General features: G+C 66.2%; 61 protein-coding genes, 2 tRNA genes and 13 pseudogenes (1 of these 76 cut by a window edge). 45 read left to right on the plus strand and 31 right to left on the minus strand.

Annotation, left to right across the window (positions count from 1 at the left end):
* The first annotated feature begins 37 nt into the window (after positions 1–37).
* The 9 genes and pseudogenes from PIB19_RS21185 (at position 38) to PIB19_RS21225 (ending at position 7,195) form a co-directional block, all read left to right on the plus strand.
* Positions 38–658, plus strand: a complete 621-nt coding sequence (locus tag PIB19_RS21185; RefSeq protein WP_271238918.1) for a hypothetical protein — start codon at positions 38–40, stop codon at positions 656–658.
* 70 nt (positions 659–728) lie between these two features.
* On the plus strand, positions 729–1,067 hold the full coding sequence (locus PIB19_RS21190; RefSeq protein ID WP_271238919.1) for a GNAT family N-acetyltransferase: 339 nt from the start codon (positions 729–731) through the stop codon (positions 1,065–1,067).
* The gene (locus PIB19_RS21195; protein WP_271238920.1) at positions 1,064–1,411 is read left to right on the plus strand and encodes an ArsC family reductase; all 348 of its coding nucleotides are present in this window, start codon (positions 1,064–1,066) and stop codon (positions 1,409–1,411) included. Before PIB19_RS21190 ends, PIB19_RS21195 begins: the two co-directional genes overlap by 4 nt.
* A 268-nt stretch (positions 1,412–1,679) precedes the next feature.
* A complete protein-coding gene (locus PIB19_RS21200) occupies positions 1,680–2,120 on the plus strand; it encodes a hypothetical protein (RefSeq protein ID WP_271238921.1) in 441 nt (146 codons plus the stop codon).
* A gap of 56 nt (positions 2,121–2,176) precedes the next feature.
* Positions 2,177–3,033: pseudogene (gene panB / locus PIB19_RS21205) on the plus strand (3-methyl-2-oxobutanoate hydroxymethyltransferase).
* Positions 3,034–3,112: 79 nt separating this feature from the next.
* Complete coding sequence (locus PIB19_RS21210; protein WP_271238922.1) at positions 3,113–3,820, plus strand: tetratricopeptide repeat protein; 708 nt, start codon at positions 3,113–3,115, stop codon at positions 3,818–3,820.
* Positions 3,817–5,139 carry an outer membrane protein assembly factor BamB family protein gene (locus PIB19_RS21215; protein ID WP_271238923.1) on the plus strand — a complete coding sequence of 441 codons (1,323 nt, stop codon included), beginning with the start codon at positions 3,817–3,819 and terminating at the stop codon, positions 5,137–5,139. Before PIB19_RS21210 ends, PIB19_RS21215 begins: the two co-directional genes overlap by 4 nt.
* A 166-nt stretch (positions 5,140–5,305) precedes the next feature.
* Positions 5,306–6,686, plus strand: a pseudogene (gene der / locus PIB19_RS21220) (ribosome biogenesis GTPase Der).
* 95 nt (positions 6,687–6,781) lie between these two features.
* On the plus strand, positions 6,782–7,195 hold the full coding sequence (locus tag PIB19_RS21225; protein WP_271238924.1) for an Hpt domain-containing protein: 414 nt from the start codon (positions 6,782–6,784) through the stop codon (positions 7,193–7,195).
* 179 nt (positions 7,196–7,374) lie between these two features.
* On the opposite strand, the gene bfr is transcribed toward PIB19_RS21225, so the two are convergent.
* The 8 genes and pseudogenes from bfr to purL all read right to left on the minus strand — a co-directional run bounded on the left by bfr (position 7,375) and on the right by purL (position 12,881).
* A complete protein-coding gene (bfr, locus tag PIB19_RS21230) occupies positions 7,375–7,857 on the minus strand; it encodes a bacterioferritin (RefSeq protein ID WP_271238925.1) in 483 nt (160 codons plus the stop codon).
* Positions 7,858–7,948: 91 nt separating this feature from the next.
* Complete coding sequence (locus PIB19_RS21235) at positions 7,949–8,119, minus strand: (2Fe-2S)-binding protein (RefSeq protein WP_056611857.1); 171 nt, start codon at positions 8,117–8,119, stop codon at positions 7,949–7,951.
* A 177-nt stretch (positions 8,120–8,296) separates the two neighbouring features.
* Positions 8,297–9,103 (minus strand): annotated as a pseudogene (locus PIB19_RS23320) (DUF418 domain-containing protein); the annotation flags it as partial.
* Positions 9,025–9,417, minus strand: coding sequence for a hypothetical protein (locus PIB19_RS21245; protein WP_271238926.1), 393 nt, complete (start codon positions 9,415–9,417; stop codon positions 9,025–9,027). The pseudogene PIB19_RS23320 and the gene PIB19_RS21245, both read right to left, overlap by 79 nt.
* A 10-nt stretch (positions 9,418–9,427) precedes the next feature.
* Positions 9,428–9,634, minus strand: a complete 207-nt coding sequence (locus PIB19_RS23325; protein ID WP_336297215.1) for a hypothetical protein — start codon at positions 9,632–9,634, stop codon at positions 9,428–9,430.
* Positions 9,635–9,726: 92 nt separating this feature from the next.
* On the minus strand, positions 9,727–10,059 hold the full coding sequence (locus tag PIB19_RS23330; protein WP_336297216.1) for a nitroreductase family protein: 333 nt from the start codon (positions 10,057–10,059) through the stop codon (positions 9,727–9,729).
* A gap of 79 nt (positions 10,060–10,138) precedes the next feature.
* Positions 10,139–10,570 (minus strand): DUF3052 family protein, encoded by a 432-nt coding sequence (locus PIB19_RS21255; protein WP_271238927.1) that lies wholly within the window; start codon positions 10,568–10,570, stop codon positions 10,139–10,141.
* Between the two features lie 92 nt (positions 10,571–10,662).
* Positions 10,663–12,881 (minus strand): annotated as a pseudogene (purL, locus tag PIB19_RS21260) (phosphoribosylformylglycinamidine synthase subunit PurL).
* Positions 12,882–12,988: 107 nt separating this feature from the next.
* Here purL and PIB19_RS21265 point away from each other — a divergent pair.
* Complete coding sequence (locus tag PIB19_RS21265) at positions 12,989–13,393, plus strand: PAS domain-containing protein (RefSeq protein ID WP_271238928.1); 405 nt, start codon at positions 12,989–12,991, stop codon at positions 13,391–13,393.
* Positions 13,394–13,427: 34 nt separating this feature from the next.
* Here PIB19_RS21265 and arsC read toward each other — a convergent pair whose 3' ends face one another.
* The 5 genes and pseudogenes from arsC to aroQ form a co-directional block, all read right to left on the minus strand.
* Positions 13,428–13,763 (minus strand): arsenate reductase (glutaredoxin), encoded by a 336-nt coding sequence (arsC, locus tag PIB19_RS21270; RefSeq protein WP_271238929.1) that lies wholly within the window; start codon positions 13,761–13,763, stop codon positions 13,428–13,430.
* Entirely contained in the window at positions 13,760–14,245 is a 486-nt protein-coding gene (locus tag PIB19_RS21275) for a hypothetical protein (RefSeq protein ID WP_271238930.1), read from the minus strand. The genes arsC and PIB19_RS21275 overlap by 4 nt, the downstream gene beginning before the upstream one ends.
* Positions 14,242–15,592 (minus strand): annotated as a pseudogene (accC, locus tag PIB19_RS21280) (acetyl-CoA carboxylase biotin carboxylase subunit). The gene PIB19_RS21275 and the pseudogene accC overlap by 4 nt, the downstream one beginning before the upstream one ends.
* A 2-nt stretch (positions 15,593–15,594) precedes the next feature.
* Positions 15,595–16,068, minus strand: a complete 474-nt coding sequence (gene accB / locus PIB19_RS21285) for an acetyl-CoA carboxylase biotin carboxyl carrier protein (RefSeq protein WP_271238931.1) — start codon at positions 16,066–16,068, stop codon at positions 15,595–15,597.
* 35 nt (positions 16,069–16,103) lie between these two features.
* On the minus strand, positions 16,104–16,538 hold the full coding sequence (gene aroQ, locus PIB19_RS21290; RefSeq protein WP_271238932.1) for a type II 3-dehydroquinate dehydratase: 435 nt from the start codon (positions 16,536–16,538) through the stop codon (positions 16,104–16,106).
* 188 nt (positions 16,539–16,726) lie between these two features.
* On the opposite strand from aroQ, the gene thiS reads away from it, so the two are divergent.
* From thiS to PIB19_RS21305, 3 genes are all read left to right on the plus strand, one after another.
* Positions 16,727–17,731 (plus strand): sulfur carrier protein ThiS, encoded by a 1,005-nt coding sequence (gene thiS, locus PIB19_RS21295; protein WP_271238933.1) that lies wholly within the window; start codon positions 16,727–16,729, stop codon positions 17,729–17,731.
* A gap of 78 nt (positions 17,732–17,809) precedes the next feature.
* A complete protein-coding gene (locus PIB19_RS21300) occupies positions 17,810–18,091 on the plus strand; it encodes a hypothetical protein (protein WP_271238934.1) in 282 nt (93 codons plus the stop codon).
* 376 nt (positions 18,092–18,467) lie between these two features.
* Positions 18,468–18,713 (plus strand): hypothetical protein, encoded by a 246-nt coding sequence (locus tag PIB19_RS21305; protein ID WP_271238935.1) that lies wholly within the window; start codon positions 18,468–18,470, stop codon positions 18,711–18,713.
* Positions 18,714–18,810: 97 nt separating this feature from the next.
* On the opposite strand, the gene PIB19_RS21310 is transcribed toward PIB19_RS21305, so the two are convergent.
* Together PIB19_RS21310 and PIB19_RS21315 are read right to left on the minus strand one after the other, a co-directional pair.
* Positions 18,811–19,098, minus strand: a complete 288-nt coding sequence (locus PIB19_RS21310; protein ID WP_271238936.1) for a hypothetical protein — start codon at positions 19,096–19,098, stop codon at positions 18,811–18,813.
* A 275-nt stretch (positions 19,099–19,373) separates the two neighbouring features.
* Complete coding sequence (locus tag PIB19_RS21315; RefSeq protein WP_271241053.1) at positions 19,374–19,886, minus strand: class I SAM-dependent methyltransferase; 513 nt, start codon at positions 19,884–19,886, stop codon at positions 19,374–19,376.
* 176 nt (positions 19,887–20,062) lie between these two features.
* Here PIB19_RS21315 and PIB19_RS21320 point away from each other — a divergent pair, with 176 nt between their 5' ends.
* Positions 20,063–20,233: a CsbD family protein gene (locus tag PIB19_RS21320; protein WP_271238937.1), complete on the plus strand. Its 171-nt coding sequence runs from the start codon at positions 20,063–20,065 to the stop codon at positions 20,231–20,233.
* Between the two features lie 67 nt (positions 20,234–20,300).
* On the opposite strand, the gene PIB19_RS21325 is transcribed toward PIB19_RS21320, so the two are convergent.
* From PIB19_RS21325 to PIB19_RS21340, 4 genes and pseudogenes are all read right to left on the minus strand, one after another.
* Positions 20,301–20,540, minus strand: coding sequence for a hypothetical protein (locus PIB19_RS21325; RefSeq protein ID WP_271238938.1), 240 nt, complete (start codon positions 20,538–20,540; stop codon positions 20,301–20,303).
* Positions 20,541–20,580: 40 nt separating this feature from the next.
* Positions 20,581–22,229, minus strand: a pseudogene (locus PIB19_RS21330) (thiamine pyrophosphate-binding protein).
* An 81-nt stretch (positions 22,230–22,310) separates the two neighbouring features.
* Entirely contained in the window at positions 22,311–22,913 is a 603-nt protein-coding gene (locus PIB19_RS21335) for a glycoside hydrolase family 25 protein (protein ID WP_271238939.1), read from the minus strand.
* A gap of 362 nt (positions 22,914–23,275) precedes the next feature.
* Positions 23,276–23,701 carry a hypothetical protein gene (locus PIB19_RS21340; RefSeq protein WP_271238940.1) on the minus strand — a complete coding sequence of 142 codons (426 nt, stop codon included), beginning with the start codon at positions 23,699–23,701 and terminating at the stop codon, positions 23,276–23,278.
* 235 nt (positions 23,702–23,936) lie between these two features.
* Between PIB19_RS21340 and PIB19_RS21345 the strand changes: the two genes are divergently transcribed.
* The 7 genes and pseudogenes from PIB19_RS21345 (at position 23,937) to PIB19_RS21370 (ending at position 27,404) form a co-directional block, all read left to right on the plus strand.
* On the plus strand, positions 23,937–24,644 hold the full coding sequence (locus PIB19_RS21345) for a CoA transferase subunit A (RefSeq protein ID WP_271238941.1): 708 nt from the start codon (positions 23,937–23,939) through the stop codon (positions 24,642–24,644).
* Between the two features lie 299 nt (positions 24,645–24,943).
* Positions 24,944–25,378, plus strand: a pseudogene (locus PIB19_RS23335) (HAD family acid phosphatase); the annotation flags it as partial.
* A gap of 113 nt (positions 25,379–25,491) precedes the next feature.
* Positions 25,492–25,719, plus strand: coding sequence for a hypothetical protein (locus tag PIB19_RS23340; RefSeq protein ID WP_336297217.1), 228 nt, complete (start codon positions 25,492–25,494; stop codon positions 25,717–25,719).
* Entirely contained in the window at positions 25,716–26,030 is a 315-nt protein-coding gene (locus PIB19_RS21355) for a DUF5076 domain-containing protein (protein WP_271238942.1), read from the plus strand. Before PIB19_RS23340 ends, PIB19_RS21355 begins: the two co-directional genes overlap by 4 nt.
* A complete protein-coding gene (locus tag PIB19_RS21360; RefSeq protein WP_271238943.1) occupies positions 26,030–26,677 on the plus strand; it encodes a 3-oxoacid CoA-transferase subunit B in 648 nt (215 codons plus the stop codon). The genes PIB19_RS21355 and PIB19_RS21360 overlap by 1 nt, the downstream gene beginning before the upstream one ends.
* Positions 26,678–26,724: 47 nt before the next feature.
* Positions 26,725–27,153 carry a hypothetical protein gene (locus tag PIB19_RS21365; protein ID WP_271238944.1) on the plus strand — a complete coding sequence of 143 codons (429 nt, stop codon included), beginning with the start codon at positions 26,725–26,727 and terminating at the stop codon, positions 27,151–27,153.
* Entirely contained in the window at positions 27,153–27,404 is a 252-nt protein-coding gene (locus PIB19_RS21370; RefSeq protein ID WP_271238945.1) for a hypothetical protein, read from the plus strand. The genes PIB19_RS21365 and PIB19_RS21370 overlap by 1 nt, the downstream gene beginning before the upstream one ends.
* Positions 27,405–27,435: 31 nt before the next feature.
* Here PIB19_RS21370 and PIB19_RS21375 read toward each other — a convergent pair whose 3' ends face one another.
* Positions 27,436–27,906 (minus strand): GNAT family N-acetyltransferase, encoded by a 471-nt coding sequence (locus tag PIB19_RS21375; RefSeq protein ID WP_271238946.1) that lies wholly within the window; start codon positions 27,904–27,906, stop codon positions 27,436–27,438.
* 229 nt (positions 27,907–28,135) lie between these two features.
* On the opposite strand from PIB19_RS21375, the pseudogene PIB19_RS21380 reads away from it, so the two are divergent.
* The 17 genes and pseudogenes from PIB19_RS21380 to nadA all read left to right on the plus strand — a co-directional run bounded on the left by PIB19_RS21380 (position 28,136) and on the right by nadA (position 41,160).
* Positions 28,136–29,097, plus strand: a pseudogene (locus tag PIB19_RS21380) (NAD-dependent epimerase/dehydratase family protein).
* 55 nt (positions 29,098–29,152) lie between these two features.
* On the plus strand, positions 29,153–29,827 hold the full coding sequence (locus PIB19_RS21385; protein ID WP_271238947.1) for a c-type cytochrome: 675 nt from the start codon (positions 29,153–29,155) through the stop codon (positions 29,825–29,827).
* On the plus strand, positions 29,772–29,993 hold the full coding sequence (locus PIB19_RS21390; RefSeq protein WP_271238948.1) for a hypothetical protein: 222 nt from the start codon (positions 29,772–29,774) through the stop codon (positions 29,991–29,993). The genes PIB19_RS21385 and PIB19_RS21390 overlap by 56 nt, the downstream gene beginning before the upstream one ends.
* A 66-nt stretch (positions 29,994–30,059) precedes the next feature.
* A pseudogene (leuC, locus tag PIB19_RS21395) lies at positions 30,060–31,501 on the plus strand (3-isopropylmalate dehydratase large subunit).
* A gap of 159 nt (positions 31,502–31,660) precedes the next feature.
* Positions 31,661–32,479, plus strand: a complete 819-nt coding sequence (locus PIB19_RS21400; protein WP_271238949.1) for an N-acyl homoserine lactonase family protein — start codon at positions 31,661–31,663, stop codon at positions 32,477–32,479.
* Positions 32,479–33,108, plus strand: coding sequence for a 3-isopropylmalate dehydratase small subunit (gene leuD, locus PIB19_RS21405; protein WP_271238950.1), 630 nt, complete (start codon positions 32,479–32,481; stop codon positions 33,106–33,108). Before PIB19_RS21400 ends, leuD begins: the two co-directional genes overlap by 1 nt.
* The gene (locus tag PIB19_RS21410) at positions 33,071–34,072 is read left to right on the plus strand and encodes an NADPH:quinone oxidoreductase family protein (protein ID WP_271238951.1); all 1,002 of its coding nucleotides are present in this window, start codon (positions 33,071–33,073) and stop codon (positions 34,070–34,072) included. The genes leuD and PIB19_RS21410 overlap by 38 nt, the downstream gene beginning before the upstream one ends.
* A 175-nt stretch (positions 34,073–34,247) precedes the next feature.
* Positions 34,248–34,571 (plus strand): DUF1476 domain-containing protein, encoded by a 324-nt coding sequence (locus tag PIB19_RS21415; RefSeq protein WP_271238952.1) that lies wholly within the window; start codon positions 34,248–34,250, stop codon positions 34,569–34,571.
* 1 nt (position 34,572) lies between these two features.
* The gene (locus tag PIB19_RS21420) at positions 34,573–34,812 is read left to right on the plus strand and encodes a BolA family protein (protein ID WP_056611947.1); all 240 of its coding nucleotides are present in this window, start codon (positions 34,573–34,575) and stop codon (positions 34,810–34,812) included.
* A gap of 4 nt (positions 34,813–34,816) precedes the next feature.
* Positions 34,817–35,149: a Grx4 family monothiol glutaredoxin gene (grxD, locus tag PIB19_RS21425; RefSeq protein ID WP_271238953.1), complete on the plus strand. Its 333-nt coding sequence runs from the start codon at positions 34,817–34,819 to the stop codon at positions 35,147–35,149.
* A gap of 500 nt (positions 35,150–35,649) precedes the next feature.
* Positions 35,650–36,018: a BlaI/MecI/CopY family transcriptional regulator gene (locus PIB19_RS21430; protein WP_271238954.1), complete on the plus strand. Its 369-nt coding sequence runs from the start codon at positions 35,650–35,652 to the stop codon at positions 36,016–36,018.
* The gene (locus tag PIB19_RS21435; protein WP_271238955.1) at positions 36,015–37,511 is read left to right on the plus strand and encodes a M56 family metallopeptidase; all 1,497 of its coding nucleotides are present in this window, start codon (positions 36,015–36,017) and stop codon (positions 37,509–37,511) included. The genes PIB19_RS21430 and PIB19_RS21435 overlap by 4 nt, the downstream gene beginning before the upstream one ends.
* A 188-nt stretch (positions 37,512–37,699) precedes the next feature.
* Complete coding sequence (locus PIB19_RS21440) at positions 37,700–38,557, plus strand: MBL fold metallo-hydrolase (protein ID WP_271238956.1); 858 nt, start codon at positions 37,700–37,702, stop codon at positions 38,555–38,557.
* Entirely contained in the window at positions 38,539–38,973 is a 435-nt protein-coding gene (locus PIB19_RS21445) for a DUF4230 domain-containing protein (protein ID WP_271238957.1), read from the plus strand. The genes PIB19_RS21440 and PIB19_RS21445 overlap by 19 nt, the downstream gene beginning before the upstream one ends.
* Positions 38,973–39,236 carry a hypothetical protein gene (locus PIB19_RS21450; RefSeq protein ID WP_271238958.1) on the plus strand — a complete coding sequence of 88 codons (264 nt, stop codon included), beginning with the start codon at positions 38,973–38,975 and terminating at the stop codon, positions 39,234–39,236. The genes PIB19_RS21445 and PIB19_RS21450 overlap by 1 nt, the downstream gene beginning before the upstream one ends.
* Positions 39,237–39,297: 61 nt before the next feature.
* Entirely contained in the window at positions 39,298–40,086 is a 789-nt protein-coding gene (locus PIB19_RS21455; RefSeq protein WP_271238959.1) for a hypothetical protein, read from the plus strand.
* A 45-nt stretch (positions 40,087–40,131) separates the two neighbouring features.
* Positions 40,132–41,160: a quinolinate synthase NadA gene (gene nadA, locus PIB19_RS21460; protein ID WP_271238960.1), complete on the plus strand. Its 1,029-nt coding sequence runs from the start codon at positions 40,132–40,134 to the stop codon at positions 41,158–41,160.
* A gap of 161 nt (positions 41,161–41,321) precedes the next feature.
* Here nadA and PIB19_RS21465 read toward each other — a convergent pair whose 3' ends face one another.
* The 3 genes and pseudogenes from PIB19_RS21465 to dinB all read right to left on the minus strand — a co-directional run.
* Positions 41,322–41,720 carry a Dabb family protein gene (locus PIB19_RS21465; protein ID WP_271238961.1) on the minus strand — a complete coding sequence of 133 codons (399 nt, stop codon included), beginning with the start codon at positions 41,718–41,720 and terminating at the stop codon, positions 41,322–41,324.
* 111 nt (positions 41,721–41,831) lie between these two features.
* Positions 41,832–42,440 carry a DNA-3-methyladenine glycosylase I gene (locus PIB19_RS21470; protein WP_271238962.1) on the minus strand — a complete coding sequence of 203 codons (609 nt, stop codon included), beginning with the start codon at positions 42,438–42,440 and terminating at the stop codon, positions 41,832–41,834.
* 98 nt (positions 42,441–42,538) lie between these two features.
* Positions 42,539–43,568: pseudogene (gene dinB, locus PIB19_RS21475) on the minus strand (DNA polymerase IV); the annotation flags it as partial.
* A 337-nt stretch (positions 43,569–43,905) separates the two neighbouring features.
* On the opposite strand from dinB, the gene nadC reads away from it, so the two are divergent.
* Complete coding sequence (gene nadC, locus PIB19_RS21480; RefSeq protein WP_271238963.1) at positions 43,906–44,751, plus strand: carboxylating nicotinate-nucleotide diphosphorylase; 846 nt, start codon at positions 43,906–43,908, stop codon at positions 44,749–44,751.
* Positions 44,752–44,765: 14 nt separating this feature from the next.
* Here nadC and PIB19_RS21485 read toward each other — a convergent pair whose 3' ends face one another.
* From PIB19_RS21485 to PIB19_RS21495, 3 genes and pseudogenes are all read right to left on the minus strand, one after another.
* A complete protein-coding gene (locus tag PIB19_RS21485) occupies positions 44,766–45,179 on the minus strand; it encodes a DUF4112 domain-containing protein (protein ID WP_271241054.1) in 414 nt (137 codons plus the stop codon).
* A 21-nt stretch (positions 45,180–45,200) separates the two neighbouring features.
* Complete coding sequence (locus PIB19_RS21490; protein WP_271238964.1) at positions 45,201–45,521, minus strand: hypothetical protein; 321 nt, start codon at positions 45,519–45,521, stop codon at positions 45,201–45,203.
* A pseudogene (locus tag PIB19_RS21495) lies at positions 45,488–46,764 on the minus strand (ABC transporter substrate-binding protein). Before PIB19_RS21495 ends, PIB19_RS21490 begins: the two are co-directional and overlap by 34 nt.
* Positions 46,765–46,835: 71 nt before the next feature.
* Here PIB19_RS21495 and PIB19_RS21500 point away from each other — a divergent pair.
* The gene (locus PIB19_RS21500; RefSeq protein WP_271238965.1) at positions 46,836–47,069 is read left to right on the plus strand and encodes a hypothetical protein; all 234 of its coding nucleotides are present in this window, start codon (positions 46,836–46,838) and stop codon (positions 47,067–47,069) included.
* Positions 47,070–47,074: 5 nt separating this feature from the next.
* Here PIB19_RS21500 and PIB19_RS21505 read toward each other — a convergent pair.
* The 3 genes from PIB19_RS21505 to rpsA form a co-directional block, all read right to left on the minus strand.
* A tRNA-Leu gene (locus tag PIB19_RS21505) sits at positions 47,075–47,161 on the minus strand.
* An 82-nt stretch (positions 47,162–47,243) separates the two neighbouring features.
* Positions 47,244–47,522, minus strand: a complete 279-nt coding sequence (locus PIB19_RS21510) for an HU family DNA-binding protein (RefSeq protein ID WP_056612023.1) — start codon at positions 47,520–47,522, stop codon at positions 47,244–47,246.
* A 166-nt stretch (positions 47,523–47,688) separates the two neighbouring features.
* Positions 47,689–49,401 (minus strand): 30S ribosomal protein S1, encoded by a 1,713-nt coding sequence (gene rpsA / locus PIB19_RS21515; protein WP_271238966.1) that lies wholly within the window; start codon positions 49,399–49,401, stop codon positions 47,689–47,691.
* Positions 49,402–49,712: 311 nt separating this feature from the next.
* Here rpsA and PIB19_RS21520 point away from each other — a divergent pair, with 311 nt between their 5' ends.
* Positions 49,713–49,991, plus strand: coding sequence for a hypothetical protein (locus PIB19_RS21520; RefSeq protein ID WP_271238967.1), 279 nt, complete (start codon positions 49,713–49,715; stop codon positions 49,989–49,991).
* A gap of 2 nt (positions 49,992–49,993) precedes the next feature.
* On the opposite strand, the pseudogene PIB19_RS21525 reads toward PIB19_RS21520, so the two are convergent.
* Positions 49,994–50,624, minus strand: a pseudogene (locus PIB19_RS21525) ((d)CMP kinase).
* 9 nt (positions 50,625–50,633) lie between these two features.
* Positions 50,634–51,910 (minus strand): annotated as a pseudogene (aroA, locus tag PIB19_RS21530) (3-phosphoshikimate 1-carboxyvinyltransferase).
* A 146-nt stretch (positions 51,911–52,056) separates the two neighbouring features.
* Between aroA and PIB19_RS21535 the strand changes: the two are divergent.
* The 4 genes from PIB19_RS21535 to PIB19_RS21545 all read left to right on the plus strand — a co-directional run.
* Positions 52,057–52,377: a TIGR02300 family protein gene (locus tag PIB19_RS21535; RefSeq protein ID WP_271238968.1), complete on the plus strand. Its 321-nt coding sequence runs from the start codon at positions 52,057–52,059 to the stop codon at positions 52,375–52,377.
* 86 nt (positions 52,378–52,463) lie between these two features.
* Positions 52,464–52,538 (plus strand) — tRNA-Ala (locus tag PIB19_RS21540).
* Positions 52,539–52,627: 89 nt separating this feature from the next.
* Complete coding sequence (locus tag PIB19_RS23870; RefSeq protein ID WP_443018660.1) at positions 52,628–52,759, plus strand: DUF6538 domain-containing protein; 132 nt, start codon at positions 52,628–52,630, stop codon at positions 52,757–52,759.
* A 144-nt stretch (positions 52,760–52,903) separates the two neighbouring features.
* Positions 52,904–53,331, plus strand: the 5' end (the start) of a protein-coding gene (locus PIB19_RS21545) for an AtzE family amidohydrolase (RefSeq protein ID WP_271238969.1). It continues 952 nt past the right edge of the window; only the first 428 of its 1,380 coding nucleotides appear in the window; the start codon lies at positions 52,904–52,906; the stop codon falls past the right edge of the window.

Here is a 53,331-nt window from a genome sequence, read left to right on the forward strand (position 1 = left end):
CTATCCTCCCGGTTGGAGGATTTCGATGCAAATGGGAATGACGCGCGGTCTGATCGCGGGATTCGCGCTGGCACTGCTCGTCGGTTGCGGGCCGGCGCAGGAGCCCGACGCCAACAAGTCGATCGTGTTCCAGGGCAATGCCGACGAGCTGATCGTGCCCAAGGCGGCGCCAGAGGCGAACATCGCCAATGTGGCGGAGGTCGCCGAACCCGCAGTCAACCTCGCGCCCGACGGGCTGAGCCTCGTGCTCCCCACCGGCGCGACGCGGCACATGACCTTCGGCATGCCGCGCGACGTCACGACCCGGGCGATCGCTGCCGCGCTGGGCGGCCCGATCGAGGAGGGCGACAATCAGGAATGCGGCGCCGGGGCCTTGTCCTTCGCCAGCTTCCGCGGCGGACTCGGCCTCTATTTCGATGGCGGCAAGTTCGTCGGCTGGGACCTTGACGGGCGCGACGGCGGCCGGTTCGCCACCGCGGCGGGCGTCGGCATCGGCTCGACGCGGAAACAGCTCGAATCCGCCACTGCGATCAGAATCGAGGATTCGACGCTCGGCGTGGAGTTCAGCGCTGGCGATCTGTCCGGCCTGCTCAGCGCGCGCGATCCGGACGGCGAGGTCACCAATCTCTGGGCCGGCACGACGTGCATCGCCCGCTGATCGAGCCCGCCAATGCCGATGACGAGGCGGCCGTGGTCGCCCTCTGGCACGCCTGCGGCCTCACGCGGCCATGGAACGACCCCGAGGCCGATTTCGCCCTCGCGCAGGGCGGTGGTGCCTCGACGGTGCTCGTGGCACGCGAAGAGGAGTCGCGGGCAGCGTCATGGTCGGCTTCGACGGCCATCGCGGCTGGGTCTATTATCTCGCGGTGTCGCCCGATCAGCGCCGCACCGGGCTCGGCCGCGCGCTGATGGCCGCTGCCGAGGACTGGCTCCGCGACCGCGGCGCGCCCAAGCTCCAGCTCATGGTCCGCGAGGACAACGCCGCCGCGCTCGATTTCTACGAAGCGCTCGGCCTCGAACGGCAGAAGGTCGCGGTGCTCGGCCGCTTCCTCAAGGAGGATGCATGACCGTCACGATGTACGGCATCAAGAATTGCGACACGATCAAGAAGGCGCGCGCCTGGCTCGACGAACACGCGATCCCTTATGCCTTTCACGACTACAAGACCGCCGGCGTCGATCCCGCCCGGCTCGCCCGCTGGATCGAAATGGAGGGCTGGGAAACCGTGCTCAACCGCGCCGGCACCACTTTCCGCAAGCTGCCGGACGCCGACAAAACGGACCTCGACGCGGGCAAGGCGACCGAATTGATGCTGGCCCAGCCTTCGATGATCAAGCGCCCGGTCCTCGAGCATCCCGGCGGCATCCTCATCGGTTTCGCGCCGGAACGCTACGCCCGGGCGCTGCTTTAGGTTGAAACGACATTCAGGCGAGCGAGGGCCTTCAATCCTCCCCCGCAAGGGGAGGTGGCACGCGCAGCGTGACGGAGGGGCGGAAGCGGAGAGTGCGCGGCTTACCTCCCCTCCGACGCCTTCGGCGCCACCTCCCCTGGCGGGGAGGATTTGAATGCCGATACGACCTAGAGCCGGATTCAAGTGCTTCAACGCGGCTGGATCAATCTCTGGCCGCCGCGGCCGATTTCCGATATTCTCGCGTGCAGAAAATGCATGGGAGGGATGCATGGCTACCTATCTTCGGCAGAAGCCTGCGGCGTGGTTCATGGTCGTGGCGGTGCTTCTCGTGCTCTGGGGACTCGCGGGCTGCGCGTCCTTCTATGTCCATGTCGCCTATGGCCCGGACATCGATCCGAACGCTACCGACTGGGACCGCGCCTATTTTGCGGCGCTGCCGGCCTGGCTCAACATCGTCTATGCCGCTGCGGTCGGCGCGGGCCTGCTCGGCTCGATCGCCTTGCTGCTGCGCTCGAAGCTGGCCCAGCCGCTCTATGTGATCTCGCTGATCGCCGTGGTGATCCAGTTCGGCTACATCTTCCTCGCCACCGACCTTGCCGCGCACAAGGGCGCGGCGACCGCTTATTCGTTCCCGGCGCTGATCTTCGTGATCGCGGTATTTCAAATATGGTTCGCGGGCTACGCCCGGCGGCGCGGCCGGCTCTCCTGAGCCACCGGCGGGCGCCGTCGCTGGCGCCCACGGCGTCGCGGCGCTAGAGGAGCCCCATGTCCACCTACACGCTCGACACCGGCACCAGCCGCGCCAATCCCACGCCGTCGCCGATGAAGCGGCTCACCATCCCCGCGATCCGCGATCGCAAGGGAAGGATCCGGTGGTGATGCTGACGGCCTACACCACGCGAATGGCGCAGTTGCTCGATCCGCATTGCGACGTATTGCTGGTCGGCGACAGCCTCGGCCAGGTGATCTACGGCCTGCCGTCGACCTTGCCGGTGACGCTCGACATGATGATCGCGCACGGCGCCGCGGTGGTGCGCGGCAGCTATCATTCGCTGGTGATCGTCGACATGCCCTTCGGCAGCTATGAGGCGAGCCCCGAACACGCGTTCGAATCGGCCGCGCGCGTCCTCGCCGAAACCGGCGCCGCGGGCGTGAAGCTCGAAGGTGGGACGGCGATGGCGCCGGTGGTCGAGTTCCTCACGCGCCGCGGCATACCGGTGATGGGCCATATCGGCCTCACCCCGCAATCGGTGAACGCGCTGGGCGGCTATGGCGCGCGCGGCCGCAGCAATGCCGAGCATGCCAGCATCCTCGACGATGCCCGCGCCATCGCCGAAGCCGGCGCGTTCGGCATCGTGGCGGAAGGGGTGGTCGAGGGGCTCGCCAACGAGATCACCGCCGCGGTGACGGTGCCGGTGATCGGCATCGGCGCCTCGGCGCAATGCGACGGGCAGGTGCTGGTGACCGAGGACATGCTCGGCCTGTTCGAGCGCACGCCGCGCTTCGTGAAGCGCTACGACGATCTCGCTGGCCGCATTTCCGCCGCGGTTGCGACCTATGCCGCCGAAGTCCGGTCGCGGGACTTCCCGGGCGCCGAACAGGTCTATCCCGCGCGCGGCTGAAGGGCTAGCAGCACGCTTCCTTTAGGCGATACCCGCGGCTAAGGTCCGCCGCGCCCGCATCAACCCCACGGAGTCACTCTTGGCGCTTCCTCCCGGTACCACTGACGAAGCCTTTCTGCGCGAAGTCGACGAGGAGTATCGCCGCGATCAGGCGATGCACATCCTGCGCAACTATGGCCGCTGGATCCTCGGCGCCGTGGTGCTGGCGCTGGTCGCGTTCGCCGGCTGGCTCTATTGGCAGCATTATAGCGAGCAGAAGGCAGGCACGCAGGGCGAGCAATATGATGCCGCGATGCGCCTTGTCGAGGAGGGCAAGACCGCGCAGGCGAACCCCGCGCTCGACAAGATCGCCGCCACCAGCGGCGAGGGCTATGCCGCTACCGCACGCCTCGCCGAGGGCAGCCTGCTGCTCCAGAAGAACGATATCAAGGGCGCCGCCGCGAAGTTCGCCGAAGTCGCGAACAATGCGAAATTCCCGCAGCCTTATCGCGATCTCGCGCTGATCCGCCAGACCGCCGCCGAGTTCGACAGCGTCAAGCCGCAGGTGGTGATCGATCGCCTCAAGGGGCTGATCAATCCCAATTCACCGTGGCTCGGCACCGCGGGCGAACTCGTCGCCGCGGCCTATCTCAAGGCGGGCAACAAGGCCGAAGCGGGCCGGCTCTACGGGCAGATTGCCCAGGGCGGCGAGAAGGTCCCCGAATCGATCCGTCAACGTGCGGTTCAGCTGGCGGGCGTACTCGGTGTCGACGCCATCGATCAGTCGAAGGATACCAAGGCTAAATGAACAACAAGGTGAGGGTGGCTGCCGCTCTCGCGGCGCTCGCGATGGTGAGCGGCTGCGGGGTCTTCAAAGGCGGCGGCAAGAAAACCCCCGTGCTCGGCGAGCGCGTGCCGATCCTGGTGTCGGAGAGCGACATCGCTGCGGACAAGGGCCTCGCGGCCGTCGACGTGCTGCTGCCCGAAGCGGCGGCGAACGACGGCTGGCGCCAGCCGGGCGGCAATGCCTCCAAGTCGATGGGCCATCTGGCGCTCGGCGCGAGCCCGGCGCGCATCTGGTCGAAGACCGTCGCCAAGCCGTCCAAGAAGGAGCGCCTGGCGGCATCGCCGGTCGTGTCCGAGAACAAGCTCTTCGTGATCGATACCGACGGCGTCGTCCATGCGATGGCCGCCGATACCGGCGCCGAATTGTGGCGCGCCAACACCGCCAATGAGGAGGGCAACAAGTCCGCCCGTTTCGGCGGCGGCGTCAGCGTCGAGGGCGAGCGTGCGTTCGCGAGCAACGGTCTCGGCGACGTCGTCGCGATCAACGTCGCCGACGGCAACGTGCTGTGGCGCAAGCGCCCCGGTGGCCCGCTGCGCGGCGCGCCGAGCCTCGCCAACGGCAATGCCTATGTCGTGACGCAGGACAACCAGCTCTTCGCATTGTCGCAGGACACCGGCGAGATCAGCTGGACGGTCTCGGCCAGCCTCGAATCGCAGGGCGTGTTCGGCGTCGCGGCACCTGCCTCGGCGCAGGGCACCGTGGTCGCCGGCTTCTCGTCGGGCGAGCTCAACGCCTATCGCTACGAGAATGGCCGCTCGCTGTGGGACGTGGTGCTCTCGCGCACTTCGATGTCGACTTCGGTGTCGTCGCTCTCGGATATCGATGCCGAGCCGGTGATCGATCAGGGCCGCGTCTATGCGATCGGGCAGGGCGGGCGCATGGTCGCGATGGATATCGCCAGCGGCAATCCGCTGTGGGAGCAGACCATTGCCGGCATCTCGACGCCCTGGGCGGCGGGCGAATGGCTGTTCGTCGTCACCGACGATGCCCGGCTCCTCGCGATCGCGCGCGGCACTGGCAAGATCCGCTGGATCTCGCAGCTGCGCCATTATGAGAACGAGAAGAAGTCGAAGAACCCGATCAGCTGGGTCGGCCCGGTGCTCGCTGGCGGCCGCCTCATCCTCGGCAACAGCCGCGGCGAGATCGTCTTCGCCTCGCCGACCGACGGCAGCGTCACGAGCACGATGGACGTCAAGGAGTCGATCACGCTCCCGCTCGTCGTCGCGAACAACACGCTCTACGTGCTGGACGACAAGGGCCGGTTGTCGGCGTATCGTTGACCTGATTCCCCTCCCTGCAAGGGAGGGGCTAGGGTGGGTAGTGACGGGTGGGGCTCGATGCCCCGCCCGTCACTTTGTTTATGCCACCCTTTGAGTCTAATAGGCGCGCAGACGCGCGCACCCACCCCAGCCCCTCCCTGCAAGCAGGGAGGGAGTGAGTAAAAGAATGCCCCTTCCCGTAGTCGCCATCATCGGACGTCCGAATGTCGGCAAGTCGACCTTGTTCAACCGGCTCGTCGGCAAGCGGCTGGCGCTGGTCGACGATCAGCCCGGCGTCACGCGCGATCGCCGCGAGGGCGAGGCGAACCTGCTCGGGCTCGAATTCCGGGTGATGGACACCGCGGGCTATGAGGACAAGGACGTGGCGACGCTCCCCGGCCGGATGCGCGCGCAGACCGAGGCCGCGGTGCGCGAATCCGACGTCTCGCTGTTCATGATCGACGCACGCGCCGGGGTGACGCCGCTGGACGAGGAGATTGCCCGGTGGTTGCGCAGTACCGACCGTCCGGTGGTGCTGATGGCCAACAAGGCCGAGGGCAAGGCGGGCGAATCGGGTATTCTGGAGGCGATGGCGCTCGGCCTCGGCGATCCGATCCCCTTTTCGGCCGAGCATGGCGAAGGCGTCGTCGACCTGTTCGAGGCGTTGCTCCCGCATGTCGAGCGCGACGAGGAAGAGGCGCAACCGCCCGAGGACGACGAGATCGCCCGATGCGCCGCTCAAGCTCGCGATCGTCGGCCGTCCGAACGCCGGCAAGTCGACTCTGGTCAACCGGCTGCTCGACGAAGACCGGATGATCACCGGTCCCGAAGCCGGGATCACCCGCGATTCGATCTCGGTCGATTGGGAGTGGGAGGATTTGGAGGGGATCAAGCGCAAGGTCCGCCTGATCGACACCGCCGGCATGCGCAAGCGCGCCAAGATCGAAGAGAAACTCGAAAAGCTCTCGGTGATGGACGCGATGCGCGCGGTCGACTTCGCCGAAGTCGTGGTGCTGCTGCTCGACGCGACCCGCGGGCTCGAGGTGCAGGACCTCAAGATCGCCGATCGCGTCCTCCAGGAAGGCCGCGCGCTCGTCATCGCGCTCAACAAATGGGACGTCGCGGAAAACGCCTCCAGCCTGTTCAACGGCGTCAAGAGCGCGCTCGACGAGGGGCTGGCGCAGGTCAAGGGCGTGCCTTTGCTCACGGTCTCGGCAGAGACCGGCAAGGGGCTCGACATGCTGATGAAGGTCGCCTTCGAAACGCGCGAGGCGTGGTCGCGCCGCATTTCGACCGGACAGCTCAATCGCTGGTTCGAGCGCGCGATCGAAGCCAATCCGCCGCCCGCGCCCGGCGGCAAAAGGATCAAGCCGCGCTACGTCACCCAGAACAAGGCGCGCCCGCCCAGCTTCATCCTGTTCGGCACCCGCGTCGATCTGCTGCCGGTCAGCTATCAGCGCTATCTCATCAACAGCCTGCGCAAGGAATTCGATTTCGGCGCGGTGCCCGTGCGCCTGACGCTGCGTGCGCCCAAGAACCCGTTCGATCACGACAAGAAGGGCGGGTAGGGGTCACACCTCGCCGTCATCCATCAACGCCCTGTTTACGTTCCCGGTCTATTATCGCTCTGCTACCGTCGGGGGTACGCTTTGGGGTATGAACGTTGACGATCGCCGATGATCCGCTGGTGAACTGGGAAAATTTCCAGCAGGCGCGCTCCGAGCTGGGCGCGAATTTCGTGCGCATCCTCGGCTATTTCCGCGAAGACGGCATCAAGTCGGTCGACCGGATCGAGGACGCGATGCGCAGCCAGAACGCCACGGCGATGGTGATTCCCGCGCACACGCTCAAGGGCGAGGCGCGCCAGTTCGGCGCCGACCCGCTTTCCGACGTGGCCGAGACGATCGAGATGATCGCGCGCGGCTGCATCGAGCGCCGCGAGACGCCGACCGAGGCGCTCGAGCACGTCGTGAAGCTGCGCCCGTTGTTCGAGACCACGCTCGACATGCTCGAACGCGAGGCGAATCCGCTGGTGGCGCGCAAGCCGGCTGCGTTCGGGCGCCGGCCGGTTCTCTGAGGGTCGGAAATACACCGTCGTCCCGGCGAAAGCCGGGATCCAGAGCCAAGCACGACCGTCGGGGCAGAATAACCCTGGATCCCGGCCTTCGCCGGGATGACGGATGAGAGTGAAGCCGGGACTCGTGCTGCAGGCCGTTCGCCTGCCGCCTGCGCTCCGGCCTCCGCCGGAGCACAAACCTAGCTCGCTTCTTCGGCCTTGCTGTTGAGCTGGATGTAGTTCTCCAGCCCCATCCGCGCGATCATGTCGAACTGGCGTTCGAGCGTGTCGACATGCTCTTCCTCGCTTTCGAGGATATCCACGAACAGGTCGCGGGTGACGAAGTCGCGCACCGCCTCGCAATGCGGGATCGCTTCCTTGAGCACGGCGATCGCCTCGACTTCCACTGCGAGGTCGGCGCGGAGGATCTCCTCGACGGTCTCGCCGATGCGCAGGCGGCCGAGCAATTGGAAGTTGGGAAGCCCTTCGAGGAACAGGATGCGTTCCGCCAATTTGTCGGCGTGCTTCATCTCGTCGATCGATTCGTGGCGCTCGAGCTCGGCGAGCTTCTTGACGCCCCAATTGTCGAGCAGCCGGTAATGCAGCCAGTACTGGTTGATCGCGGTGAGCTCGTTCTTGAGCACCTCGTTGAGGAATTCGAGGACCTTTGCGTCGCCCTTCATGGCTTTCATCCCTATGCTTTACCGGGATGCCATAGCGCTAAAAGAAGGTGCCGGAAACCGCAGAAATCCGCGGTTTTTCTAGTTGCGAACGCTACGCAGCCGCACGCTCGGCGTTGATGATCTCGCGCGCGAACGGCACGCACTGGCCGCATTTCGGGCTGCGTCCGAGCGCGCGATAGGCCTGGCACGCGCTGGTCGCGCCCTCACGGGCAGCCGCACGCACATCGTTTTCCCGAATTGCATTGCAAACGCAGACGACCATCGCACCCTCACGCCTCGATGGGGAGGATGTACGGCTATTGAGACCGATTCGCAAGGGTATTGCGAGGCATTCGCAGTTAAGCTGCGGCCGCTCCGCGCAGCCTTTGCAAGCTTCCCGCGCCAGGCTGCGCCACAACCATTCGAACGGCCCGAATCGGAAGCGCGCGAGCCACGGCTTCGACCAGAGCAGGATCATCGCCCAGATCGCAAGCACCACCGGATAGAGCTGCCAGCGTGACAGATGGCCGAACCAGCCGAATCCATAGCCGTAGAACAAAGTGGTGCAGATCAGGCTGGTCAGCAGATAATTGGTGAAGGCCATCCGTCCCGCCGCGGCGAGCCGTTCGGTGAGCGCGCCGCCGGGCCTGGCGAGCAGCAGGATCAGGCATGCCCAGCCCGCGATCATCGGCGGCCGCAGCGGCGCGGTGAGCGTCCAGCTGCCCAGCGCCACCGAGAACAGGCTGAACTGCGCGAGGACGATATAGACGGCGAGCGCCGCATAAGCGGGCAGGGCAATGCCCCAGCAGACCAGCAACCAGCGGCGATAGCGTGCGCGCGGCCATTCGCCCCGCAGCATGCCGCTCTTCAGCCCGGCCATGCCGAACAGCATATAGGCCAGCGTCTCGGGCCCGTAGAACCACAGCATCGGCAGCGGCGTGGTGAGATGCTCGTCGAGCCGCGCGCGCAGGATTGCCGGATAATCGCTGCGAAACAGCGCGAGCTCGCGCGCGATTTCGGCCGGCGCCGGCACGCCCATCGTCTGGTTGAGCGCGGCCAGATCATGCCCCGCATGCACTGCGATCGGCACGGCGGCGAAGAGCAGGATAGAGAATCCGATCAGCAGCACGCCCAGCGCCAGCAGCCGCTCGGTCGGCAGCGTGCGCAAGCCGAAGGCGAGCATCCCGACTAGCGCATAATGGGTGAGGATGTCGCCGTGCCAGACCAGCCAGAGATGCGCGATCCCGAAGGCGAGCAGCCAGAGCATCCGGCGGTAATGGACCGACGCGGCGCTCTTCTATTCGCCTCGGCACGCTCGATCACCAGCAGCATCGAGGCGCCGAACAGGAAGGAGAAGAGCCCGCGCATCTTGCCGTCGAACAGCACGAAGTTGATGGCCCAGGCGGCGAGGTCCATGCCGTGCCAGCCGCCATAAGCGCGCGGATTGACATAAGCGGCCTCGGGCAGCCCGAAGCTCAGCACGTTGAGCAGCAATATGCCGAGCACCGCCACGCCGCGTACCAGGTCGAGCGAGGCGAGGCGCGGGGCCGGCGCGTTCAGGCTCTGGGCGGGCGAGTCCATGCGCGGACGGCTACAGCCAGGTCGCGAGCTGCTCCAGCGACTTCTTTTCGAGCGCATGCGCCGGAATCGTCGCGTCGGCGCGAGGATAGCCCGCCACGATCACCATCGCCGGCTTCTCATGCTCGGGGCGGCGGCACACGCGGTTGAGGAAGCGCATCGGATTGGGCGTATGGACCAGGGTCGCGACACCGGCCTGGTGCAGCGTGGCGAGGAGCAATCCGCAGGCGAGGCCGACGCTCTCGGTGACGTAGTAATTCTGCTTCAGATCGTCGGGTTCCAGCCCGCCGCGGCGCTGGGCGAAGACGACGATCAGCCACGGCGCGGTTTCCAGAAACGGCTTCTCGGCGCCCGTGCCCAGCGGCCACAGGGCCTCGAGCCATTCGCTGCCCGCGCGGCCTTCGTAAAGGCGCGTTCCTCTTCCTCGGCGGCGACTCGGATCGCACTCTTCGCTTCGGGCGACGACACGATGCTGAAATGCCAGGGCTGGCGGTTGGCGCCGCTGGGTGCCGATCCCGCGGCGGTCAGCGCCGCCTCGATGATCTCGCGCGGCACCGGCTCTTCGGCGAAGGCGCGGCAGCTGCGGCGGGTGCGCATGGCATCACTGAACGCCCGAGCGCGCTTTATGCGTTCGGCATCGGTCATGTGGGGATATGGCTGCCAGGGCAGCGCCTCGGGATCGGGCATATCCCAAATGGTGCACAATCCGGAAAGCAAAAGCCAGTCAGAGGTTATCCGGAGCCGCGGCGGCGCGATTCTCCTTGCGAATCACCAGCTTGAGACCGGACCATGTCTCATCCACCGCGCAGACCTTGATATCGACCAGGCCCCTGGGCAGCGCGATTTCGCGGATCACGTCCTCGGTCACGTCGGTTTCGACCTTCGCCGCTTTCTTGGGCCATGAGACCCAGATGAAGCCGTTCGGCGCCATCAGCGGCTGCAATGCGGCGAGTTCGCGTTCGAGCTTTCCGCGCTCGGTGACGAACAGATGTGCGCATTGGAGCCCGTCGGACGCGGTCGGCTGTTCCTCGACCTGCGCCGCTTTGGGATCCACGGCCTCTCGCACGCTTTCGGGCATATTGTGGAACCAGCAGCGCATCCCGCGCTTGAGGCCCAATTTGTCGGCGAGCGGCGTATCTGAATAGCCTGCGGTCATGCGAGTGCCTCCGCGCCGGAGCTTAGTCGCAATCGCCGGAGGGGAAGGGTTTAATGAAAAGCCCCTCTCCTTCAGGGGAGGGGCTAATTGGTTCAAGCGAGTGCGGCGTCTTCGCCCATCAATGCCGGGAAGAATCCTTCGTGCGCGGTGCGGAGATCGGCCAGCGATACCGTCCAGTCGCCTTCGTCGAGTTCGAAGATCAGGCGATCCTTGATCGTCCGGCCGATCGGATCGGCCGGAACATCGGCCTTGTGCGCCGCGACCATGAAGTCGGCGAGGCAGGAATCGCAGACCGTGACGACATAGAGCCCCTGATCCTCGCCGAACAGCGAGCCGGCGATGCCGAAGGGCTGGGGTTCGTTGGCCAGCACGCCGATATTCGAAGCCAGCGCCATCTCGGCCAGGGTAACCGCGAGCCCGCCGTCGGAGACGTCATGGCAGGCAGTGATCGCGCCCTTGGCGATCTGGTCGCGGATGAAGTCGCCGGTGCGGCGCTCGGCGGTGAGGTCGACCGGGGGCGGGGGACCGTCCTCGCGGCCATGGACTTCGCGCAGCCAGATCGACTGGCCCAGATCGCCGCCGCGCTCGCCTACCGCGAGCACCGTGTCGCCGACGCCCTTGAAGCCGATCGTGCAGCTCTTCGTATAGTCCTGGAGCAGTCCGAGCCCGCCGATCGCCGGCGTGGGGAGGATCGCGGAACCGCCGCCGGTCGCCTTGGACTCGTTGTAGAGGCTGACATTGCCCGACACGATCGGGAAGTCGAGTGCGCGGCAGGCCTCCGACATGCCTTCGAGGCAGCCGACGATCTGGCCCATGATCTCGGGGCGCTGGGGGTTGGCGAAGTTGAGGCAATTGGTCACTGCCAGTGGCGTGGACCCGACGGCCGTGAGGTTGCGCCACGCCTCGGCGACTGCCTGGCGCCCGCCCTCGACCGGATCGGCGAAGCAGTAACGCGGGGTGCAATCGGTGGTGATCGCAAGGCCCTTTTGCGTGCCGTGGACGCGGACCACCGCGGCGTCGCCGCCCGGGCGCTGGACGGTGTCGGCGCCGACCATGTGGTCGTACTGCTCCCAGATCCAGCGGCGGCTGGCGATGTCCGGCGATCCCATCAGCTTGATCAGGTCGGCGGCGGGATCCGTGCTCTCGGGCACGTCGGCCAGCGGCGCCGGCTTGGGAGTCGGCACGTGCGGGCGATCGTAGAGCGGCGCTTCGTCGGCGAGGGGGCGAGCGGGATGTCCGCGACGACGTCGCCCTTCCACTTGAGCACCATCCGGCCGGTATCGGTGACATGGCCGATCACCGCGAAGTCCAGTTCCCACTTCTCGAAGATCGCCTTGGCGAAATCCTCACGGCCGGGCTTGAGCACCATGAGCATGCGCTCCTGGCTTTCCGACAGCATCATCTCGTACGGCGTCATGCCGGTCTCGCGCTGGGGCACGTCGTCCATGATCAGCTCGATGCCGACGCCGCCCTTGCTGGCCATCTCGACCGAGGACGAGGTCAGGCCCGCGGCGCCCATGTCCTGGATCGCGACGATCGCGTCGGATGCCATGAGCTCGAGGCACGCCTCGATGAGGAGCTTTTCGGTGAAGGGATCGCCGACCTGGACGGTGGGGCGCTTCTCCTCCGAATCCTCGCCGAAATCCGCGCTCGCCATCGTCGCGCCGTGGATGCCGTCGCGGCCGGTCTTCGAGCCGACATAGACGATCGAATTGCCGATGCCCGAGGCGGCCGAATAGAAGATCTTGTCCGTATCGGCGACGCCGACGGTCATCGCGTTGACCAGGATGTTACCGTCATACGCGGGGTGGAAGTTCACTTCGCCGCCCACCGTCGGCACGCCGACGCAATTGCCATAACCGCCGATGCCGTGGACCACGCCCGCGATCAGGTGGCGCATCTTGGGGTGATCGGGCCGACCGAAGCGCAACGCGTTCATGTTCGCCACCGGTCGCGCGCCCATCGTGAACACGTCGCGCAGGATGCCGCCGACGCCGGTCGCCGCGCCCTGATAGGGCTCGATGTACGAGGGGTGGTTGTGGCTCTCCATCTTGAAGATCGCCGCCTGGCCGTCGCCGATATCGACCACGCCGGCATTCTCGCCCGGGCCGCAGATCACTTGCGGGCCGGTGGTCGGCAGCTTCTTCAGATGGATGCGGGAGGATTTGTAGCTGCAATGCTCGGACCACATCACGCTGAAGATGCCGAGCTCGGTCAGATTCGGCTCGCGGCCCATCGCGTGCAGGACGCGCTCATATTCCTCGGGCGAAAGGCCATGCTCGGCGACGATTTCGGGCGTGATCTGATTCATGCGTCAGCCCTTAGCGGCGCTCCATAGGTTCGTCACCCCGCTTGCGTGGCTCGGAATCTTGCCGGGGTAAGGGCTGGTTAAACCAACGGCGGTAACTGGAAGCGATGTTGTTGCGGCCACATTGGATCGAGCGGTTCGAGGCGCGCAAGACCGTGCCGGGCGCCGACATGCCGGAACTGGAACGACTCGCCGGCACCTGGGAATGCGATCTCTCCAACGATGCGCTGACCTGGTCCGCTCCCGTCTTCGAATTGTTCGGCATTCCCCGCGGCATCCGGGTCGACCGCCGCGACATCGTCGAGATGTACACGCGGGAATCGCGCGTGCTGCTCGATCGGCTCCGGAGCGAGGCGATCGCGAATTGCGGTGCCTTCACCTTCGAGGCGCAGATCCGCAGGCCCGACGGCGGGCTGCGCTGGATGCGCGTGAGCGCCGACGTGGTCTGCCGGGGCGGCCGGGCAACGCATCTCTACGGGATCAAGCAGGACATCACTGACGAGATCGATGGCTGACGCTTCCGGGCAGTGGCACGAGCCGCGCCCCGCGTCAGAGTATCTCGCGCACCTTCTCCGGCGGACGCCCCAGCCGCACGCCCTTCTCCGTCGCCACCAGCGGCCGCTCGATCAGGATCGGATTCGCCGCCATCGCGTCGAGGATCGCATCGTCGTCGGCGCCCTTGAGCGGCTTGGCGGCATCCTCGGCGATGCGCAGCGCCACACGCGCGGTCATGCCCGCCCGGGCATAGAGCCGCGCCAGCTCGTCGCGCGAAAGCGGGGTCTTGAGATATTCGACGATCTCGATCTCGGCGCTGGCCTCCTGCAGGATCGCCAGCGTCTCGCGCGACTTCGAGCAGCGCGGATTATGGTAGATCGTGGCTTTCATCGCCGTCCTGCTTTGCGCCACTCGGCGACCGTTTCCAAATAGCCCCAACCTTCTCCCGGATAACGACGCGTGCGGCTGGCCGGGCGCCGGCTCGCCATGTCCATCGTTCCACCGTTCACATAAAACAGGGGGAAATGCAGATTGCTGTTTTCGGAGCAGGGTAGATGTTCGGGCGCGGCCCAGGCGAGCTTGCGGCCGGCGCGTCGCACGGTGAGCAAGCAGCCGCGGGAGTCACCGCTCGCTGCCTTCCGGAACGTCAACGTACGCCCCTTCACGGTCATGACCTCCTCGAACTCGGTCATGAGATCGTGACCGATGCCACCCTCGAAATATAAGTGCACATAGGCGTGCCGGGCGTCGACCGGGATGATCTGCGCCCAACCGCCTGGCTCGTGATAGGCTCCCGCCAAGGCGGGGATCGGATTCGCGTCGCGCGCCTCCGCAGTAGCGAGAGGCGCCACCGCGAGGAGCAACGCGATCACGCGTCCTGCTTCGCCAGCCACTCTTCGAGCCACTTGATCGTGTACGCACCCTGCTGGAATTCGGGATCGTCGAGCAAAGCCTGGTGCAAGGGGATCGTGGTCTTCATCCCCTCGATCACGAACTCCTCCAGCGCACGGCGCAGCCGCATCAGGCAGCGTTCGCGGGTGGAGCCATAGACGATCAGCTTGGCGATCATGCTGTCGTAATAAGGCGGCACCCGGTAGCCGGTGTAGAGCCCGCTATCGACGCGGACGTGCATCCCGCCCGGCGCGTGGAACTGCTTCACCGTGCCCGGCGAGGGCGCGAAGGTGCGTGGGTCCTCGGCGTTGATCCGGCATTCGATCGCATGGCCGTGGAACTGGATATTCTCCTGCGTGCACGACAGCCCATGCCCCTCGGCAACGCGGATCTGCTCGCGGACCAGATCCAGCCCGGTGATCATCTCGGTCACCGGATGCTCGACCTGCAGGCGGGTGTTCATCTCGATGAAGTAGAACTCGCCATTCTCCCACAGAAACTCGATCGTCCCCGCGCCGCGATAGCCCATATCGGCCATCGCCTTGGCGCAGATGCCGCCGATCCGCTCGCGATCGGCCTGGCCGAGCACGGGGAGGAGCTTCCTCGAGCACCTTCTGGTGGCGGCGCTGGAGCGAGCAGTCGCGCTCGCCCAGGTGCACGGCATTGCCGTTGCCGTCGCCGAACACCTGGATCTCGATATGGCGCGGATTGCCGAGATACTTCTCGAGATAGACGGTGGCGTCGCCGAACGCGGCCTTCGCCTCGCTGCCCGCCTGCTGCATCAAAGTCTCGAGCTGGTCCTCGGACGTGCACACCTTCATGCCGCGCCCGCCGCCGCCGGAAGCCGCCTTGATGATCACCGGATAGCCGGCCTTGGCCGCGATCGCCTTGGCCTCGGCCAGGTCGCTGATCGCGCCGTCCGATCCGGGGACGAGCGGCAGGCCCAAAGCGCCCGCGGTGCGCTTGGCCTCGATCTTGTCGCCCATCGTGCGGATATGCTCGGGCTTGGGGCCGACGAAGATGATCCCGTGCGCCTCGACGATCTCGGCGAACTGGGCGTTCTCCGAAAGGAAGCCATAGCCCGGGTGGATCGCATCGGCGCCCGAGATCTCGGCGGCACTGATGATATTGGGGATGTTGAGATAGCTCTCGGTCGCGCTCGGCGGCCCGATGCAGATCGCCTCGTCCGCCAGCCGCACGTGCATCGCGTCGCTGTCCGCGGTCGAGTGCACCGCGACGGTCTTGATCCCCATCTCGTGGCAGGCACGGTGGATGCGGAGCGCGATCTCGCCGCGATTGGCGATCAGCAGCTTCTTGATCTCGGGCATTTTTATTCGACGACCACGAGCGGCTGATCGAACTCGACCGGCTGGCCGTTCTCGATGAGGATCGCCTTGACCGTGCCAGCGGCGGGCGCCTGGATCGGGTTCATCACCTTCATCGCCTCAATGATCAGCAATGTGTCGCCCGCGGCGACCTTGTCGCCCACCGCGACGAACATCTTCGCCTCGGGATTGGGCTTCAGATAGGCGGTGCCGACCATCGGCGACTTGACTGCGTTCGCCGCGGCGACGGGCGCAGCGGCTTCGGCAGGCACGGCCGCGGCGACAGGCGCCGGAGCGGCCGCTGCCGGTGCGGCATATTGCACTGCCGGTGCGGCGGTCACGGTGCGCGCGACGCGCACGCGGCGTTCGCCGTCCTCGACTTCGATCTCGGTAAGCTGCGTCTCGTCGAGCACGGCGGCGAGCTGGCGGACCAGCTCGATATCGACGTGCATCGCCCCTTGTTTCTTATCTTCGGCCATTGCGACCCTTTATCCGATGAAAGCGCGCGCTCATGTCAGAGACGCGCCGCGGCTTCAAGCGCGAGCATGTACGACAGCGCTCCGAAGCCCGCGATGGTTCCGCGCGCGGCCCGCACGACATACGACGTGTGCCGGAAGTCCTCGCGCGCATGCGGGTTGGAAAGATGGACCTCGATCACCGGCGTCGTGATGCTCTTCACGGCATCGTGCAACGCGATCGAAGTATGCGTGTACCCGCCCGGGTTCAGGATGACCGCCTTGGCGCCCCGGGCCTGCGCCTCGTGCAGCCAGTCGATGAGGTGGCCCTCGTGATTCGACTGGCGCAGGTCGATGTCGAGATCGAGCTCCTTCGCCCGATCCTCCATCCGGCCCGCGATATCGTCCAGCGTGTCCGAGCCGTAGATCTCCGGCTCGCGCAGCCCCAGCAGATTGAGGTTGGGGCCGTTGAGGACGTAGATCGTATCGGCCAAGCCGGTGCCTTTCGGTTGCGGGCGTCTGCATCGCCTCTATATGACGCAACGTCAGCGATCAAATCGGGCGCTTCGTCCCATTCCCGTTCGCCCTGAGCTTGTCGAAGGGCTGCACTTCTCCCCGTCCATCCGGACGCGAAGAAAGAACAGGGCTTCGACAAGCTCAGCCCGAACGGAGGTTTAAGCGCGTGCACACCGACGGTACCGTCAGCATAGTCGTCAACGGCGAGCACAAGCGCGTCACCGCCGGCCTCACCATCATCCAGCTGGCCGAGCAGCTTGGGCTGGTGCCCGAGAAGATCGCCGTCGAGCGCAATCTCGAAGTGGTGCCCCGCTCGACCTTGGGCGAAGTGCTGGTGCGCGACGGTGACGAGCTCGAGATCGTCCACTTCGTTGGTGGTGGCGACCATGCCCGCCCGATCGACGAGGATACGTGGAGCGTCGCCGGCAAGACCTTCCGCTCGCGGCTGATCGTCGGCACCGGCAAATACAAGGATTTCGAGCAGAATGCGGCTGCGGTCGCGGCGAGTGGGGCGGAGATCGTCACGGTGGCGGTGCGCCGCGTGAACGTCTCGGACCCCAATGCGCCGATGCTCACCGACTATATCGATCCCAAGAAGATCACCTATCTCCCCAACACCGCGGGCTGCTTCGACGCCGAGAGCGCGATCCGCACGCTGCGGCTCGCGCGCGAAGCCGGCGGTTGGGAGCTCGTGAAGCTCGAAGTGCTCGGCGAGGCGCGCACGCTCTATCCCGACATGGTCGAGACCCTGCGCGCGACCGAAGTGCTCGCCAAGGAAGGCTTCAAGCCGATGGTCTATTGCGTCGACGATCCGATCGCGGCGAAGCGGCTGGAGGATGTCGGCGCAGTGGCGATCATGCCGCTGGGCGCGCCGATCGGCTCGGGGCTCGGCATCCAGAACCGGGTGACGATCCGCCTGATCGTCGAGGGCGCCAAGGTGCCGGTGCTGGTCGATGCCGGCGTTGGTTCGGCGAGTGACGCGGCGGTGGCGATGGAGCTCGGCTGCGACGGCGTGCTGATGAACACCGCGATCGCCGAGGCCAAGGACCCGATCCTGATGGCGGCGGCGATGAAGGCGGCGGTCGAGGCGGGGCGGCTGTCGTATCGCGCCGGGCGGATGGCGAAGCGGCGATATGCCGATCCGTCGAGCCCGCTGGCGGGGCTGATCTAACGCGGCAGCCGGTTTGCAAAGTGGCCGGCAGCTAACGCCCCACTAGCGGACATTTGAAGAGCGGCGGTATATCGCGACATGGCTGAACTGGTTTTTGAAATCTGGCGAAGCACCGACGATAATTCGTTCGAGTTGTCAGGCGTGACGGAACGCGGCGACCGACTGCGTAAATCGGTGAGCCCGAACGCTGTCCTCGTTCACACCTTCGTGGCCCAGTCGGATTTCGACGCATCGCAACAGAACTATGATTGGCATGGATGGGGCAAATGGAAGCCGGACGCAGGTTGGACGGAGCACTTCTACACCGACGAAGAAGCTGACGAGCAGCGGCGCTACATGGTCGCGCGCGATGTCCGCTAACCACCATTTGCAGACATGCTTGCAATGTAGGATTTCGCCTGACAGCCTCATCTGGCTCTTTGACATCGTAACGCCCCTCTCCTCCTGCTCGTGCGAAAGCAGGAGTATAGCGCCGCTCGGCCCATGCCATCCCGGATTGCCTGCGCAGGAACACGGCCGGCCAGAACCATGCAGTCAGTGTGACCCTAGTGTGACCTTTCGCGGCTAACCACCACTTCCCGCCGTTCGCAGGCGCGCCGTCAGCGAATGACCGAATTGTGAATGGCCGAGGCTTTCCGCATGCCGGCCGGCAGCGCATTGACGGCGCTCCGAAAGAGGCCGAGATCATGGCGTGCGGACGGCGACCGGATCCGTAGCATTGGTTCTGGAGGGACGAATGAGCGGATATGTGGTGACCACCGACAACGGCAACGATCACAGAAACCTGTTCATGGTGAACAACGCCGACCCGAAATCGGCATGCGCCGAGATCAACCGATTCATGAAGCTGAACAATGCCGCGGCGCTCGCCCCGATGAGCGATGCGACGCTCGACCATTTCCAGGTCGTGGCAGGCACGCCGTGGCTCTTCACGACCCTCCATTCGCCCACCGGGAAGGTTACCAGCAGCCAGTTCAAATGATGGCCGTCGCTTGCGCCAGCACGCCCGCGGCGCAAAAACTTGGTGAGGATTTTCCCATATCGGCCCTCGTGCCCGGCTGGGGACCGATTGCCTCGGCTCAGATCTTCCGCCGACAGACGAGCTTGTCACCAGGCTCCAGCCCCGAGCCTGTCCGATCGACCGACCATTCGATCTGCATCTCGTCCGGACCGATCCTGCGGTAGGCGAAGGCGTCATCGCGCTCGCCCTCGGCGCGCGTCTTACGCCAAGTGAGGACCTCTGCCATCCAGCCGGGCGTGCTGTACCACCGTATTCCGCCGGCTACACTCGAAACCGACGCGCGGAACGCCTTCGTTTCCGGGGTGTAGGCCCAGCGCTCGGCCGCCTTGTACTTGCCCGGCGGCAAGTCAGCGTGCGCTTTCACCAGGGAGGCCGTTTCGGCGTCCCATGTGAATGCAAGGGTGGAAGAGATCGGGCGTCCTGACGGGAGCAGGTTTCCGTCGCATCGCCAAACGCCGACGAAGTAGGCGAGCGTGGGTGGCGGGGAGGGCGGGACATCCGCGGACAACAGAGCCAGTGCGGTTAGGAACATATTTGCTTGTCTACACGGCGGGTTTTGCAGTGTCGACAAGCCGCGCCAATCCCGGTGCCCGCCAAGGAATGACAGCTGCGCCCGCTTGCTCAGCGCCCCTTGCGCACCAGCCAGATCGCCCTTCCGCCGGTCGCGTGATCGTGCGGTACGAACGCCACTTCGAGCAGCCCGTGCCCGGCGAACAGCGCGCGATACTCGGCCGGGGCGAGGCTGGCGTGATAGAGTTCGTCGCCGAATTGGCAGCCGATCGTCTCGTCGCGCGCGGAGCCCGTGTTGAACAGGAAGGCGCCGTCGGGCGCGAGCAGCCCGGCCCCCTTGACCACCATCGCGGCCTGATCCTCCGGGGGCAGATGGAAGATGCTGTCCCATGCGATCACACCGTGGAACGGACCCTCCACCTCGGCCTCACGCATGTCGGCGCAGACCCAGCGGTGCCCGGGGAAGCGGGTGCGTGCGAGCGCGATCATCCGTTCGGACAGGTCGACGCCGGTCAGCCGCCGGTCGCGGTCGATCAGGTAGCGTGCGATCGGCTCGCCCGCGCCGCAGCCGAGGTCGAGGACTTGTCCCCCTTCGGCACGGCTAGCAGGAAGCGGTCGAGCCAGCCCTGCTCGACGAAGTTTCGGCGGCGCGCTTCGTCGAAAGCGTGCGCATGGCGCTCATAATGTTCGGCAATCCGATCGGGCATCGAAGGAACCCTCACCCGGCGCGGACCGTTGTTGTTCCGAAAGCGAAAGACAGGGCGCAGCTACGCGCCGGTCGCGGTCAGGAGATTGAAATCATGGGTGAACTCGTCGACAAGATCAAGGGCAACCTCAACGAGGCGGCCGGCAAGATCAAGCAGCGGAGCGACAATCCCGAGACCCGCGACGAAGGCGCCGCGCAGGAGCTCAAGGGCAAGGGCCAGCAGCTTGCCGGCAAGGTGAAGGGCGCGCTCGGCGACGATATCTGAGGATCACCGTTGAGGACGAAAGGGGCGGTCTCGCAGAAGGCCGCCCCTTTGCGTCAGTCGGGCCCTCTTAGTCGGGAACGTAGAACGACCAGAGCCCGCTCACCAGCTTGCACGCGGCGAAGCGGACCGGGCGGTGCGACGCGCCGATTTCGCAGATCATATAGGATTGGGTCTCCACCGGTTCGAGCGGATTGGGGAGCATCACCGTCCTGCTGCCGAGCCAGCGCCATTCCTGTTGCCACACCTTCACACCGGAAAGCGCGAGATGATCGCCCTCCTTGCCGATGTGCACCGTCTTCCAACTCATTTCAGTCTCCTCGCCCTTATTATAGAGGCTGCGGAGCGGGTCAGCGGTCGCGGATCGCGCTGATTGTCGTGCCTGGCGTGATGAATTCGACATCGGTCTTCAAATGGAGCAGCCGGACGCCCTTTTCGACCAGCGCACGCTCCAGTGCGGGGGCGAATTCCTCGGTCCGCTCGACGGTTTCGGCCCAGCAGCCATAGGCCCGGCCGAGCGCGGCGAAATCGGGATTGTGCAGATTGGTGCCCGAGAGGCGTGCCGGATATTCGCGCTCCTGGTGCATGCGGATCGTGCCGTATGCGCCGTTGTCGATCACCAGCACGAGGATGTCGGCGTTGTGCTGGACGGCGGTGGCGAGTTCCTGCCCGTTCATCATGAAATCACCGTCGCCGGCGAGCGCGACCACCTGCCGCTCCGGCGCGCGCAATTTGCCCGCGACGGCGGCGGGCACGCCATAGCCCATCGCCCCGGCAGTCGGCGCCAGCTGCGAGGGTTGCGGCCCGTAATGCCAGTAACGATGCCACCAGCTCGAGAAATTGCCCGCGCCGTTGCAGATGATCGTGTCCGCCGGCATGGCCTCGCGCATCGCCGCGACGCACTGGCCGAGATCGAGCGTTACGCCCTCGCGCGGCCTGGGGGTGGACCAGTCGAGCCATTCGGCATGGGCTTCGGCGGCGCCGCCGCGGATCGGCGGGATGTTCTCCAGCGCTGCCGCGCCGGTGAAGCTCGTCATGTCGGCGCAGATCGCGACGTCGGCGCGATAGACCCGGCCAAGCTCGTTCGGGTCGGGGTGGACGTGGATCAGCGTCTGTCCCGGGTGATCGGGGGTGATCAGCGCATAGCCGTCCGTCGTCGCTTCGCCGAGCCGTGCGCCGACGGCGAGGATCAGGTCCGCGCCCTTGATCCGCGACACCAGTTTCGGATTGGGCCCATAACCCAGATTGCCGGCATAGACCTGCGATCCTGCGGGGAGCGCATCCTGCCGTCGGAAGGCACTGGCGACGGGCAGGCCGATACGCTCCGCGAAGCTGGCGAAGGCCGCACCCGCCGCCGCGGTCCAGCCCGCGCCGCCGACGATCGCGATCGGCCGGTCGGCCTGTTTGATCAAAGCGGCCATCGCCTGCATCGCGTGCCGATCGGGCGCCTGGGTGATACGGGGCAAGGGCGGGCGGTCCACTGCCTCGACCACGTCGCACAGCATGTCTTCGGGAAGCGCGATCACAACCGGCCCGGGCCGGCCGCTGGTCGCCACGTTCCATGCCCGCGCGACATATTCGGGAATCCGCGCCGCATCCTCGATCCGCGTCGCCCATTTGGCGAGCGGCGCGAACATCGCGGGGAAGTCCACTTCCTGGAATCCTCGCGGTCGCGCATCCCGCGGTCGACGTCGCCGATGAACAGGATCATCGGCTGCGAATCCTGCATCGCCACATGGACGCCGATCGACGCGTTGGTCGCGCCCGGCCCGCGGGTGACGAAGGCCACGCCCGGCCGTCCCGTCATCGCCCCGTCGGCGCAGGCCATGAAGCTCACGCCGCCTTCCTGCCGGCACGTCACCACGTCCACTTGCGGCGTGTCGTGCAACGCGTCGAGCACGGCGAGGAAGCTCTCGCCCGGCACATGGAAGATGCGGTCGCAGCCTTGTGCGACCAGATTGTCGACGAGGATCCGGCCCCCGGTTCGTTTCGCGGTCATGCCCGCTTCCTAGCGCGGCTGACCTGCTTCGCGTAACCCCCGGCCGCTATGCCGGTTATCCCGCGGCGGAATGGCGCCCGCTCAGGACGCCCATTCTGCGCGCAGATCGGCCTCGCTGCCGTCGAAGTGGTTATAGTCGATCTTCCCGCCCGCATTGCCGGGGATGCCGGGCACGGTCGACGCCTTTTCGGCATATTGCCACAGCCAATAGCTCGACCAGCTCTTCTGGACCTTCGCGGTGGGGTTGTACTCGGCGTGCCACAGCCGGTGCGCGCCCCAGAAGGGATCGACGCTGTTGCCGAGCTTCTCCTTGATCAGATGCCCGCTGTAGAGCACCGCGCGGCGCCCTAGTTTCTCGTGGATCCGCTCGAGGAATTCGCGCGCCTGATCGAAGCCCATCTGGAACTTGGCGTCGATCTCATAGTCGAGCGCGACCAATGTGTTCGGGCCGGGCTGCGCCTTGAGAAGGAAATTGTCGACCTGCGCCTTCACCGGCGCGTTGGTGCCCCAATGATAGGCGCCCCAGAGCAGCCCGGCACTCTCGGCGGCGACGCGGCGTTCGGTATAGGTCTTGTCCTTGCCCGTCTGGCCGGTCGTCGCCTTGTGGACGACCCCGAGCAATCCCGCGGCGCGCGCCTGGGCGAAGCTGTTGACCACATTGCCTTGATAAAGGTCGATAACCACCGGGATTCGCGGTGCCTCGGCCGAAGTGGCGATCGGCGCGCGCGGCACTGCCGGAACCGGGACGGGCGCCGGCGTGGGAAGAGGGTGGGGGTCGGCGCCGGGAGCGGGGCCGCTCCGGCGGCGAACGGCGTGAGGGGGCCGCAACCGCCTGCCCAGACATAGGCATTCTCGTCGGTCTTGTACCAGAGCGGGTTGCCGTCGACCGACAGCCCGGCGACGATGGCGTGGACGTTGAGCGGCGTCCCAGCGAGCACTTTCCGGAACACCGGCGCGTCGGTGGTCGCAGCGCCCTGGCGCAGATTGACCTTGGCGGTGGTGGTGACCTGACCCGAGATCAGGATTTGCGGATGCTGCGGCATGGCTCAGCCCACCGCATCGTCGCCGGAGGTGCCCGGATTGGGCGCCGCCGTTGCCGCGCTGCCGACGGCGACCGTCTCCTGCCCGGCGGGGGTTCCCGGCGAAGGTGTCGCCCGGCTCATGAAGCCTTCGATGAAATCGGCGCCCGAATAACCGGCGCCGAGCAATGCGACGATCTGCGCCGAGGCGACCGCGTGGATATTGCCGATCAGGCTCACGCTTGCCAGCGCGCCTGCAATCGCGCCGATCGCCAGCGAAGTGATGAGCCGGCTCGGCTCGATCACGTCCGATACCGTGGCGGCGCTGTTGCTGACGGCGTCGTTGAGCTTCTTGAGGCCGACGATGCTGCGAATAGCCTGACCGAGCGTGCCGAGCATCGCGCCGAGCCCGATAAGCTGCATCCATGTTGTCGCGTCGAATGTGGTGTCCACAGTTCAGCTCCCCTTCTCGCCGACTGCTGAGTCTCTATTTACGAAGATTGCATAGTTGCACGTAAATGCAAGATATGTTCTTGCCTGCCGCAATCATCTGATAATTATCTGGAAATAGTGCCGTCATGGCGGCGAGGCTCAACCGGAGCCGAAGTTGAAACCTGGTTCAGGTTTGCTTGACCCGCCCTGATGCGCGGGATTATCGCCGCGGCGGGCCAGGAGAGAATCGCGAACCATGAAGAAGCTCTATGCGAACGCCGGGGCGGCACTGGACGGGCTGCTGTTCGACGGCATGACGTTGTGCGCGGGCGGCTTCGGCCTGTGCGGGATTCCCGAGCGGCTGATCGACGCGATCCAGGTCTCGGGGGTCAAGGACCTGACGATCGCGTCGAACAATGCCGGCATCGACAATGAGGGCCTCGGCAAGCTGCTGCGCAGCCGGCAGGTGAAGAAGATGATCTCCTCCTATGTCGGCGAGAACAAGGAGTTCGAGCGGCAATATCTGAGCGGCGAGCTCGAGGTCGAATTCTGTCCGCAGGGCACGCTCGCCGAACGCTGCCGGGCAGGGGGCGCGGGCATTCCGGGCTTCTACACCAAGACCGGCGTCGGCACCCAGGTCGCCGAGGGCAAGGAGGCGAAGATCTTCGACGGCGAGGAGTATATCCTCGAGCGCGGCATCCGCGCCGATCTGTCGATCATCAAGGGCTGGAAGGCTGACGAGAGCGGCAACCTCATCTTCCGCAAGACCGCGCGCAACTTCAACCAGCCGATGGCGACCGCGGGCCGGATCTGCGTCGCCGAAGTCGAGGAAGTGGTGCCCGTCGGCAGCCTGGATCCCGATCAGATCCATCTGCCCGGCATCTATGTGAAGCGGCTGATCGTCGGCGCCCCCTACGACAAGAAGATCGAGTTCCGCACCGTCCGCACCCGCGAGGCGGCGTGATACCGCGCCCGGCGTTGGCCTGCATGGCGGCGGCCCCGCTCGCCGCGCTGGCGCTGTCTGGGTGCGCTGCGGCGCTGGTCGCGGCACCGCTGGCAGCCGGCGCAGGCGTGTACAAATCATCGCAGGACCGGCCGGCCGGGCGTGACCGCAAGCGCCCCCGGCAGCAGGCGCCGAAGCCCGGGCAGGTTCTCACCGCGCCCGATGGAAGCAAGATACAGGTCACCAATCTGACTGCGCTGCCCCCGCCCAGCGGCACTTCGACCGGACCCGCGCCGGTCGCCGGCACCGCGCCGGGCGGCATGCAATTCCTCTACGGCTCGGGCGAAGCCGCGGCGCTCAGCCTCCAGGCCTATCAAGCACTGTGGAATTACCTGAAGGTCGAGATCAGCTATCGCCGCGACAAGTCGCAGGTCCGCTCGGTCGTGCTCGCACCCGGCTCGACGCTCGACAATCCGCGTTTCGAAACCTGCGGCAAGCGCCCGTTGGCAATCGTGCTCGACATTGACGAGACCGCCCTGCTCAATCTCGGCTATGAACGCGACGAGGCGATCCGCGGCGGCAGCTACGACGCGGCCCGCTGGACGCGCTGGGAGCAGACCGGTGCCGACAAAGTGGAAGCCGTCCCCGGCGCGGCGGAGGCACTAGCGGCGGCGCGGGGCGAAGGCTTCAAGGTGATCTTCAATTCCAATCGCTCGGTCGCCAGTGCCGCCCAGACCACGGCCGCGCTCGAACATGCCGGCCTCGGTCCGGCGGCGCTCTTCGACACCTTGTGGTTGCGCGGCGAGGGGAGCCGAGCGGCAAGGACGCGCGCCGCCAGCAGATCGCCCAGCGTTACTGCATCGTCGCGATGGCGGGCGACCAGCTCGGCGACTTCAGCGACCTGTTCAACGCGCCGGACGCACCGGTGCTCGCGCGGCGCAACAGCGTCGGAGGAACGCTGCTCGCGCCGCTCTGGGGTGCGGGCTGGTTCATGCTGCCGAACCCTGTCTATGGCACCGCGCTGAAGGGCGGCGTGGCCGAGATTTTCCCGCCGGAAGCGCATTGGACCGATCCGGCACAAGGAGCCGCGCGATGAGCTTTGGACGCAAGGGTGTCGTCACCGACGAGCTCGACATATCGAGCGCCGCGCACCTGCTCCAGGGCAGCCGCGAGTTCCTGCGCATGTGGGCGAAGCCCGGCGGCCCGGCCACATGCCTGGTCGATCCCGCAGCACTCGGCGCCGATCCGGCGCTGTTCGGCATCGCTTTGGTCGATTGCGTCCGCCACGGCGCGCGCGCCTGGGCGAACGCCACCGGCATCAGCGATGCCGAAGCGCTCGCCCGTATCTGGTTCGGTGTCGATGCCGAGCGCCAGTCTCCCACCGATCTTGGCAAGGAAGTGCATTGATGCCCTGGACCCGTGACGAAATGGCCGCGCGCGCGGCGAAGGAGCTCAAGGACGGCTTCTATGTCAATCTCGGCATCGGCATCCCCACGCTGGTGGCGAACCACATACCCGAGGGCGTCGAAGTCACGCTCCAGTCCGAGAACGGCATGCTCGGCATCGGCCCCTTTCCCTATGAGGGCGAGGAGGACCCGGACCTGATCAATGCGGGCAAGCAGACGATCTCGGAGCTGCCCAGTTCGGTCTATTTCTCGTCGTCGGACAGTTTCGCGATGATCCGCGGCGGGCATATCGACCTGACCGTGCTCGGCGCGATGGAAGTCAGCGAAGCCGGCGACATCGCCAACTGGATGATCCCGGGCAAGATGATCAAGGGCATGGGCGGCGCGATGGACCTCGTCGCCGGGGTCAAGAAGATCATCGTGGTGATGGAGCACAACTCCAAGGCGGGCGACCCCAAGTTCATCCCGACCTGCACGCTGCCGCTCACCGGCAGGAACGTCGTCGACATGATCATCACTGATCTCGCGGTGTTCCAGCGTTCCGATCACGACAGCCCGTTCCGGCTGGTCGAGCTCGCACCGGGAGTGACGACGGAGGAAGTCGCCGCGAAGACCACCGCCAGCTACGAAGCCGCCGTCGTCGCTTGACGGAGGTGCGCGTTGACGCTGTGCCGGCCGAGGCGTAGCCTTCGAATATGGGCTGGTTCCGCCGCCGTTATCTCGACCTTCTGGGCTCGATCTACATCTACAACGAGCATCGCGGCTATACGAGCATCGATAGGGTGCTCGAGGCGGTGCGTGCGCGATCGCCGGACGACGTCGCGCTGATCGCCGCGATCGAGAAGCACCGCGCCGACGAACGCAAGCACTATCTCATGTTCAAGCGCTGGTTCGAGCTACAGGGCAAGATGCCGCTCAAAGTCGATCGTACCTGCGGCCATATCGATCGCTTCGTCGAGATCATGTTCCGTCGCACGATCGACGATCTCGATACCGACGCGATCATCGCCAGCGACGACGAGTTCGAGAAGCTCTGCCGGGTGATCTCGCTGACCGAGCAGCGCGGCTACAAGCAAGTCGACGTCCTGCTGCGCCACCCTTGGTCACCGGCGACAAGGTTCTGATGCGGATATTCCGGATCATCGAGAAGGACGAGCCGAGCCACTGGGCGCCCTATGACGGCTGGCTGAAGGCGAACGGCAAGCGCGATCCGAAATGGTGGGAGCGGGCGATAGACACCTTCATCCACTCCGAATTGCTGTTCCTCAAGCTGCCGGCATTGTTCCTGAACCCGTTCGTGGCCCGTCGCACCGACTGGGCCGATGCACAGGAGCCGGCCCAGCGGCTGGCGACGCCGCTTCCCGCGGGGCTGTAGCCGGGGCGGACCGAAGCCCGCCCCGAACCTCTCATTCGGCGACGAGGCAGTGCCAGCAGATCAGCTGGCCGTCTTCGGCGTCGAAGCGCTCACCCACGCGCTCGAAGCCGTTGCGTTCGAGCACGCGCTGCGAGGCCGCATTGTCGAGCGCGGTCTCGGCAGTGATCGCCGTGACATTCGGAGCGGCGCGCGCCCATTCCACGACCGATCCGATCGCCTGGGTCGCACTTCCGCGACGCTGCCGATCGGGGGCGATGCCATAGCCGATGTCGATGTTGCCTCCTTCGGGCGGGCGGGTGATCGAGCAGAGGCCGACGACTGCGCCGTCCTCGACGATCAGCCACGACGCCGGAGCGAAAGTGGCGCTGACTCGCTCGGCCAGTCCGGCGAGCATCTGCAGGATTTCCGGCGGCGCGATCGGGCTGTCGGCAAGCGTCAGGCCGCGCGGCGCACGGCCGTCCAGAAGCGCGGCATAGTCTGCCGCGTCGGTTTCGATGATCATTCAATACCTCGGTAAATGCGGGAAAGCCGGCTTGTTTGCCGGCGCACGCTCGCGCGTCAGCGCCGCATCGAGCACACGCACATCGACGCTCGGCCGCGCAAGCGGTCGGAGGCGACAGGGGTGAGCAAAGGCGATCTCCTGTGAGGTTGGCGCCTATCTGAAACGACAAGCCGTGCTTGTAAACCCGCAGCTATTTTCAGAGCATGCCGGCCTGGGCTATCGGGCGCACATGCGTATCCTTCTCACAGGCTCGTCCGGCTGGCTCGGCCGCTTCCTTGCACCGATGCTGCGGGCCCGCGGCGATGTGGTGACCGGTCTCGACGTCGCGCGGGGCCCCGACACCCAGGTGATCGGCTCGGTCGCCGATCGCGCGCTCATCGACCGCCTCTTCGCCGAGCATGGTATCGAAGCGGTGATCCACGGCGGCGCGCTACATAAGCCCGACATCGCCCGCTATCCGGCGCAGGCATTCATCGACGTCAACGTCACCGGCACGCTCAACCTGCTCGAAGCCGCTACCGCTGCGGGCCACGACCGCTTCGTCTTCACGTCGACCACTTCGCTGATGATCTCGACAGCGATCCGCAACGAGCTCGCCGACCATGCCGTCTGGCTCGACGAAACCAGCGGCCCGCTCGAGCCGCGCAACATCTACGGCGTCACCAAGCTCGCCGCCGAGCAGCTCTGCCGGCTCGCACATCTCGAGAACGGGCTGAACTGCATCGTATTGCGCACCAGCCGCTTCTTCCCAGAGGACGATGATACGCACCGCGATCTGTCGGGCGAGAACATGAAGGCCAACGAACTGCTCCACCGCCGCCTGACGGTGGAGGATGCCGCCCGCGCGCACATGGTTGCGCTGGACCGCGCGCCCGAAATCGGTTTCGGCAGCTTCATCGTATCAGCGCCGACGCCGTTCGATCGGCAGGAATGCGACGAACTCAAACGCGACGCCGCGACAGTAATCGCGCGCTATTTCCCCGATGCACCTGCGTTATACGCCGCCAAAGGCTGGGAACTCCCCGCAGTATCGGCCGTGTCTATGACGCCGCGCTTGCCGGGAAACTGCTCGGCTTTCGCTGCGAGACCGATTTCGGGACTGTGCTCGACGCCCTGCGGCAAGAAAAGCCGCTGCCGTTCGCACATGATCCGAACTATGTTTCGCCGAAGGAAGTATCAGGCGTGGGATAAGGGTCCTCCGCGCCTTGTGTTTGCGTAAAGACACAAGAGCTGCGGGGAATTCTGGATGCGCTGGATCGTTCGCGGGCTGATCGCCCTGGTTGCCGTGCTGTTGCTTGCGTTGGCCGTAATCTATGCCGGCTCCGAATGGGTGATCCGCAAGGGCCATGCCATGCCGATGGCCGAAGTGGCGATCCCGTCCGACCCCGCCTCGATCGCCGAGGGCGCCCGCATGGCGCGTCTCGCCAGTTGCCGCGATTGTCACGCCGCCAATGGCGAGGGCGGCGTGCTGTTCGAGGACCCGATGCTCGGCCGTATCGCCCCGCCGCCGCTGGCCCGGGTCGCTGCGACGATGAGCGATGCCGAACTCGTTCGCGCCATCCGCCAGGGTGTCCACAAGGACGGCTCGTCGCTGTTCATCATGCCGACCCATGCGCTCGGCCATTTGTCCGATCAGGATGTCGGCCGCATCGTCGCGTGGATCCGCACCCTGAAGCCCGGCTCCAGGGATCTCGCAGGCGACCATGTCCTATGGTCCGGTCGGTCGCGCACTGATCCTTGCGGGCAAGCTCCCGGCGATGGCGACTTCAGCCAGGGTCTCGGAGCCGGCCCGTCCCGCCGACATGGGCCGCTATGTCGTCGATTTCGCCTGCACCGCCTGCCACAAGCTCCATCAGGACGGGACGATGGAGGACGGCAGCACCAGGGTTCCCGCGCTCGCGCCGATCGTCGCTGCCTATGATCCGGACAGGCTCAGGACGCTGCTGCGCACTGGCGTCGGCACCAAGCCCGACCACGGCGTGATGAGCAAGGTCGCGCGCGAGAGCTTCTTCGCGCTCACCGATCCCGAGATCGACGCGATCCAGGCCTATCTCAAGGGCGAGGCCGAGAAGGCCGCGCCGCAATAGCGCAGCTTCCTATCGCAAAATTGCGTAGCGGGTTGCTCTCGCGCACGATTGGCCTAGATCGCCCCCATGGCCAGTAAACCGCTCACCCTGTACGAGAAGATCTGGGCAGACCATGTCGTCGAGCGCCGAGACGACGGCACCTGCCTGATCTACATCGATCGCCACCTCGTCCACGAAGTCACCAGCCCGCAGGCCTTTTCGGGCCTTCGCGCCGCGGGCCGCCCGGTGCGCCGTCCCGATCTCACCCTCGCGGTGCCCGACCATAACCTTCCGACCACCGCGCGGGTCGATGCCGCGGGGAACGCGCTGCCGATCGCCGATCCCGCCAGCGCGGGCCAGCTCGCCGCGCTGCGTTCGAACGTCGCCGAGTTCGGCGTGCCCTATATCGACGCGCTCGATGCGCGGCAGGGGATCGTCCATGTCGTCGGCCCCGAACAGGGCTTCACCTTGCCCGGCACCACGCTCGTCTGCGGCGACAGCCACACCTCGGCGCACGGCGCGCTGGGAGCATTGGCGTTCGGCATCGGCACGTCCGAGGTCGAGCATGTCCTCGCCACCCAGACGCTCCTCCTGCAGCAGTCCAAGACGCTCGAGATCCGCGTCGACGGCAGCCTCGGTTTCGGCGTCAGCCCCAAGGATGTCGTTCTCGCCATCATCGGCAAGATCGGCGCGGCGGGCGGCACGGGCTATGTCATCGAGTTCACCGGCGAAGTGATCCGCGCGATGTCGGTCGAAGGCCGATTGACCGTCTCGAACATGTCGATCGAGGGCGGTGCCCGCTCGGGGTTGATCGCGCCCGACGAAACCACGTTCGCTTATCTCAAGGGCCGCCCGCTCGCGCCCAAGGGCGAGGATTGGGACAAGGCCGTTGCCTATTGGCGCACGCTGCCCACCGATGCCGGCGCGCGCTACGACAAGACCGTCCTGCTCCACGCCAGCGACATCGCCCCCTCGCTCACCTGGGGCACCAGCCCCGAGGACGTCGTGCCGATCACCGGCGCGATCCCCGACCCGGAGAGCTTCGCCGACCCCTCGAAGCGTGTCGCCGCGCAGAAATCGCTCGACTATATGGGCCTCGCGGCGGGCACGGCGATGCAGGATATTCCGATCGAGCATGTCTTTATCGGCAGCTGCACCAACAGCCGCATCGAGGATCTGCGCGCCGCCGCCGCGGTGGTGAAGGGCCGGCATGTCGCCGACCGCATCCGCCAGGCGCTGGTCGTCCCGGGCTCTGGGCTGGTCAAATTGCAGGCCGAAGCCGAGGGTCTCGACCGCATCTTCACCGAGGCCGGCTTCGAATGGCGCGAGCCTGGCTGCTCGATGTGCCTCGCGATGAATCCGGACAAGGTCCCCCCGGCGAACGTTGTGCTTCCACCTCGAATCGAAACTTCGTAGGAAGGCAGGGTCCGGGCGCGCGAACCCACCTGCTGTCCCCCGCCATGGCGGCGGCGGCGGCGGTCACGGGGCGCCTCACCGATGTCAGGGAGCTGATGTCGGCGGATGCGTGAGGGAGTTCGTATGAAGCGCGCGTTGATCGTGTTGATCGTCGGCACCGTGTTGAGCGGCCTCGCCGCGGCCTATGCCTCGGCCCACAGCAAGCCAGCGTCGAGCGCGGAAACGCCAGGGAAAAGCTGACCCGCGCCTTCGCTTCGACGATTGTCGGCGCGATGGGAACTGCCTTCGCGCTGCTCGCCGTCGCGGCGCCGGCCCATGCCCAGGCGCCGGACGTCGAGCTCTGGCGGCTCGATTGCGGCGAGCTCGATGTCGCCGATTTCGCCGAGTTCAGCGACACGCATCGCTATGACGGCAAGCCCTATACGCTGGTCGACAGCTGCTATCTGATCCGCCACGGCAGCGACTATCTGCTCTGGGACACCGGCCTGAGCGGTGACCTGGTCGGCAAGAAGGTGGTCGACGGCGCCTTCACGCTGACGCTCAAGGCGCGGGTCGTCACCCAGCTCGCGCAGATCGGGTTCAAGCCCGAACAGATCACCCGCGTCGGCATCAGCCATTATCACGACGATCATACCGGCCAGCTCGGCGACTTCACGCATGCGGCTTTGCTGATCGGCGCTGGCGACTTCGCCGCGATCAAGGCGGGCAGCGCGGCGCGTCCGAATTGGGCAACTTTGTTCAAGCCGTGGATCGACGGCACTGCCAAGGTCGACGCGGTCGCGGGCGACAAGGACATATTCGGCGACGGCAGCGTGGTGATGCTCGGCATGCCCGGCCATACGCCTGGGCACCATTCGCTGCTCGTCCGGCTGAAGGGCACGGGGCCGGTTCTGCTCTCGGGCGATCAGTTCCACGCCACCGAAAGCTTCGAGAACGATCAGGTGCCGACCTACAATACCGATCGCGCGGACACGCTCGCCTCGAGCGATCGCTTCAAGCAGATCGCGGCCAACTTGAAGGCGAAAATCGTGATCCAGCACGAGCCCGCCGATGTCGCCAAATTGCCCCTCTTTCCCCGGAGTGCCCGCTGATGGAACCCGTTCGCCAGGTGGAGGGGCGTGCCTATCCGTGGGGCGCCAAGAATATCGACACCGACATCATCATTCCCGCGCACTGGCTCAAGACCACGACGCGCGAAGGATTGGGGCAGGGGGCGTTCGAGACGGTGCGCGCGCAGCCGGACAATATCTTCGACGATCCGCGCTATGCGGGTGCGCCGGTGCTGATCGCCGGCGATAATTTCGGCTGCGGATCGAGCCGCGAGCACGCCGCCTGGGCGCTCGCCGATCTGGGCATCAAGGCCGTGATCGCGCCGAGCTTCTCGGACATCTTTTCGGGCAATGCCTTCAAGAACGGCATCGTCCCGGTGGTGCTCCCGCAGGAAGCGATCGACCGGCTGGTCGAAGTCGCGCGCGATAATGAAGTCACGGTCGATCTCGAGACGATGACCGTCACCACGCCCTTCCAGGACCGTTTCCCGTTCCATCTCGATCCCTTCCGCCGCGACTGTTTGATGCAGGGGCTGGACGAGATCGGCATGACACTGGCAAAAGATACCGAGATTTCGAAATACGAATCCGGTGTCGCTGCTTCGCGTCCCTGGGTGACAGCGGGAGCGGGCAATGAAGGCACTATTGTCGCAGGCGCCGGGCGGACCTGAAACTCTAAGCCTCGTCGAACTGCCCGATCCCATACCGGGCGAGGGCCAGGTGCTGGTCGCAGTGAAGGCCTGCGCGATCAACTATCCCGACGTCCTGATCATCGAGGATAAATACCAGTTCAAGCCGCCGCGCCCGTTCGCGCCCGGCGGTGAGATCGCCGGCACCGTCGAGGCGGTGGGCGAGGGCGTGACGCAGTTCGCGGTGGGTGACCGCGTGATCGGGGTGATCGGCCATGGCGGGCTTGCGGAGAAGGTCGCGGTTGATGTCGCGCGCCTTTATCCGCTTCCCGAAGGGCGCAGCTTCGCGGAAGGCGCGGCGCTGCTGCTCACGTACGCCACGACGATCCACGCATTGCTCGATCGCGGGCATCTGAAGGCGGGGCAGACCCTCCTCATCCTTGGCGCGGCCGGCGGCGTCGGGCTCGCGGCGATCGAACTCGGCAAGGCATTCGGCGCCCGCGTCGTCGCCGCCGTCTCGTCCGAAGAGAAAGCGGAAGCGGCGCGTGCGGCCGGCGCCGACGAGACGCTCGTCTATCCGCGTGCGCCGTTCGACAAGGAGCAGTCGAAGGCATTGAGCGAGGCGTTCAAGGCCGCGGTTGGCCCCAGAGGCGCCGACGTTATCTACGATCCGGTCGGCGGCGACTATGCCGAGCCTGCGCTCCGCGCGATCGGCTGGGAAGGGCGCTATCTGGTCGTCGGCTTTCCCGCGGGTATCCCGAAATTGCCGCTCAACCTCACGCTTCTCAAGAGCTGCGACGTCTGCGGCGTCTTCTGGGGCGCCTTCGCCGCGCGCGATCCGCAGGCCAACCAGGTGCATGTCGAGCACCTCTTCCGCTTGTGGGAGAAAGGCAGGATCGCCCCGCGCGTGACGGAAACCTTCGCGCTGGCGGACGGCGGCAAGGCGATCGCGAAGATGGCCGCACGGCAAGCGATCGGGAAACTGGTGGTGACCGTTTCACACTGACCGTCACCCCGGCGGAAGCCGGGGCCCAGAGCCACAGGCTTGACGGCAGAGTAATCCTGGATCCCGGCTTTCGCCGGGATGACGGTGGGGAGTGTGCTTATGCGAAGCTTCCCGTTGCCTTGCCTCTCCCTCCCTCCTATCTCGGCGGAAACCGACACCCAGAGGCGAGCACCACATGACCACTTTCGACGATCGCGAGCGCGCATTCGAGGCGAAATTCGCCCGTGACGAGGACATTGCCTTCCGCGTCAGCGCGCGCCGCAACCGTCTGCTCGGCCACTGGGCAGCCGCCAAGATGAACCTCACGCCCGAAGAGACCGACGCCTATGCCAAGGCGGTGGTCCAGGCCGATTTCGAGGAAGCCGGCGACGAGGACGTGATCCGCAAGCTGCTCGGCGACCTGATCGCCGCCGGCGTCGAAGTCGACGATGCGACGATCCGTCAGGCGATCGCGGAGAAGACCGTCGAGGCGCGCCGCCAGCTGATGGAATCGAAGTAAGATGGCGATGGCCGCGTCCGAGATCGAGGAACTGATCCGCGCCGGCATCCCCGATGCCCGCGTCGAGATTACCGACCTCGCCGGCGACGGCGACCACTATGCAGCGCGCGTCGTCGCCCCCATGTTCAGGGGGATGCCGCGCGTGCGCCAGCACCAGGCGGTTTATGCAGCGCTCGGCGGGCGCATGGGCGGCGTGCTCCACGCGCTCCAGCTGACCACCGAAGCGCCAGCCGAGGAGTAGACAAGTGACCGACGAAGTTCAGGACCGGATCCAGGGTTTGGTGGATGCCAACCCCGTGCTCCTTTTCATGAAGGGCAGCCCGCTTTTCCCGCAATGCGGCTTTTCGAGCCGCGCGATCGCGATCCTCACCCATCTCGGCGTCGAGTTCGAGAGCGTCGATGTGCTCCAGGACCAGGGCGTCCGCCAGGGCATCAAGGCCTTCTCGGACTGGCCGACCATCCCCCAGCTCTATGTGAAGGGCGAATTCGTCGGCGGATCGGACATCATGATGGAGATGTACGAGAGCGGCGAACTGGCCCAGCTGCTGGCCGACAAGGGCGTCGCCGCGCAGGCCTGACCTTTCGATAATCATTTCCGTCACCCCGGCCTTGAGCCGGGATCCCGCTTCTTCTGCTTGGCTCAAGGCAGCGGGACCCCGGCTCGAGGCCGGGGTGACGAAGAAGGGTGTTCAACTGGCGGCCACGCTCCGGCCTGCGCCGGAGCACGGGAAGCGCGAAAACTTCCGAGTCGCTATCGATGTCGGGAAACCCCGGGTCGGGTGGGTCGACGCGAGACCGGTTAAGTAAGCGGTCGACCCACCCTGGAATGAAGCGTCGAAACGCTCGGGGTGCCTGATACTTTGCACCCGGCGTGCCAGTTTCCGCGAACCGCGCTTTTCCAGCCGCTTCAGTGGTTAACGATCGCACTCCCGACCGCGGCCCTGTAAATTTCCCCGACAGGCTGCGCGCACGCCCGGCACCGGTCACGCACCGGACATAATCCGTTCATCGGTCATTCAGCGACTTGACTACAGACGTAATCGTGACGATTACAGGCGTAGTCAGGGAAGAGGGACTCATGACCGAACGGATCAGCGACGCCGAACATGCCGTGATGGAGGTGCTCTGGGAAGAGTCGCCGCTCACGGCGCAGGAAGTTGCCGAGCGGGTGCCCGTCGAGCGCGACTGGAGCGCCAACACGGTCAAGACCCTGCTCGGCCGCCTGCTCGCCAAGAGCATCATCGCGCATGAGGAAGACGGCCGGCGCTATCGCTACCGTCCGCTGGTCGCGCGCTCGGACTATGTCGTCGGGGAATCGCGCCGCTTCATGGACCGCCTGTTCGGCGGCAAGCTCACGCCGCTGGTGGCGCACCTCGCCGAACGCGATGCGATCACCGACCAGGACATCGCCGAGATCGAAGCGCTGCTGAAGGATCTCAAGTCATGATCGGCTTCGCGATAGAGACCTTCGTCGCCACCACGCTGCTGATGCTGCTCGTGCTGGCGCTGCGCGGCCCCGTGCGCAAGGCGTTCGGGCCGCATATGACCTATGCCCTGTGGCTGCTCCCGGTAGCGCGATTGATCCTGCCGCCGCTCCCCGAGGGCTGGCGCGAACAGGCGGCGGCGCCGGTTGCCGCGGCGAGCGACATCGTCGCGGTCTATTTCGTCGAGCCGCTCGGCGCCGCGCCCGCGGCGGGGGCGGAAGGCAGCTTCGGCCTGTGGATGGTGCTGCTCGCTTTGTGGGCGCTCGGCGCCGCGGCGTTCCTCGCCTACCACCTCGTCTCGCACAGCCGCTACACTGCGAATCTGCTGCGCCGCGCCCGCGTCGACCGCACCGTGGCGCAGGGCAAGGTCCGCGTGATCGAGACCGACGCCGCACACGGGCCCCTGGCCTTCGGCATCTTCCGCAAATATGTCGCCTTCCCGCGCGACTTCTCCGAGCGGTACGACGAGCAGGAGCGCGATCTCGCGCTCGCCCATGAGCTCGGCCACCATGTCCGCGGCGATCTTGTAGCGAACTGGGTCGCGCTGATCGTCCTCGCCCTTCACTGGTTCAATCCGGTCGCCTGGAAGGCCTTCCGCGCCTTCCGCGCCGATCAGGAAATGGCCTGCGACGCCCTTGTGCTCGCCGGCCGCGCCCAGGCGCTGCGCCATGCTTATGGTCGCGCAATCGTCAAGTCCGCGCATGGGGGTGCGGTCTCGGCGGCATGTCACTTGCACACGATCAACGAAGTCAAGGGAGGTTACGCATGCTTTCGAAGACCCGGCAATTTTCCCCGCCCGCGCCGCCACCGGACTGATCGGCATCGGCGCACTGTCGGTCGCCGCGCTCGGCTTCACTGCCTCGGGCACGTCGGCGGCCGAGACGCTCAAGACCAGGGTCGAGACCGTGACCGGTGTCTCGCTGGGCCAGGAAGTGCCCGCGCCGCCGGCACCGCCCGAGGCCGCCGAAGCGCCGGAGGCCCCGAGGCTCCGGAGATGGCCGACGGCCCGCACAAGGCCGGGCGCCACGTCTACAGCTTTTCGACCGACGACAAGAAGGACGGCAAGCGCGTCCGGAAAATGGTCATCGTCCGCGCCGACGGCAGCAAGGACGAGATCGCGATGCCCGATCCCGAGGCGATCCGCATGTCGATCCCCGAGGTCCGCGACGGCAAATGCGGCAGGGCCGAAGGCAAGCCGACGGTCGAGCATCGCGAGGATGGCGGCAGGAAGATCATGATCATCTGCACCGATCGTATCGAGATGGCCGCGACCAATACCCAACGCATGACGATGCGTCACAAGGCAATGGGCATGGACAGCGCCCGCATGGGCCTGCGCATGGCGCGCCGCTCGATCGAGAGCGAAACCAACATGACCGCCGACGAGCGCGCCAAGGCGCTCAAGGGCATCGACGAGGCGATGGCCGAGCTCGAGAAGCAGCGCGACAAGGACTGACGAGTGGGGAGGGGTGTCCGCTGCCCCGCGGACTCCCTTCACGACGGGGCCGGCTGAACTCCTTCGCAGCCGGCCCCGTTTAATTCCCCAATCCTCCCCTCCGTCAGGCTGCGCCTGCCACCTCCCCTGGCGGGGGAGGATTGAGAAGCGGCCTTGTCTAAACCTCCTCTACCCGCCACATCGCCCCCATGATCGAGGCTCCCACTGGCGTCGCGCTCGCGATCGAGCCGCTGGTCACGCGCGTCCTCGCGCCCAACCCGTCGCCTTTCACTTATACCGGCACCCAGACCTATCTGATCGGCACTACCGAACTCGCTGTGATCGATCCCGGCCCCGACGATCCCGAGCATCTGCAAGCCCTGCTAGCCGCGATCCATGGCCGCCCGGTCATCGCGATCCTGTGCACCCACACCCACCGCGACCACAGCCCCGCCGCCGCCCCGCTCAAGGCCGCGACCGGCGCTCCGATCATCGGCTGCGCGCCGCTCACGCTCGAGGATGCCGGCCCCCGCGCCGACGCCGCCTTCGACACCAGTTACGCCCCCGATCGCACCCTCACCGACGGCGAGAGCCTCACCGGCCTCGATTGGACGCTCACCGCTGTCGCCACGCCCGGGCACACCTCGAACCATCTCGCCTTCGCGCTGCCCGAGGCCGGCGCCCTCTTCACCGGCGATCATGTCATGGGCTGGTCGACCACCGTGGTCGCGCCGCCCGACGGCGACATGGCGGCGTACATGGCCAGCCTCGACAAGCTGATGGCCCGCGAAGACCGCATCTATTACCCCGCGCATGGCGAGCCGATCGAGCGCCCCCGGCGCTTCGTCCGCGGCCTGATGGGGCACCGCAAGCAGCGCGAGGGCCAGATCCTGCGCCTGCTCCGCGAGGATGTGGGCGCGATCCCCGACATGGTCGAGCGCATGTATGTCGGCCTCGATCCGCGCCTCACCGGTGCCGCCGGCCGCTCGGTGCTCGCGCATCTACTCGACCTCCAGACGCGCGGCCTCGTCGCCGAGGAGGACGGCGCGTGGAAGATGGCCGCGTGAAATACTGGGGCTGCCTCAAGTTCGGTGCGCTGCTGCTCGCGCTCGTCCTCGCGATCGGCGGCGGGGCGTGGTTCCTCGGCGACACCGTCAAGAGCCAGTTCCGCGGCCCAGACCCGATCACCGTGGCCCAGGCGAGCCTGCAGGGCCTGCGCGAGCAGAACCGTCTCTCCACTTTCGCTGCGCGCTACGTCGCGGTGGTCACCTCGAAACAGAGCCGCCTCGGTCTCAGCGCCGAGAAGACGCTGATCATGCCCGGCATGGTCCGCTACGAAGTCGATCTGGCCAAGCTCCAGCAGAAGAGTCTGTCCTGGGATGCCGCCAACAAGCGCCTGACCATCCTGCTGCCCCCGCTCGAAGTGATCGGCCCTGATGTCGATCTCGACGGCATCCGCGAATATTCGGAAGGGGCATGCTGATGCGCTTCACCGATGTCGAGACCCAGCTCGATGCCGCCAATCGCAAGGCCGGTCAGCAGGAGCTGATCCGCCAGGCCCGTGCCCCCATGCCGGTCAAGCTGGCGAAGGAAGCCACGCGCCGGGCGATCGAGCGCAGCTTCGCGATGCCGCTCAAGGCCGCCGGCCTCGACGCCAGGGTCGTAGTATTCTTCCCCGACGAGCGCCCGACCGAAGATTGGGACCGCTCGCGCCGCCCGGAGGACGTAGTCGCCAATAAATGGTAACCGGTTGAGCCGCGCCTGACCTTCCGATACCTTCACATCTGCAAGAGTGTGAGGGGGTTTCATGGCGACGCAGGCGACACCGCAGCCGGGATATGGCCGCGACGACCGGTTCTTCCTGACGATGGCGATCGCGATGGCGCTGACCATCGTTGCCGGTTTCTCGCTCCAGCTCGCAGCGGGCCGTTCGAGCTTCGCCTCGCCGCCGCTCGTCCATCTCCATGCGATCACGTTCTTCGGCTTCATCGCGCTCTACGTCGTGCAGAATGTCCTCGTGACCCGCGGCTCGATCGCGCTCCACCGTCGGCTCGGCTGGATCGGCGCGGTCTGGGCGGGCGGGATGGTGGGGGTTGGTGTCACTATCACTGTAAACATGGTCCGGAACGGCACCACGCCCTTCTTCTTCCTGCCTGCTTATTTCCTCGTGATGAATTCGCTCAGCATCCTCTGCTTCGGCGGCCTCGTCGCCGCGGCGATATTGCTCAGGCGACGCACCGAATGGCATCGCCGGCTGCTCCTTTGCGCCGTGGCGGTGCTCACCGGGCCAGCCTTCGGGCGGTTGCTGCCGATGCCGCTGCTGATCCCCCATGCGGGCTGGTGGGTATTCGCCGCGGCGATGATCTGGCCGCTGATCGGCATTTTCGCCGATCTCCGCCGTCGCGGCGCCGTCCATCCCGCCTGGGGGTGGGGCGTCGCCGCATTGGTCGTGACCCAGCTCGCCACGGTGCTGATCCCCGCAACGCCGCTGGGCATCGCGATCTACGATGCAGTGACGGCGGGCTATCCGGGTGTCGAGGTTCCGCCGCTGGAGTTTCCGCCGCCGCCCGCCGGTCCCTTGATCACCGGGCGTTAGACCGCCATTTGGGAGCCGAACGCTCTCGAAAAGGCCCGGACACCCATGGACGCACGCAACGGCATCGGCGGCAGCCTCGCCGGCCTCGACCTTCGCGCCGAGATCGATCGGCTCCGCAAGGAGCGCAACGCCGTCATCCTCGCGCATTATTACCAGAAGCCCGAGTTGCAGGACCTGGCGGACTTCGTCGGCGACAGCCTCGATCTGAGCCGGAAAGCCGCCGAGACCGACGCCGATGTGATCGCATTCTGTGGCGTCCGCTTCATGGCCGAGACCGCCAAGATCCTCTCGCCCGACAAGATCGTCGTGCTCCCCGACATGAACGCCGGGTGCAGCCTCGAAGACAGCTGCCCGCCCGATCAGTTCGCCGCCTTCCGCGCGCAGCACCCCGATCACATCGCGCTCACCTACATCAACTGTTCGGTCGAAGTGAAAGCGCTGAGCGACATCATCGTCACCAGCTCCTCGGCCGAAAAGATCCTCAGCCAGATCCCGCTCGATCAGAAGATCATCTTCGGTCCCGACCGCAATCTCGGCGGCTATCTCACCCGCACGCTCGGGCGCGAGATGCTGCTCTGGCCGGGCGTGTGCATCGTCCACGAGGCATTCTCGGAGACCGAATTGCTCAAGCTGCGGGCGCAGCACCCTGGAGCGCCGGTCGCCGCGCACCCCGAATGCCCGCCGCACATCCTCGATCACGCCGATTATGTCGGCTCGACCCGCGGCATCCTCGATTTCGCCAAGAGCTTTCCCGGGCAGACCCTGATCGTCGCCACCGAGCCGCACATCATCCACCAGATGGAAAAGGCGCTGCCGGAGAAGAACTTCATCGGCGCGCCCGGCGCGGACGGCAATTGCAACTGCAATATCTGCCCGTACATGGCGCTCAACAACATGGAGAAGCTCTACCTCGCGCTGCGCGACCTCAATCCACGCATCGAGATCGAGGAAGGCATGCGGCTGAAGGCGAAGAAGAGCCTCGACCGCATGCTGGAGATGGCGAGCGCCACGGTGGGGCAGGGCGATCTCGGTCCGGTCCCCGCGGTGGGCGGCGATCCCCGGAAGGGGGATTAAGCTTTCCGGAAATCCGTCATCCCGGCCTTGTGCCGGGATCCACTGTGCCGCGACGGAGAAGCTGGAAGCGAGAACGCGTCGCCCGCCTCCCGGTGGACCCCGGAACAAGTCCGGGGTGACGGGTTAGGACGGGGGTCGGTGCCGTCAACCGGATGCGACAGCTACACCGTCACCATGTCGTACACGATCACCTTCGCCCACAAATGGCTGCACTTGGCGACGAAGTCCTTGTGCACCGGATGGTCCTGATAGGTCTTCTGATCGGCGACATTGTCGAACACCATCAGCTCGGAGACGTGGAAGCTCGAATCGACCACGTCGCGCTGCTCGGTCGATGCCGGCACGCCGATCTGCAGGCTGCGGACGACGTCGACCGCGGCGAGCTTGCGCAGCCCCGCGATCAGCTGCTCGCGATCCGCGGCCGAATCCGGGTTCTTCAGCCAGAAGAAGACGTGATGGACGATCTTCCCGCCCGCCGGCGCCGCCGCGGCCGGACCCGCGGCCATGGCGGCCGCGCCCAATGCGGCACCCTTCACGATATCCCTGCGATTGACTGACATCCTGTCATCTCATCCTTCCGATGGCCCCGGCGCCGGGGCCGCATTGATTCCGCTTGGTATCGTCTCCGCGCCGGCGTCCGGGGTCAAGCGCGACCTCGCGGAGGCGAGGGTTTATTCGGGTAGCTGAAATGTCTCCCTTGCACGGGCTGCCTGTTCGCGCACCACGCACCCCTCCGCATGATCGTTGATCAACCCCATCGCCTGCATGAAGGCATAGACGGTGGTCGGCCCGACAAAGGTCCAGCCGCGCTTCTTCAGGTCCTTCGACATCAGGATCGACGCCGCCGATGTCGAGGCCGTCTGCGGTGGCGCAAGTTCGTCCGGCTCCGGTTCGAAACGCCAGACATAAGCGGCGAGCGAGCCGTGCTGTTTCACCAGCTCCTGCACGCGCCGGGCGTTGTTGATGACCGCTTCGATCTTGCCGCGGTGGCGGACGATGCCCTGATCCTGCAGCAGGCGCGTCACGTCGGAATCGCTGAACCCGGCAATCCGGTCGAAGTCGAAATGGTGGAAAGCCGCACGGAAATTCTCCCGCTTGGCGAGGATCGTTCGCCAGCTCAGCCCGGACTGAAACCCTTCGAGGCACAATTTCTCGAACAGACGCCTGTCGTCGCTGACCGGGAAACCCCATTCATTGTCGTGATAGGCCAGGAACTCGGGCGCCGCCGCGCACCAGCGGCAACGTGGTTTTCCGTCTGGTCCGGGAATGGTCGCGCTCATCGTTCCGCCTTTCGGAGGGCAGCCGGGTATCGGCTTGGCTGCCTGTTGGTTTGAGATGTCGGCCGTGCCTGCACGCCCCTAAGCCGCTTCCCCGCCCCGAACAACGGCAGCGCCTCGCTCTCTCCAATCTCCGCCTCGAAGTTCGAAACCGTGACCCCCACCAGCCGGATTCCTTCTCGGGCGGCAGTACCAGCCCGATCAACTCGCGACTCGCCGCCTGCAGCGCTTCCCGTGTCCGCACCACCGACGCGAAGCTCTTGCTCCGGGTGATCTGCCTGAAATCGGCGAACTTCACCTTCACCGTCACGGTCCGCCCGAACGCCTGCGCCTTGTCGCACCAGTCCCAGACCTCGTCGGCCATGCGCAATACGCCCGCCTCGATCTCGGGCGTCTCGGTCAGGTCGCGGTCGAAGGTCGTCTCCGATCCCGAGGATTTGCGCTCGCGCGACGGGTTCACCGGCCGGTCGTCCTGGCCGCGCGCAATGGCGTGATACCATTCGGCCGCGCTGCCGAAATGCGCGCGCAGGAAGTCGAGCGACTTGTCGCGCAAATCCGCCCCGTCTCGATCCCCAGCCGCTTCATCTTCGCCGCGGTCACCGGCCCCACCCCGTGGAAGCGCGCCACCGGCAGCGTCTCCACCCACGCCGCGCCCATCTCGGGCGTCACTGCGAACTGGCCGTTGGGCTTGCGCTGGTCCGACGCGAGCTTGGCGAGGAACTTGTTGTACGAGATGCCGGCCGAGGCGGTGAGCCCGGTTTCCTCCAGGATCCGCGCGCGAATCTCCTTCGCGGTCGCCCAGGCGGTCTCGATCCCGCGACGATTGGCGGTCACGTCGAGATAGGCTTCGTCGAGCGACAGCGGCTGGATCAGCTCGGTATAATCGGCGAAGATCGCGTGGATCTGCCGGGACACGGCCTTGTACACGTCGAAGCGCGGCTTCACGAAGACGAGCTCGGGGCAACGCCGCAGCGCCGTCACCGAAGGCAGTGCCGATCGCACGCCGAAGGTCCGTGCCTCATAGCTCGCCGCCGCCACCACGCCACGCGCCGCGGCATAGCCCACCGCCACCGGCCGCCCCCGCAGCTCGGGCGCGTCACGCTGCTCGACCGACGCATAGAAGGCGTCCATGTCGATATGGATGATCTTCCGGACGGGCGTGTCGTTCACGGCGTTGGTCTAGCGCTGTTCGAACAATAGGGGAACGGTGAAGGTTTATTCCGTTTCGTTCGTGCTGAGCTTGTCGAAGCACGGCTACCATTCGTTCGCTCGACGCACACCGCCCTTCGACAAGCTCAGGGCGAACGGGGAAGGGGTCCGTCACCCCGGCGCAGGCCGGGGCCCAGAGTTACGGGCCATGTCGCTTTTGGCTCTGGGCCCCGGCCTGCGCCGGGGTGACGTTTGAAAGTTGAGGGCGAACGCCAACGAAGCGATTCCACCGCGTGCGATCTGCCTGTACAGCACCCTTATGCCCTTCACCCTCGATCAATTCGACCTCGCCGCCTTCGTCAGCGCCACCCTCGCCGAGGATCTCGGCGATGCCGGCGACATCACTTCCGCTGCAGTGATCCCCGCCGAGGCGGTGTTCGAAGGGGTGATGGACAGCCGCGATGCGATCACCGTCGCCGGGCTGCCGATCGCCGAGGCATTCTTCCGCGCGCTCGACCCCGAAGTCGCGATCGAGCGGCTCGTCGAGGACGGGCAGAGCGTCCCCGCCGGCACCGACCTGCTCCGCCTGCGCGGCAAGGCCCACGCGATGCTCACGGCCGAGCGCTCGGCACTCAACACCATCCAGCATCTCTCGGGCATCGCGACGCTCACTCGTTCCTATGTCGACGCGATCGCCGGCACCGGCGCGACCTTGCTCGATACCCGCAAGACCATCCCCGGCCTGCGCGTGCTCGAGAAATATGCCACGCGCATGGGCGGCGCGCAGAATCACCGCATGGGGCTTTGGGACGCGGCGATGATCAAGGACAACCATGTCGGCGTCGCCGGTTCGATCGGCGAGGCGGTGCGCCGTGCGGTCGATGCGGGGATCGCGCGGATCATCGTCGAGGTCGACCGCATCGACCAGATCGCGCCCGCGCTCGAAGCCGGCGCCACCCACCTGCTGCTCGACAATATGGGGCCGGATACGCTGCGCGAGGCGGTGGCCCTGGTCGCGGGCCGGGTGCCCACCGAAGCCTCAGGCGGCGTCCGCCTCGACACGATCCGCGCCATCGCCGAATCGGGCGTCACTTATGTCAGCGTCGGCCGCCTCACCCAGTCGGCCCCCGCCGCCGATATCGGGCTCGATTTCACTGCCGCCTGAGCGGCCTTGCAGGGTCAGCCCTGATCGATCGTCACGCTCGCCGGGTGATGCTTGTCGAGATGCTTCTTGATGATCTTCAGATTGCGCGAGTTCGAGCGGAAGAACAGATCGGGGATCGCGCCGACCCACGGGATCATGCCCAGCATCCAGTCGAAGCCGATATTGCCCGCCATCCGCGCGATCTGCGTCTTCGACATGCCGAGGTTGCGCGCCTCCCATGCCATATAGGCGCCCATCGCCGCCGCGATCGTGGTGCCGATGCCGGGGATGAGATCGAGCACCACGTCGAGGCCGACCGGAAAGCGCGTGCCGGGAATGGTGAAGCTGCGCTCGAGCAGATGCTCCATCGCCTCGATCCTGCGGCGGACATGCGCGGGATCCTTGCCCAGCGGCAGATCCTTCGCCGCCGCGGTCCATCCCGATGCCATTCGCTCCGTCTTCGCCACAGCCTACTCCGTCTCGTTTCGCAGGTGGTTCAACGGGTGCCATGCCCGCGTGTTCCGCTGCCAGGCGTCGAGCCGCAGCGCGACGAGCGACCAACGTAGGGGTTGGGCGATTGGAATATAAGAGGAATCCATGGTGAGCGCCGCGTCGGCCTCGGCGATGCGCTGCGCGCGGGCGGCGAGGTCGGGGGCGTCGCGGGCCGCTTCGACCAATGCTTTCGCCTCGTCCGAACAGGCGATGCAGGCGGTCTGCAGGAACCAGCGGCCGCTGTCATAGGGGGCGACGGCGTCGATCAGCCGCAGGTCCGCCGGGTCGCCGAGCCCCACGCGCTGCGGTTCGATCCCGATCCGCCGCATCGCCAGCGCCAAATGCGCCCAGACCAGAGTGGCGCCGGGGCCGGGGGCAATGCGATGCGCAATGTCAGCGGCTCCGGATGCGCCTGCCGCCACGCGAGCACGCGTGCACGGGCAGTCTCGCGCCGTACGTCGAGCGGCAGGGTCCACCAGCCCGGCTGGGCGGGCGGCGCCGCCGAATCGATCCTGGTCGGCAGCAAAGTCTCCATCGGTGCCCAATCGGCGTCGAGCTGCTGGGTCAGCGTGGCGCGATCGATCGCCATCGCGATCGCCGCGCGGTTCGCGGCATCGGCCAGAAAATCGCGGCGATGGAGCACTGCGAGCCCGAACAGGCCGACGGCATGGTCCACCTGGAGGTTGGCAGGGGCGATCTTCGCGGGCTCGAGGATCGGCCAGTCGGCAAAGGTGCCGCCGAGGATCATGTCGGATTCGCCCGCCTTGAAGCGCGCGAGCGCCAGCGCGGCGCGCTCGCCGTAAAGCTGCACGGTTTCCTCCGGCGCGGGCGCGGCATTGTCCTGCCGGGAGGTGTCGGGAGCAGGGCGCAGCAGGAAGCCGTGCGCGATCTTCCGGGCGAGGAAGGGGCCGCTGCCGTCGAGCGTGCCGGTGCGGAACACCGCCAGCTCGGGCTGGGCGAACAGCTTCAGCAGATCGGGGCGGGGCCGTTTCAGCCGCACCTCGATCACCGTGGGGGTCATCTCGACGATCTCGTCGATCACTGCGAGGAAGGGGCCAGCGGGTTGCGGCTGCCGGGCGCCGCAGCGCGGCGGAGGACCCGGATCACCTGCGCGGCGGTAACCGGTGTGCCGTCGGGCCAATAGGCTTCGCGCAGGCGGAAGATGTAGCTGCGGCCGTCGTCGATGACGATCCAGCGCTCGGCGAGCCCCGGCTCGATCTGTCCGGCCGCGTCGAACCGCACCAGCCCCTGCGCCGTCGCGCCCATCAGCACGCGCTCGGCCGGATCGATCGGCCCGGCGCTCGGATCCGCGAGCCGCGCCTCGCCGCCGATGACGCTCACCACCACCGGCGCATCGTCCTTGCGCTGCCCGCCGCCGCACCCACCGGTCGCCAGCCCCAGGGCAAGCAAAACAGGTAAGGCAAAGCGATTCATGCAGGGTTCCACCAATGGGAGACAGCGCGGGTGTATGGCGCAGGCCTCATGCTGCCAACCCCCTGCCGATGCTCCTGCCACGCCGTGCACAGGCTCGGTTCGCCGCATTGCAGCGAATCGAGGGAACCGGGCCCGAAGTCGAAAGTTTCTCCGCTTGCCCCCAACCGAGGAGTATTTCGATGGTGCGTATCCTGGGACAAGTTGCGACCGCGATGGCCGCACTCTCGCTGGCGGCCACGCCGGCAATCGCCGCGCAAGGCTCCGCCTCCAAGCTCTCGCTGCGTGCCTCGACCGATGCGGAGAAGGAATCGGACCTCGCGGGCGCGCCGATCATCGCGATCATCGGCGTGGCGGCGATCATCGCCGGCGGCGTGATCATCGCGACCGACGACGACGATCCCGACAGCGAATAAGCATCTGGTGCGGACGGCGGGACTCGAACCCGCACGCCCCGAGGGGCAGAAGATTTTAAGTCTCCGGCGTCTACCGGTTCCGCCACGTCCGCATTGCCGTCCTTGCCAAGCGCATGAGGCCGAAACCGTCAAGCGGTTCCGGCCTCATCTGCGTGCGTAACAGGGAAGTTCGGCTCAGACGTTGAGGCGAACCCGCATTTCCTTGCCCGGCTTGAAATAGGGAACGCGCTTGGGCGCGACTTCCACGGTCTCGCCGGTGCGCGGATTGCGGCCGGTGCGGCCGTCGCGGGCGCGGGTGGAGAAAGCACCGAAGCCGCGGAGCTCGACGCGTCCGTCTTCGGTCAGGCGGCCGACGATTTCGTCGAAGAAGACCGAGACGATCTTCTCGACCTCGCGTGCCGACAGGCCGGGATTTTCATCGACCAGCAGTTGCACGAGTTCCGAACGGATCATCCGCACCCTCCTTGGCACACATGGACTGCGGTTGGTCTGCCGCGGCTACCCTGATCGGGTTGCTCTAGCGCTCTTATGCAACCTGCATCAACCCGAAGATTATCAGTTCAGGGCATTTATTTCGGAAATGAGGGGGAAGCGGCCGAAACCGCTTCCCCGACCTGCATCAGTTCTTCTCGTTGCGGGCCTTGAGGGCCTCGCCGAGGATGTCGCCCAGCGACGCGCCCGAATCGGACGAGCCGTACTGCTGAACGGCCTGCTTCTCTTCGGCGATCTGCATCGCCTTGACCGAGAAGGTCGGCTTCTTCGAACGATCGAAGCCGGTGACCATCGCATCGAACTTCTGACCGACCTGGAAACGCTCCGGACGCTGCTCGTCGCGGTCGCGGCCGAGATCGGTGCGCTTGATGAAGCCGGTCGCGCCGTCCTCGCCAACCTGAACCTCGAGGCCCGCGTCGCGGACTTCGAGAACCGTCACGGTGACGATCGCGTTCTTGTTGAGCTTGTCGCCGCCGCCCGCAGCCACGGCTGCCGACGGGCCGCCGCGCTCGAGCTGCTTCATGCCGAGGCTGATGCGCTCCTTATCGGGCTCGATCGCGAGCACGATCGCCTTAACGGTCTCGCCCTTGCGATGCAGGTTGAGCGCGTCCTCGCCCGAGATGCCCCAGGCGATGTCCGACATGTGGACCATGCCGTCGACGTCGTTGTCGAGACCGATGAACAGGCCGAACTCGGTGGCGTTCTTGACTTCGCCCTCGACTTCGGTGCCGACCGGGTGCGCGGCCGCGAAGGCCTCCCACGGGTTGTTCTGCGCCTGCTTGAGGCCCAGCGAGATGCGACGCTTCTCGGCATCGACCTCGAGCACGACGACTTCGACTTCCTGCGAGGTCGAGACGATCTTGCCCGGATGGACGTTCTTCTTGGTCCAGCTCATCTCCGAGACGTGAACCAGGCCTTCGATGCCCGGCTCGAGCTCGACGAACGCGCCGTACTCGGTGATGTTGGTCACGCGGCCGCTGAGCTTCTCGCCGACCGGATACTTGGCGGCGGCGCCATCCCACGGATCGCTCTCGAGCTGCTTCATGCCGAGGCTGATGCGCTGCGTGTCGCGGTTGATGCGGATGATCTGCACCTTCACCGTGTCACCGATGTTGAGCACTTCGCTCGGATGGTTGACGCGCTTGTAGCTGAGATCGGTGACGTGGAGCAGGCCGTCGATGCCGCCCAGGTCGACGAACGCACCGTAATCGGTGATGTTCTTGACGACGCCGTCGATCACCTGGCCCTCGGCCAGCGACTGGATCAGGCCCGAACGCTGCTCGGCGCGGGTTTCCTCGAGCACCGCGCGACGCGACACGACGATGTTGCCGCGCTTGCGGTCCATCTTGAGGATCTGGAAGGGCTGGGGGATGTCCATCAGCGGGGTGACGTCGCGCACCGGACGGATATCGACCTGCGAACCGGGGAGGAAGGCCACCGCGCCCGAAAGGTCGACGGTGAAGCCGCCCTTGACGCGGCCGAAGATGACGCCCTCGACGCGTGCGGTCTTGGCGAATTCGGTTTCGAGATTGTCCCAGGCGGCTTCGCGGCGGGCGCGGTCGCGGCTGAGCATCGCTTCGCCATTGGCGTTCTCGACGCGGTCGACATAGACCTGCACTTCGTCGCCGACCTTGAGGTCCGCCTTCTGGCCCGGCGCTGCGAATTCGCGAAGCGGCACGCGGCCTTCGGACTTGAGGCCCACGTCGATCACGGCGAGATCGTTCTCGATGCCGGTGACGGTGCCGATGACGACGCGGCCTTCAAAGCTTTCTGCGCCGCCGAGAGTTTGTTCGAGGAGTGCCGCGAAATCGTCGCGGCTGGGGTTTGCCGTAGAGGCCATAGAGGTCAGTTCCTGGTTCACGTTTTCCGGCCGGCTGGTTGAATCCAGCGGTCTTGAAAGGCCGAAATTGCCACGGCGGCCGAATGCCGGTCGCGGCATCCGCGGACGAAAACAGGCGGAGGACCAGACGCGATAAAGTGCGAAAAGGGCGCGCGAGACTCAATGTCCACGCGCCAAACCTCCGCGAGCAAACGCCCGCAGGACGCGCGCCCCTTAGCTGAACCGGGCCCGAGAGGCAAGCTGCGCAGCCGGGCATTGCGGTGGCGCGCCCGTCATGTCAGGGCCGCGCCCACCCAGAAGAAGAAAGCGCCATGGAATACGTCAACCAGACCTTCGAATCGACCACCGTCTCGCTGGACGGCAACAGCTATACCGGCTGCTCCTTCCGTGATGTCGTCTTCGTCTATGCCGGCGGGCCGCTGGAGATGGAGAATTGCGGGATGGACCGATTCTCGTTCCAGTTCGACGGCGATCTCTCGCGCGGCCTGTTCACATTATACCAATTGTTCGGCACCGAAGGGATGCTCACGATCCTGCGCGGCTTCACGCAGCCGGGCGAGGGCGGCGAAATCACCTTGCCGATCGGCTGAGCTCAATTCGGAGCGGCGCGGGTTCGCGCCTCGACCAGGGCGATCGCGCGCTGGACGGCGGCGTCGATCGCCAGGAAGCTGGTGTCGAGCACCGCGGCGTCCTCGGCCTGCCGCATCGGCGCTTCGGAACGGTGCGAGTCGCGCTCGTCGCGGGCGCGGATGTCGGCCAGTACTCTGTCGAGGCTGGTATTGGCGCCTTGCTTGCGCAACTCGAGGTGGCGCCGCTGCGCGCGGATCGTGGGGGTCGCTTTCACGAACAGCTTCACATCCGCGTCGGGCGCGATCACCGTGCCGATGTCGCGCCCGTCGAGCACTGCGCCGCCGGGTTGCTGCGCGAACCTGCGTTGGCGATCCAGCAGCGCCGCGCGAACCGGCGGATGGGCGGAAACCACCGACGCCACCTTGCCGACCTCGTCGGTGCGCAGCCAGGGATCGTCGAGCAGCGCATCCTCGAAACCGCAGGACGCGACTGCATCGGCTGCCGAAGCCGGATCGAGCCCCACGGAGCACCGTCGCGGCGACGGCGCGATAGAGCAGGCCGGTATCGAGATGCGGCAATTTGTAATGCCGCGCGAGCGCGCGGGCGATGGTGCCCTTGCCCGAGGCTGCAGGTCCGTCGACGGCGATGATCATGCTACGCACTTACTGTCCAAGAGCCTCGAGAGTCTGGAAGAAATCGGGATAGCTGGTCGCGACCGGACCGACATCGTCGATCGTGATCGGCTGGGCCGCGCCCAGCCCGGCGACGGTCATGCTCATCGCGATGCGGTGATCGAGCTTCGAGGCGACCTGTGCATTGCCGGGCAGCGGATCGCCGCCCGAGCCCTGGATCGTCAGTCCGTCCTCATATTCCTCGGTACGCACGCCTGCAGCTTCGAGCGCAGTGCGCATCGTCGCGATCCGGTCCGATTCCTTGACGCGCAGTTCGTGCGCACCGCGTGCGACGGTGCGGCCCTGCGCGAACGAGGCCGCCACGAACAGGATTGGATATTCGTCGATCATGCTCGGCGCGAGTTCGGGCGGCACCTCGATCGCGTTCAGCGGCGCATGGCGAACGCGCAGGTCGGCGACCGCTTCGCCCCCACTTCGCGTGCGTCGATCTCGGTAATGTCGGCGCCCATCAGCTTGAGCGCAGTGATCAGCCCGGTGCGGGTCGGGTTCATGCAGACGTTGCGGATCAGGATCTCGGAGCCCGGCACGATCGATGCCGCCACCATCCAGAAGCCGGCCGAGGAAGGGTCGCCGGGCACCATGATGTGCTGGGGCTTCAATTCGGCTTCGCCGGTGATCGAGATGATCTTGCCGTTCGGGCCATCCTCGACAGTCAGTTCCGCACCGAATCCGCGCAGCATTCGCTCGCTATGGTCGCGTGTCGGCACCGGTTCGATCACCCGGGTGATCCCCGGCGTGTTGAGCCCGGCGAGCAGCACTGCCGACTTCACCTGCGCCGAGGCGACGGGAAGGGTATATTCGATCGGCACCGCGGGATTGATCCCGCGCACCATCAGCGGCAGCCGACCTCCAGGCGACGAGGTGATGTCCGCGCCCATCTTCGACAGCGGCTCGATCACCCGCCCCATCGGACGGCCGGAGAGCGAGGCGTCGCCGGTAAAGGTCGCAGTGATCGCATGGCTGGCGACGAGTCCCATCAGGAGTCGCGTCGAGGTTCCCGAATTGCCCATGTCGAGCGCCGCCTGCGGCTGGAGCAGCCCGCCCACGCCGACGCCGTGGACGCGCCAGACGCCGTCGTCGCCACGTACGATATCAGCGCCCATCGCCCGCATCGCAGCGGCGGTGGCCAGCACGTCCTCGCCCTCGAGCAGCCCTTCGATCCGGCTCTCGCCCACCGCAAGCGCCGAAAACATCAGCGAGCGATGGCTGATCGATTTGTCGCCGGGAACGGTGACGGTGCCGCGCAGTGGACCGCGGGCGGAAACGGCGAGGGGCGAGGCGGGGCGTGCGACATTGCGCGCGGCTTTGACAGCCGCCTTGCGTCATGGCAAGGCGCCCCCACTTTCCGGGTCACACCCGAAATCTCGATATTTTGAAAGGCAAGAGGCAACACATGGTGAAGCCGGAATGGGGCACCAAGCGCGCGTGCCCGAAGTGCGGAACGCGCTTTTACGATCTGACCAAGGACGAACCGGTCACCTGCATCAGCTGCGCCTATTCGTGGGCGCCTGAACCGATTCTCAAGTCGAAGCAGCCGATGCCCTTCGAAGTGGTCAAGGCCAGCCCCGACAAGCCGGCGGCGGTCGACTCCGATCTGGGTGATGAAGATCTGGACATCGCCGAGGACGAAGAGCCGTCCCCCGACGATGACGTCGATCTGGGCGGCGACGACGATCTCGGTGTCGAGACGGCGACCGACGAGGACGATCAGTAAGAAAATCGGTGCGGCAAGGGCGCATGCGAAAAGCGTCCTTGCCAAACCAGCGGAGCCCTTCTAATGGGCCCGTCTTCCTGGGGTTTGGGGCCGTAGCTCAGCTGGGAGAGCGCTGCAATGGCATTGCAGAGGTCAGGGGTTCGATCCCCTCGGCTCCACCATTCCCCCTAAGCAGTTGAAGAGCTGCTAAACTGGCAGAAAACCTAGGGTTTTACAGGCGACTGTTACATTTGTAATAGGCCGCGAAGCCTTGTGTACGTACCTCGCCAAGCGCGGGTCGACCTACTATTTCCGCCGCATTATCCCATCAGAATTGCGCCCTGCGCTGAGTGGCAAAGCGGAGTTCATGCGCGCGCGACGAGGAACGGCTTTGACAATCTGACAGCCGCGCTCTCTACGCTAGGCATGCCCGACGCGCCCGAAAGTTACGTCGATCTCGCCCGATCGCTTGCCGAGTTTCGCGGGATCAGTCTCGAGAGCGATAGCCTGGCGGGAGTTGCAGAGGCTCTTCGCGCTCTCAAGGCGCATGCCGACAGAGTCGAGGCGAGCAATCAAGATTCCGCTCCGGCGGAAAACGCGGCGTGAGTACGCTTGCCTGGATCGCGGCGGAGGTCCGCGGGGGCGGCAAAGCGCAGTCGAGATCGCCTGTTCGGCGCTGGCGGCGATCAGCCGGGATAATGCCTCTCTGGTCGCAGCCACCCGCGTCCTTGCCGTCGAGGCGCTCGACGCGGCGGCGGCGATCGATGCCGCCGTGGCCCGGGGCGAGGATCCCGGTCCCCTGGCCGGAATACCCTTTGGGGTGAAGGACCTGTTCGACGTCGCCGGGCTGGCGACGACTGCGGGCGCGGGCATGCGCCGCGATGCGGCACCCGCGCTTCGCGACGCCGAAGCCGTCCGGCGGCTCAAGCAGGCCGGCGCGGTTCTCGTCGCGACGCTCAACATGGACGAATTCGC

The organism is Sphingomonas sp. 7/4-4, assembly GCF_027941955.1.
In the GTDB taxonomy this organism is placed as follows: Bacteria; Pseudomonadota; Alphaproteobacteria; order Sphingomonadales; family Sphingomonadaceae; genus Sphingomonas.

Excerpts from the sequence above, each read along its gene's own strand:
- PIB19_RS21410 (WP_271238951.1), top strand. The coding sequence starts at position 33,071 with ATGAAGGCACTATTGTCGCAGGCGCCGGGCGGACCTGAAACTCTAAGC.
- PIB19_RS21190 (WP_271238919.1), top strand. The coding sequence starts at position 729 with ATGGAACGACCCCGAGGCCGATTTCGCCCTCGCGCAGGGCGGTGGTGC.
- PIB19_RS21535 (WP_271238968.1), top strand. The coding sequence starts at position 52,057 with ATGGTGAAGCCGGAATGGGGCACCAAGCGCGCGTGCCCGAAGTGCGGA.
- rpsA (WP_271238966.1), bottom strand. The coding sequence starts at position 49,401 with ATGGCCTCTACGGCAAACCCCAGCCGCGACGATTTCGCGGCACTCCTC.
- PIB19_RS23330 (WP_336297216.1), bottom strand. The coding sequence starts at position 10,059 with ATGACCGATGCCGAACGCATAAAGCGCGCTCGGGCGTTCAGTGATGCC.
- PIB19_RS21435 (WP_271238955.1), top strand. The coding sequence starts at position 36,015 with ATGATCGGCTTCGCGATAGAGACCTTCGTCGCCACCACGCTGCTGATG.
- accB (WP_271238931.1), bottom strand. The coding sequence starts at position 16,068 with ATGGCCGAAGATAAGAAACAAGGGGCGATGCACGTCGATATCGAGCTG.
- PIB19_RS21345 (WP_271238941.1), top strand. The coding sequence starts at position 23,937 with ATGAAGAAGCTCTATGCGAACGCCGGGGCGGCACTGGACGGGCTGCTG.
- PIB19_RS21320 (WP_271238937.1), top strand. The coding sequence starts at position 20,063 with ATGGGTGAACTCGTCGACAAGATCAAGGGCAACCTCAACGAGGCGGCC.
- nadA (WP_271238960.1), top strand. The coding sequence starts at position 40,132 with ATGGACGCACGCAACGGCATCGGCGGCAGCCTCGCCGGCCTCGACCTT.
- PIB19_RS21500 (WP_271238965.1), top strand. The coding sequence starts at position 46,836 with ATGGTGCGTATCCTGGGACAAGTTGCGACCGCGATGGCCGCACTCTCG.
- PIB19_RS21355 (WP_271238942.1), top strand. The coding sequence starts at position 25,716 with ATGAGCTTTGGACGCAAGGGTGTCGTCACCGACGAGCTCGACATATCG.
- PIB19_RS21520 (WP_271238967.1), top strand. The coding sequence starts at position 49,713 with ATGGAATACGTCAACCAGACCTTCGAATCGACCACCGTCTCGCTGGAC.
- PIB19_RS21385 (WP_271238947.1), top strand. The coding sequence starts at position 29,153 with ATGCGCTGGATCGTTCGCGGGCTGATCGCCCTGGTTGCCGTGCTGTTG.
- PIB19_RS21440 (WP_271238956.1), top strand. The coding sequence starts at position 37,700 with ATGATCGAGGCTCCCACTGGCGTCGCGCTCGCGATCGAGCCGCTGGTC.
- nadC (WP_271238963.1), top strand. The coding sequence starts at position 43,906 with ATGCCCTTCACCCTCGATCAATTCGACCTCGCCGCCTTCGTCAGCGCC.
- PIB19_RS21215 (WP_271238923.1), top strand. The coding sequence starts at position 3,817 with ATGAACAACAAGGTGAGGGTGGCTGCCGCTCTCGCGGCGCTCGCGATG.
- PIB19_RS21325 (WP_271238938.1), bottom strand. The coding sequence starts at position 20,540 with ATGAGTTGGAAGACGGTGCACATCGGCAAGGAGGGCGATCATCTCGCG.
- PIB19_RS21470 (WP_271238962.1), bottom strand. The coding sequence starts at position 42,440 with ATGAGCGCGACCATTCCCGGACCAGACGGAAAACCACGTTGCCGCTGG.
- arsC (WP_271238929.1), bottom strand. The coding sequence starts at position 13,763 with ATGAAAGCCACGATCTACCATAATCCGCGCTGCTCGAAGTCGCGCGAG.
- PIB19_RS23340 (WP_336297217.1), top strand. The coding sequence starts at position 25,492 with ATGGCGGGCGACCAGCTCGGCGACTTCAGCGACCTGTTCAACGCGCCG.
- PIB19_RS21195 (WP_271238920.1), top strand. The coding sequence starts at position 1,064 with ATGACCGTCACGATGTACGGCATCAAGAATTGCGACACGATCAAGAAG.
- PIB19_RS21390 (WP_271238948.1), top strand. The coding sequence starts at position 29,772 with ATGGAGGACGGCAGCACCAGGGTTCCCGCGCTCGCGCCGATCGTCGCT.
- PIB19_RS21430 (WP_271238954.1), top strand. The coding sequence starts at position 35,650 with ATGACCGAACGGATCAGCGACGCCGAACATGCCGTGATGGAGGTGCTC.
- bfr (WP_271238925.1), bottom strand. The coding sequence starts at position 7,857 with ATGAAGGGCGACGCAAAGGTCCTCGAATTCCTCAACGAGGTGCTCAAG.
- PIB19_RS21415 (WP_271238952.1), top strand. The coding sequence starts at position 34,248 with ATGACCACTTTCGACGATCGCGAGCGCGCATTCGAGGCGAAATTCGCC.
- PIB19_RS21200 (WP_271238921.1), top strand. The coding sequence starts at position 1,680 with ATGGCTACCTATCTTCGGCAGAAGCCTGCGGCGTGGTTCATGGTCGTG.
- PIB19_RS21360 (WP_271238943.1), top strand. The coding sequence starts at position 26,030 with ATGCCCTGGACCCGTGACGAAATGGCCGCGCGCGCGGCGAAGGAGCTC.
- PIB19_RS21420 (WP_056611947.1), top strand. The coding sequence starts at position 34,573 with ATGGCGATGGCCGCGTCCGAGATCGAGGAACTGATCCGCGCCGGCATC.
- PIB19_RS21375 (WP_271238946.1), bottom strand. The coding sequence starts at position 27,906 with ATGATCATCGAAACCGACGCGGCAGACTATGCCGCGCTTCTGGACGGC.
- PIB19_RS21185 (WP_271238918.1), top strand. The coding sequence starts at position 38 with ATGACGCGCGGTCTGATCGCGGGATTCGCGCTGGCACTGCTCGTCGGT.
- PIB19_RS21485 (WP_271241054.1), bottom strand. The coding sequence starts at position 45,179 with ATGGCATCGGGATGGACCGCGGCGGCGAAGGATCTGCCGCTGGGCAAG.
- PIB19_RS21400 (WP_271238949.1), top strand. The coding sequence starts at position 31,661 with ATGGGAACTGCCTTCGCGCTGCTCGCCGTCGCGGCGCCGGCCCATGCC.
- PIB19_RS21370 (WP_271238945.1), top strand. The coding sequence starts at position 27,153 with ATGCGGATATTCCGGATCATCGAGAAGGACGAGCCGAGCCACTGGGCG.
- PIB19_RS21465 (WP_271238961.1), bottom strand. The coding sequence starts at position 41,720 with ATGTCAGTCAATCGCAGGGATATCGTGAAGGGTGCCGCATTGGGCGCG.
- PIB19_RS21365 (WP_271238944.1), top strand. The coding sequence starts at position 26,725 with ATGGGCTGGTTCCGCCGCCGTTATCTCGACCTTCTGGGCTCGATCTAC.
- PIB19_RS21455 (WP_271238959.1), top strand. The coding sequence starts at position 39,298 with ATGGCGACGCAGGCGACACCGCAGCCGGGATATGGCCGCGACGACCGG.
- PIB19_RS21450 (WP_271238958.1), top strand. The coding sequence starts at position 38,973 with ATGCGCTTCACCGATGTCGAGACCCAGCTCGATGCCGCCAATCGCAAG.
- PIB19_RS21255 (WP_271238927.1), bottom strand. The coding sequence starts at position 10,570 with ATGACCGCAGGCTATTCAGATACGCCGCTCGCCGACAAATTGGGCCTC.
- PIB19_RS21300 (WP_271238934.1), top strand. The coding sequence starts at position 17,810 with ATGGCTGAACTGGTTTTTGAAATCTGGCGAAGCACCGACGATAATTCG.
- PIB19_RS21305 (WP_271238935.1), top strand. The coding sequence starts at position 18,468 with ATGAGCGGATATGTGGTGACCACCGACAACGGCAACGATCACAGAAAC.
- leuD (WP_271238950.1), top strand. The coding sequence starts at position 32,479 with ATGGAACCCGTTCGCCAGGTGGAGGGGCGTGCCTATCCGTGGGGCGCC.
- PIB19_RS21245 (WP_271238926.1), bottom strand. The coding sequence starts at position 9,417 with ATGGACTCGCCCGCCCAGAGCCTGAACGCGCCGGCCCCGCGCCTCGCC.
- PIB19_RS21235 (WP_056611857.1), bottom strand. The coding sequence starts at position 8,119 with ATGGTCGTCTGCGTTTGCAATGCAATTCGGGAAAACGATGTGCGTGCG.
- PIB19_RS21510 (WP_056612023.1), bottom strand. The coding sequence starts at position 47,522 with ATGATCCGTTCGGAACTCGTGCAACTGCTGGTCGATGAAAATCCCGGC.